Source organism: Agilicoccus flavus (assembly GCF_014857905.1).
GTDB classification, from domain to species: Bacteria; Actinomycetota; Actinomycetes; order Actinomycetales; family Dermatophilaceae; genus Agilicoccus; species Agilicoccus flavus.
Genome location: NZ_JACYXE010000009.1, coordinates 1 through 57,671, shown reverse-complemented (window position 1 = coordinate 57,671; position 57,671 = coordinate 1). Strand labels below are relative to the sequence as shown.

47 protein-coding genes, 2 tRNA genes and 1 pseudogene are annotated in these 57,671 nt (G+C 74.8%); 32 read left to right on the top strand and 18 right to left on the bottom strand.

The window, feature by feature from the left end; translation table 11 throughout:
* Window positions 1–8 precede the first annotated feature (8 nt).
* Window positions 9–389: a winged helix-turn-helix transcriptional regulator gene (locus ICW24_RS13690; protein WP_226346282.1), complete on the bottom strand. Its 381-nt coding sequence runs from the start codon at window positions 387–389 to the stop codon at window positions 9–11.
* Between the two features lie 98 nt (window positions 390–487).
* Between ICW24_RS13690 and ICW24_RS13685 the strand changes: the two genes are divergently transcribed.
* Together ICW24_RS13685 and ICW24_RS13680 are read left to right on the top strand one after the other, a co-directional pair.
* Window positions 488–1,090, top strand: coding sequence for an NAD(P)-dependent oxidoreductase (locus ICW24_RS13685; protein WP_226346281.1), 603 nt, complete (start codon window positions 488–490; stop codon window positions 1,088–1,090).
* Between the two features lie 159 nt (window positions 1,091–1,249).
* The gene (locus ICW24_RS13680; protein WP_307781346.1) at window positions 1,250–3,244 is read left to right on the top strand and encodes a M13 family metallopeptidase; all 1,995 of its coding nucleotides are present in this window, start codon (window positions 1,250–1,252) and stop codon (window positions 3,242–3,244) included.
* Window positions 3,245–3,336: 92 nt separating this feature from the next.
* Here ICW24_RS13680 and ICW24_RS13675 read toward each other — a convergent pair whose 3' ends face one another.
* Window positions 3,337–5,661 carry a helicase-associated domain-containing protein gene (locus ICW24_RS13675; protein WP_226346280.1) on the bottom strand — a complete coding sequence of 775 codons (2,325 nt, stop codon included), beginning with the start codon at window positions 5,659–5,661 and terminating at the stop codon, window positions 3,337–3,339.
* Window positions 5,662–5,896: 235 nt separating this feature from the next.
* Here ICW24_RS13675 and ICW24_RS13670 point away from each other — a divergent pair, with 235 nt between their 5' ends.
* From ICW24_RS13670 to ICW24_RS13640, 7 genes are all read left to right on the top strand, one after another.
* Window positions 5,897–7,558: an AMP-binding protein gene (locus tag ICW24_RS13670; RefSeq protein ID WP_226346279.1), complete on the top strand. Its 1,662-nt coding sequence runs from the start codon at window positions 5,897–5,899 to the stop codon at window positions 7,556–7,558.
* An 86-nt stretch (window positions 7,559–7,644) separates the two neighbouring features.
* The gene (locus ICW24_RS13665; protein WP_226346278.1) at window positions 7,645–8,616 is read left to right on the top strand and encodes an aldose 1-epimerase family protein; all 972 of its coding nucleotides are present in this window, start codon (window positions 7,645–7,647) and stop codon (window positions 8,614–8,616) included.
* Window positions 8,617–8,792: 176 nt separating this feature from the next.
* Entirely contained in the window at window positions 8,793–9,191 is a 399-nt protein-coding gene (locus tag ICW24_RS13660; RefSeq protein WP_226346277.1) for a cold-shock protein, read from the top strand.
* Window positions 9,192–9,193: 2 nt separating this feature from the next.
* Complete coding sequence (locus ICW24_RS13655; protein WP_226346276.1) at window positions 9,194–9,934, top strand: DUF3027 domain-containing protein; 741 nt, start codon at window positions 9,194–9,196, stop codon at window positions 9,932–9,934.
* 147 nt (window positions 9,935–10,081) lie between these two features.
* Window positions 10,082–11,572, top strand: a complete 1,491-nt coding sequence (locus tag ICW24_RS13650; protein WP_226346275.1) for an NCS2 family permease — start codon at window positions 10,082–10,084, stop codon at window positions 11,570–11,572.
* A gap of 139 nt (window positions 11,573–11,711) precedes the next feature.
* Complete coding sequence (locus tag ICW24_RS13645; protein ID WP_226346274.1) at window positions 11,712–12,245, top strand: MarR family winged helix-turn-helix transcriptional regulator; 534 nt, start codon at window positions 11,712–11,714, stop codon at window positions 12,243–12,245.
* Window positions 12,242–13,525, top strand: a complete 1,284-nt coding sequence (locus ICW24_RS13640; protein ID WP_226346273.1) for an MFS transporter — start codon at window positions 12,242–12,244, stop codon at window positions 13,523–13,525. Before ICW24_RS13645 ends, ICW24_RS13640 begins: the two co-directional genes overlap by 4 nt.
* 107 nt (window positions 13,526–13,632) lie before the next feature.
* Here the strand turns inward: ICW24_RS13640 and serC are convergent, their stop codons facing one another.
* A complete protein-coding gene (serC, locus tag ICW24_RS13635; protein WP_226346272.1) occupies window positions 13,633–14,742 on the bottom strand; it encodes a phosphoserine transaminase in 1,110 nt (369 codons plus the stop codon).
* Complete coding sequence (locus tag ICW24_RS13630) at window positions 14,739–15,866, bottom strand: citrate synthase 2 (RefSeq protein ID WP_226346271.1); 1,128 nt, start codon at window positions 15,864–15,866, stop codon at window positions 14,739–14,741. Before ICW24_RS13630 ends, serC begins: the two co-directional genes overlap by 4 nt.
* 225 nt (window positions 15,867–16,091) lie before the next feature.
* On the opposite strand from ICW24_RS13630, the gene ICW24_RS13625 reads away from it, so the two are divergent.
* The 7 genes from ICW24_RS13625 (at window position 16,092) to ICW24_RS13595 (ending at window position 24,471) form a co-directional block, all read left to right on the top strand.
* A complete protein-coding gene (locus tag ICW24_RS13625; protein ID WP_226346270.1) occupies window positions 16,092–16,769 on the top strand; it encodes a pyridoxine/pyridoxamine 5'-phosphate oxidase in 678 nt (225 codons plus the stop codon).
* Between the two features lie 73 nt (window positions 16,770–16,842).
* Window positions 16,843–17,541, top strand: a complete 699-nt coding sequence (locus ICW24_RS13620; RefSeq protein WP_226346269.1) for an iron-dependent transcriptional repressor DtxR — start codon at window positions 16,843–16,845, stop codon at window positions 17,539–17,541.
* Window positions 17,542–17,762: 221 nt separating this feature from the next.
* Window positions 17,763–19,103, top strand: coding sequence for a C40 family peptidase (locus tag ICW24_RS13615; protein WP_226346268.1), 1,341 nt, complete (start codon window positions 17,763–17,765; stop codon window positions 19,101–19,103).
* A 122-nt stretch (window positions 19,104–19,225) separates the two neighbouring features.
* Window positions 19,226–20,392 (top strand): metallophosphoesterase family protein, encoded by a 1,167-nt coding sequence (locus ICW24_RS13610; RefSeq protein WP_226346267.1) that lies wholly within the window; start codon window positions 19,226–19,228, stop codon window positions 20,390–20,392.
* Complete coding sequence (locus ICW24_RS13605) at window positions 20,389–23,037, top strand: AAA family ATPase (protein ID WP_226346266.1); 2,649 nt, start codon at window positions 20,389–20,391, stop codon at window positions 23,035–23,037. Before ICW24_RS13610 ends, ICW24_RS13605 begins: the two co-directional genes overlap by 4 nt.
* A gap of 59 nt (window positions 23,038–23,096) precedes the next feature.
* Complete coding sequence (locus ICW24_RS13600; RefSeq protein WP_226346265.1) at window positions 23,097–24,080, top strand: aldo/keto reductase; 984 nt, start codon at window positions 23,097–23,099, stop codon at window positions 24,078–24,080.
* The gene (locus tag ICW24_RS13595) at window positions 24,052–24,471 is read left to right on the top strand and encodes a TraR/DksA family transcriptional regulator (RefSeq protein ID WP_226346264.1); all 420 of its coding nucleotides are present in this window, start codon (window positions 24,052–24,054) and stop codon (window positions 24,469–24,471) included. The genes ICW24_RS13600 and ICW24_RS13595 overlap by 29 nt, the downstream gene beginning before the upstream one ends.
* 70 nt (window positions 24,472–24,541) lie before the next feature.
* Here the strand turns inward: ICW24_RS13595 and ICW24_RS13590 are convergent, their stop codons facing one another.
* Window positions 24,542–25,105, bottom strand: coding sequence for a YceI family protein (locus ICW24_RS13590; protein WP_226346263.1), 564 nt, complete (start codon window positions 25,103–25,105; stop codon window positions 24,542–24,544).
* Window positions 25,106–25,224: 119 nt separating this feature from the next.
* Between ICW24_RS13590 and ICW24_RS13585 the strand changes: the two genes are divergently transcribed.
* Window positions 25,225–25,704 carry a MarR family winged helix-turn-helix transcriptional regulator gene (locus tag ICW24_RS13585; protein ID WP_226346262.1) on the top strand — a complete coding sequence of 160 codons (480 nt, stop codon included), beginning with the start codon at window positions 25,225–25,227 and terminating at the stop codon, window positions 25,702–25,704.
* A gap of 13 nt (window positions 25,705–25,717) precedes the next feature.
* Here ICW24_RS13585 and pepN read toward each other — a convergent pair whose 3' ends face one another.
* On the bottom strand, window positions 25,718–28,123 hold the full coding sequence (gene pepN, locus ICW24_RS13580) for an aminopeptidase N (RefSeq protein ID WP_226346261.1): 2,406 nt from the start codon (window positions 28,121–28,123) through the stop codon (window positions 25,718–25,720).
* 472 nt (window positions 28,124–28,595) lie between these two features.
* Between pepN and ICW24_RS13575 the strand changes: the two genes are divergently transcribed.
* From ICW24_RS13575 to ICW24_RS13560, 4 genes are all read left to right on the top strand, one after another.
* Window positions 28,596–32,528 carry a Pls/PosA family non-ribosomal peptide synthetase gene (locus ICW24_RS13575; protein WP_226346260.1) on the top strand — a complete coding sequence of 1,311 codons (3,933 nt, stop codon included), beginning with the start codon at window positions 28,596–28,598 and terminating at the stop codon, window positions 32,526–32,528.
* Window positions 32,528–33,817, top strand: a complete 1,290-nt coding sequence (locus tag ICW24_RS13570) for a heparan-alpha-glucosaminide N-acetyltransferase domain-containing protein (RefSeq protein WP_226346259.1) — start codon at window positions 32,528–32,530, stop codon at window positions 33,815–33,817. The genes ICW24_RS13575 and ICW24_RS13570 overlap by 1 nt, the downstream gene beginning before the upstream one ends.
* Complete coding sequence (locus tag ICW24_RS13565; RefSeq protein ID WP_226346258.1) at window positions 33,807–34,532, top strand: BPL-N domain-containing protein; 726 nt, start codon at window positions 33,807–33,809, stop codon at window positions 34,530–34,532. Before ICW24_RS13570 ends, ICW24_RS13565 begins: the two co-directional genes overlap by 11 nt.
* Before the next feature lie 101 nt (window positions 34,533–34,633).
* Complete coding sequence (locus tag ICW24_RS13560; RefSeq protein ID WP_226346257.1) at window positions 34,634–36,061, top strand: gluzincin family metallopeptidase; 1,428 nt, start codon at window positions 34,634–34,636, stop codon at window positions 36,059–36,061.
* Window positions 36,062–36,065: 4 nt separating this feature from the next.
* On the opposite strand, the gene ICW24_RS13555 is transcribed toward ICW24_RS13560, so the two are convergent.
* Complete coding sequence (locus ICW24_RS13555) at window positions 36,066–36,944, bottom strand: hypothetical protein (protein ID WP_226346256.1); 879 nt, start codon at window positions 36,942–36,944, stop codon at window positions 36,066–36,068.
* 378 nt (window positions 36,945–37,322) lie between these two features.
* Between ICW24_RS13555 and ICW24_RS13550 the strand changes: the two genes are divergently transcribed.
* The gene (locus ICW24_RS13550; protein WP_226346255.1) at window positions 37,323–38,435 is read left to right on the top strand and encodes a hypothetical protein; all 1,113 of its coding nucleotides are present in this window, start codon (window positions 37,323–37,325) and stop codon (window positions 38,433–38,435) included.
* 99 nt (window positions 38,436–38,534) lie between these two features.
* Here the strand turns inward: ICW24_RS13550 and ICW24_RS13545 are convergent, their stop codons facing one another.
* Both ICW24_RS13545 and ICW24_RS13540 read right to left on the bottom strand, forming a co-directional pair.
* Window positions 38,535–39,407, bottom strand: a complete 873-nt coding sequence (locus ICW24_RS13545) for a helix-turn-helix transcriptional regulator (RefSeq protein WP_226346451.1) — start codon at window positions 39,405–39,407, stop codon at window positions 38,535–38,537.
* 84 nt (window positions 39,408–39,491) lie between these two features.
* Window positions 39,492–39,683: a hypothetical protein gene (locus ICW24_RS13540; protein WP_226346254.1), complete on the bottom strand. Its 192-nt coding sequence runs from the start codon at window positions 39,681–39,683 to the stop codon at window positions 39,492–39,494.
* A 24-nt stretch (window positions 39,684–39,707) separates the two neighbouring features.
* Between ICW24_RS13540 and ICW24_RS13535 the strand changes: the two genes are divergently transcribed.
* Window positions 39,708–39,956 carry a hypothetical protein gene (locus ICW24_RS13535; RefSeq protein ID WP_226346253.1) on the top strand — a complete coding sequence of 83 codons (249 nt, stop codon included), beginning with the start codon at window positions 39,708–39,710 and terminating at the stop codon, window positions 39,954–39,956.
* 97 nt (window positions 39,957–40,053) lie between these two features.
* On the opposite strand, the gene ICW24_RS13530 is transcribed toward ICW24_RS13535, so the two are convergent.
* Both ICW24_RS13530 and ICW24_RS13525 read right to left on the bottom strand, forming a co-directional pair.
* Window positions 40,054–40,126, bottom strand: a tRNA-Arg gene (locus tag ICW24_RS13530).
* A 97-nt stretch (window positions 40,127–40,223) separates the two neighbouring features.
* Window positions 40,224–41,318 carry a MinD/ParA family ATP-binding protein gene (locus ICW24_RS13525; RefSeq protein ID WP_226346252.1) on the bottom strand — a complete coding sequence of 365 codons (1,095 nt, stop codon included), beginning with the start codon at window positions 41,316–41,318 and terminating at the stop codon, window positions 40,224–40,226.
* Between the two features lie 320 nt (window positions 41,319–41,638).
* Between ICW24_RS13525 and ICW24_RS13520 the strand changes: the two genes are divergently transcribed.
* The 3 genes from ICW24_RS13520 to ICW24_RS13510 all read left to right on the top strand — a co-directional run bounded on the left by ICW24_RS13520 (window position 41,639) and on the right by ICW24_RS13510 (window position 47,372).
* On the top strand, window positions 41,639–43,051 hold the full coding sequence (locus ICW24_RS13520) for a phosphodiester glycosidase family protein (RefSeq protein WP_226346251.1): 1,413 nt from the start codon (window positions 41,639–41,641) through the stop codon (window positions 43,049–43,051).
* Between the two features lie 71 nt (window positions 43,052–43,122).
* A complete protein-coding gene (locus tag ICW24_RS13515) occupies window positions 43,123–47,148 on the top strand; it encodes a PDDEXK-like endonuclease domain-containing protein (RefSeq protein WP_226346250.1) in 4,026 nt (1,341 codons plus the stop codon).
* Window positions 47,148–47,372, top strand: a complete 225-nt coding sequence (locus ICW24_RS13510; protein ID WP_226346249.1) for a hypothetical protein — start codon at window positions 47,148–47,150, stop codon at window positions 47,370–47,372. Before ICW24_RS13515 ends, ICW24_RS13510 begins: the two co-directional genes overlap by 1 nt.
* 381 nt (window positions 47,373–47,753) lie before the next feature.
* Here the strand turns inward: ICW24_RS13510 and mscL are convergent, their stop codons facing one another.
* The 5 genes from mscL to ICW24_RS13485 all read right to left on the bottom strand — a co-directional run bounded on the left by mscL (window position 47,754) and on the right by ICW24_RS13485 (window position 51,931).
* Complete coding sequence (mscL, locus tag ICW24_RS13505; RefSeq protein ID WP_226346248.1) at window positions 47,754–48,161, bottom strand: large conductance mechanosensitive channel protein MscL; 408 nt, start codon at window positions 48,159–48,161, stop codon at window positions 47,754–47,756.
* A 126-nt stretch (window positions 48,162–48,287) separates the two neighbouring features.
* Window positions 48,288–48,980: an SAF domain-containing protein gene (locus ICW24_RS13500; RefSeq protein ID WP_226346247.1), complete on the bottom strand. Its 693-nt coding sequence runs from the start codon at window positions 48,978–48,980 to the stop codon at window positions 48,288–48,290.
* 113 nt (window positions 48,981–49,093) lie between these two features.
* Window positions 49,094–49,435, bottom strand: a complete 342-nt coding sequence (locus tag ICW24_RS13495) for an FmdB family zinc ribbon protein (RefSeq protein WP_226346246.1) — start codon at window positions 49,433–49,435, stop codon at window positions 49,094–49,096.
* 144 nt (window positions 49,436–49,579) lie between these two features.
* Window positions 49,580–51,139, bottom strand: a complete 1,560-nt coding sequence (locus ICW24_RS13490) for a potassium/proton antiporter (protein WP_226346245.1) — start codon at window positions 51,137–51,139, stop codon at window positions 49,580–49,582.
* Between the two features lie 39 nt (window positions 51,140–51,178).
* Window positions 51,179–51,931, bottom strand: coding sequence for a 5-formyltetrahydrofolate cyclo-ligase (locus tag ICW24_RS13485; RefSeq protein ID WP_226346244.1), 753 nt, complete (start codon window positions 51,929–51,931; stop codon window positions 51,179–51,181).
* A gap of 73 nt (window positions 51,932–52,004) precedes the next feature.
* On the opposite strand from ICW24_RS13485, the gene glp reads away from it, so the two are divergent.
* From glp to ICW24_RS13455, 6 genes are all read left to right on the top strand, one after another.
* A complete protein-coding gene (glp, locus tag ICW24_RS13480) occupies window positions 52,005–53,324 on the top strand; it encodes a molybdotransferase-like divisome protein Glp (RefSeq protein ID WP_226346243.1) in 1,320 nt (439 codons plus the stop codon).
* A complete protein-coding gene (gene moaC, locus ICW24_RS13475; protein ID WP_226346242.1) occupies window positions 53,321–53,788 on the top strand; it encodes a cyclic pyranopterin monophosphate synthase MoaC in 468 nt (155 codons plus the stop codon). The genes glp and moaC overlap by 4 nt, the downstream gene beginning before the upstream one ends.
* 2 nt (window positions 53,789–53,790) lie before the next feature.
* Window positions 53,791–54,282: a MogA/MoaB family molybdenum cofactor biosynthesis protein gene (locus ICW24_RS13470; RefSeq protein ID WP_226346241.1), complete on the top strand. Its 492-nt coding sequence runs from the start codon at window positions 53,791–53,793 to the stop codon at window positions 54,280–54,282.
* Window positions 54,283–54,304: 22 nt separating this feature from the next.
* Window positions 54,305–54,925, top strand: coding sequence for a GNAT family N-acetyltransferase (locus ICW24_RS13465; protein WP_226346240.1), 621 nt, complete (start codon window positions 54,305–54,307; stop codon window positions 54,923–54,925).
* A gap of 231 nt (window positions 54,926–55,156) precedes the next feature.
* On the top strand, window positions 55,157–56,134 hold the full coding sequence (locus ICW24_RS13460; RefSeq protein WP_226346239.1) for a SepX/GlpR family protein: 978 nt from the start codon (window positions 55,157–55,159) through the stop codon (window positions 56,132–56,134).
* Between the two features lie 108 nt (window positions 56,135–56,242).
* Window positions 56,243–56,315, top strand: a tRNA-Ala gene (locus ICW24_RS13455).
* Here the strand turns inward: ICW24_RS13455 and ICW24_RS13450 are convergent.
* Both ICW24_RS13450 and ICW24_RS13445 read right to left on the bottom strand, forming a co-directional pair.
* Window positions 56,307–57,125 (bottom strand): recombinase zinc ribbon domain-containing protein, encoded by an 819-nt coding sequence (locus ICW24_RS13450; protein WP_226346238.1) that lies wholly within the window; start codon window positions 57,123–57,125, stop codon window positions 56,307–56,309. The two genes, ICW24_RS13455 and ICW24_RS13450, sit on opposite strands and share 9 nt — an antisense overlap.
* A 134-nt stretch (window positions 57,126–57,259) precedes the next feature.
* A pseudogene (locus tag ICW24_RS13445) lies at window positions 57,260–57,553 on the bottom strand (integrase core domain-containing protein); the annotation flags it as partial.
* Between the last annotated feature and the right edge of the window lie 118 nt (window positions 57,554–57,671).

The window sequence follows — 57,671 nt, the reverse complement described above, 5'->3', positions numbered from 1 at the left end:
GTCGGGCCTCACCCGGGTGCCCCGTCCTGCGCGTCGTACGACGCTCGGGCTCCCAGCACCTCGCCCGCATGCCGCTCGGCCCAGCTGCGCAGCGCGTCCAGCGGACCGACGAGCGTGCGCCCGAGCGGGGTCAGCTCGTAGTCCACCCGCGGCGGCATCGTCGGCAGGGCGCGCCGGTCGACGAGTCCGTCCCGCTCCATGGAGCGCAGCGTCTGGGTGAGCACCTTGGCCGTCACGCCGCCCACCTGGTCGCGGATCTCTCCGAACCGCGCCGGCCCGGGAGCCAGCACCCCCACCACGAGGGGGGTCCACCGATCGGTGAGGTGACGCAGGACGCTCCGCGAGGGGCAGGCCGGGTCGAGGACGTCGAAGGGTCGGACCGCATCCACGAAAAGCTCCTCCTCTCGTCGCCTTGAAGGTTACCTTGAGGTACTCAGTTACCAATGCATACTATCGGACGATCCACACATCGTCACAGGAGGCAGACATGAAGATCACCGTCATCGGAGCGACCGGCATGGTCGGTCAGCGCGTCGTCGCGGAGGCGCTCTCCCGCGGTCACGAGGTCGTCGCCGGCTCGCGTCGCGGCACCCCCGTCGACGGGGCGCAGGCCCTGACCGTCGACCTCTCCGACACCGACGCCATCGCCGCCCGGATGGCTGCGAGCGACGCGACCGTCCTCTCGGTGCCCCCGGCGCGGGACGGCAGCAGCCACGAGCCGACGCTCGCCGCGCACCGCGCGCTCATCGAGGCCCGTCCCCAGGGTCGCCTCCTGGTCGTCGGCGGGGCCGGCGCCCTCCAGGCCGGGGACACGCAGCTGCGCGGCACCCCGGGCTTCCCGGCGGAGTACAAGGCCGAGGCCGACACCTTCGCCGCCGTGCTCGACCTCTATCGCGCGGCCGAGGGGCTGGACTGGACGATGCTCGCCCCGGCGCCGATGATCGCGCCCGGCGAGCGGACCGGACGCTACAGCGTCGAGCTCGACGTGCCCGCCGGCGACCAGGTCAGCGCCGAGGACTTCGCGGTGGCCCTTGTCGACGAGCTCGAGCGGCCCGCCCACCGCGGCGTCCGCTTCACCGTCGCGAACTGACGTCCGCCGACGCCGACCGCGACGGGTCGAGCGGCCTGCCCGGGCGGGGCCGGCCGGACCGACCGGACCTCCGCCCGGGCGAGGCCCGGCGGTCCCGGCCACCCTGTCAGGGGGCTCGCCTATGGTGGCGGGACCGACGATTCGAGGGGGCTGCGCCTGATGCGTTCCGGCATCGACACCACCGGCATGGACACGACGATCCGCCCGCAGGACGACCTGTTCGGGTACGTCAACGGGGGGTGGGTCGCCTCGACGCCGATCCCCGACGACAAGGGCCGGTACGGCACCTTCGACATGCTGCGCGACCAGGCGCAGGAGCACGTGCGGGCGCTCATCGAGCGGGCTGCCGCGGTGGTCGAGGAGGGTGGCCGGTCCGCCGCGGGGGCGCAAGCGGCCGACCCGGAGGTGGCGGCCGCGCAGGAGAAGGTCGGGGCGCTGTTCACCTCGTTCACGGACACCGAGCGCATCGAGGCGGCCGGGCTCGAGCCCGTTCGGGCCGACCTCGCGGCCGTCGACGCGATCGACTCGGCCACCGAGCTGTTCGCCACGCAGGGGCGCCTCATGCGGGCGGGGGTCTCGGGTGCGCTCGCCGCCTACGTGGCGCCCGACAAGCGGGCCTCCGACTCCTACGTCGTGTACCTCTACCAGGCCGGCCTCGGCCTGCCCGACGAGGCCTACTACCGCGAGGACCAGCACGCGGCCACGCGCGCGGCCTACGTCGCCCACGTCGAGCGGATGTTCGCGCTCGCCGGCCTCGACGACGCGGCCGGGCAGGCCGCGGCCGTCGTGGCGCTCGAGACGCGGCTCGCCCGGTCCCACTGGGACCGCGTAGCCTCCCGCGACGCGGTGAAGACATACACCAAGCTCACGCGGGCGGAGCTGACCGACCTCGCGCCCCCCATCGACCTCGACGCGTGGGCGGACGCCCTCGGCGCCCCGGCCGGCGCCCTCGACCCGGCGGTCGTCGTCCAGCCGAGCTACCTCGAGGGCCTGTCGGCCGCGGTCGAGCACGAGCCGCTCGACGCCTGGCGGTCGTGGCTGCGGTGGCACGTCCTCTCCTCCCGGGCGCCCTATCTGCCCGAGACCTTCGTCGAGGAGGACTTCGACTTCTTCGGCCGCACCCTCACCGGCACGCCGCAGAACCGCGAGCGCTGGCGCCGCGGCATCGGACTCGTCGACATGCTCCTCGGCGAAGCGGCCGGCCGGCTGTACGTGGCCGAGCACTTCTCCCCGGAGAGCAAGGAGCGGATGCTCACGCTCGTCGACAACCTCATCGCCGCGTATCGGCAGGACATCTCGGAGCTGGCGTGGATGGGGGAGCAGACGCGGGCCAAGGCGCTCGACAAGCTCGGCGCCTTCACCCCGAAGATCGGCTACCCCGACGAGTGGCGCGACTACTCGGCCTACGAGCTCGACGCCGCCGACCTCGTCGGCAACGTCGCCCGGGGGTTCGCCTTCGAGACCGACCGGGAGTTCGCCAAGCTGGGCGGCCCCATCGACCGCGGCGAGTGGCACATGAGCCCGCAGACGGTCAACGCGTACTACAACCCGACGATGAACGAGATCGTCTTCCCCGCCGCCATTCTCCAGCCGCCGTTCTTCGACGCGGACGCCGACGACGCGGTGAACTACGGCGCGATCGGGTCGGTCATCGGTCACGAGATCGGGCACGGCTTCGACGACCAGGGCAGCCGCTACGACGGCGCGGGCAACCTCGCCGAGTGGTGGACCGACGACGACCGCGAACGGTTCGACGCCCTTTCCGGGGCCCTCATCGCGCAGTACTCCGCGCTGTCCCCGCGCGAGCTGCCGGGCGAGAAGGTCAACGGCGAGCTCACCGTCGGCGAGAACATCGGCGACCTGGGGGGCGTGACCATCGCCCATCTCGCCTACCGGATCTCGCTCGACGGGGCGACGCCGCCCGTGCTCGACGGCCTGAGCGGCGACCAGCGCTTCTTCGCCGGCTGGGCCCAGGCGTGGCGCGGGGCGGCCCGGCCCGAGGAGGCGCGCCGCCTCCTCGCCCTCGACCCGCACTCGCCCATGGACCTGCGCGCGAACATCGTCCGCAACCTCGTCGAGTTCCACGAGGCGTTCGAGGTCGCACCGGGCGACGGGTTGTGGCTGGCCGAGGAGGACCGCGTCCGCATCTGGTGACCGGCGGGCTCGCCGGCGGTGGCCCGTCGGTGCGGCTCGCCGGTCCTCGGATCGGCGCGGACCCCGCCGCCGGGCCGCCGCGTGCCCGAGGGTCAGTCGGCGGCGCGCGCCCCGGTGATCCGGTGCACCGAGAACGCCTGGGGGCTGGTGCGGCCGTCGACGGTCCCGTGCACCCGGCCGCCGTCCACGCGCTCGGGGTGCAGCAGCAGGCGCGTCGTGCCGCCCGACCCGTCGGCGACCCCGATCCACACGTTGGTGCGGTCGGCGATCGCCTCCCGGACGAGGGCGAGGGTCACCGCTGGATCGCAGGCCGGCACCGAGGGGCCGACGCGTCCCGCGGCCTCGCGGTCGGCGCCGGCGCGGGCCTCGTCACCGGCGCGCAGGGCGGAGACGAGGGTCGCCGCGTCCTGCGTGTCGAAGGTCGCCGTCGACGTCGCCCGTGGGGGCCGTCGGCGCGGCACGGCCCGCCGGTGGTCGACCGCCGTGAGCACGAGGCCGCCGTCGGCGCCCTCGACGACGGGGGTGAAGCCCTGCCCGCGCAGGGCGTCCACGAGCGCGGTCGGCGAGACCCCGGTGACGAGGACCGTCGGGGCCAGCCGCCGCAGCCGCAGAGGGGCGAGCTCGGCCCGCGCGGCCATGGCGTCGAGGGTCGCGGGGTCGTCGCTGCGCACGTACGCCGAGACGGCTCCCACCCGCGCCTGCCCGTGGCGCCGCGCGACGTCGGAGACGAGGTACTCGACCGGCTGGGGCAGCGGGCCGGTCGACGCGTCGCGCAGCGCGTCGAGGACGTCGTCGGCCGACCACCCGGCGTCGAGGCACCGACGGACCCCCTCGGGGGTCAGCCGGTGGACGGTGGCGCCGCCGCGGGACTCGACGTCGGCGACGAGCCGCAGGAACGCCGCGAGCGCCCCCTCGAGACGGCCGGGCGCGACGACGGTGAGGTCGGCCTGCACGAGCACCGACTCGACCGGGGCCGGGATGTGGGCGTCCACGGCCGCGGCGATGCGCTCCGGCGGCGCCCCCTCGAGCAGCGCCCGACCTGCCTCCGTGAGCGCGCCGCGCCCGGAGACGCCGATGATCTCGGCCTCGGTGAGCACGGCCCGCACAGCGTCCGCGACGTGCCCGGACGTGCGCAGCGGTCGGCGCCACGCGAACCGGGCGAGGACGTCGTCGGCGCGCAGCGACCGGCCGGGCGGCAGGTCGGCCAGCTCGGCGAGGACGTCGCGGCGCAGCGTACGGATCGCCGGCCAGGTCGTCTCCTCCGACAGGGCGTTGATCGACGACGTCGCGCCGCGGCCGGCCGGCGGCCGGGTGCCGACGAGGTGCGGGGCCCGCGTGGAGGTGAGCCAGGCGCGGGCCAGCGTCGCCCATCGCGCCGCGGCAGGGTGTCGCTGCCACTCGTCGTACTCGGGCGTCGGCGCCCAGACGGGGTCGAGCTCGCCGTCGTCGTCGACGAGCCCCGCGGCGTGGGCGACCTCGAGCACGAGCGCCGCGTGCGCGGGCGTGATCTCCAGCGACGCGGCGAGCCGCCGCAGGTCGAGCGCGGCGAGCCCGCCGCTGCGCAGGACGCGCGGCGGACGCGGACCCCAGGAGCCCGCGATCTCGTCGACCTGCTCGAGCAACAGCGAGGCCTGACCGGCCCCGGCCGCGGCCACCGCCTCCGGGGCGACGTCGCGGCCCGCTCCCGCCGGTGGTTCGGTCTCGAAGGCCGCATGGCTGCGTCCCCCGCGCAGATCCAGGGCGATCTCGCGGGGGAGGAGCACCGCGCCGTCCTGGCCGCCGTCGCGCCGCAGGAGACCGTGGGCGACGAGCTGTTCCGCGAGGCCGCCGAGCGGACCCGCGGGATCGAGCTGCCCGACGGGCGGGCCCCACGTCAGCCGGTCGAGCAGCGCCCGCGCCTCGGGCTCGCGCTCCCCGAGCGCCGCGAGCCGCTCCGCCGCCCCGGTCGTGCGCGTCGCGCCGGCCCCGCCGGCCCCGCCGGCCCCGTCGCGTCCGACCAGGGAGGTCGGTTCGCCCGGCGCGAGCCCGGCGACGTGCGGGCCGAGCACCTCGGCGGCGGTGCGGACCACGTGCCAGTGCTCGCCGCGCCACAGCAGGGCGAGCTCCCACAACCGGTCGAGGTAGGGGCCCAGGCGCCGCGGTCCGACCCCGAGCAGGGCGGCCGCGGCGGCGGGGTCGACGGCGTCGGTGCCGGTGACGAGCAGGGCCTCGAGGACCTGCAGGTGCGCGCGGTCGAGGGAGTCGAGGCAGCGCTGCACGCTCGGCCTGGTCGCGGCCCGGGCCCCGAGCGCGCCGACGTCGGCCGGCGCCGGGCGGGCGAGGTCGGGGCGGGCGGTCAGCAGGTCGCCGAGCTGGTCGTCGCGGCGGGTGCGGAGGTCGTCCGCGAGGCTGCGGACGGTTCGACGTCGCGTGGGCACCCGATCAACGGTACGCCGCGACCCGAGGTCGGGTCCCCTCCGCGGGCGACGGGACCCCGCCTCGGCCGCGGCGGCCGGTCAGGTGCCGCCGCGACGCCGGCTGGGTCCGCCGCGATGCCGGCCGGGTCCGGCCGAGGTCGACGTCGTCGCCCGATCCGGTTGTCGGGGGCGCGTCCGGCCCGCAGGATGGGACGCGTCCCACGTCGTCCCTGCAACGCCGCACGGAGGTCCCGCCATGACCGCGCCCGAGAACCCGACCCCCTCGCTCGACGCGGGCCCGACGGAGCCCGCCCTGCTCGAGGAGACGATCGGGGCGAACCTCGAGCGCACCGTGGCCGCCCATGGGGATCGGGAGGCGCTCGTCGACGTCCCGAGTGGTCGCCGCTGGACCTACCGGGAGTTCGACGCCGACGTCGACGCCCTCGCCCGCGGCCTCATGGCGCGCGGCGTGGACGCCGGCGACCGCGTCGGCATCTGGGCGCCGAACTGCCCCGAGTGGACCCTCCTGCAGTACGCCACGGCGAAGATCGGCGCGATCCTCGTCAACGTCAACCCGGCCTACCGGAGCCACGAGCTCGCCTACGTCGTCACCCAGTCGGGCATGTCGACGCTCGTGTCCGCGACGCGGCACAAGAGCAGCGACTACCGGGCCATGGTCGAGGACGTGCGGGAGCAGTGCCCGGACCTGCACGACGTCGTCTACGTGGGCGACCCGAGCTGGGACGAGGTCGTCGCGGCGGGCGCGGGCGTGAGCGCCGCGGAACTGGCGGACCGCTCCGCCTCCCTGACACCGGGCGACCCGATCAACATCCAGTACACCTCCGGCACGACGGGCTTCCCCAAGGGCGCCACCCTCAGCCACCGCAACATCCTCAACAACGGCTACTTCGTCGGCGAGCTCGTCGGGTACGGCCCGACCGACCGGGTGTGCATCCCCGTGCCCTTCTACCACTGCTTCGGCATGATCATGGGCAACCTCGCGTGCACCTCCCACGGCTCCGCCATGGTCATCTCCGCGCCCTCGTTCCACCCCGCGCTCACCCTCGAGGCCGTCGTGGCCGAACGCTGCACGAGCCTGTACGGCGTCCCGACGATGTTCATCGCCGAGCTGGGGCTGCCCGACTTCGACACCTACGACCTGTCGACCCTGCGCACCGGGATCATGGCGGGCTCGCCGTGCCCCGTCGAGGTGATGAAGCAGGTGGTCGCGCGCATGAACATGGGCGAGGTCGCGATCTGCTACGGCATGACCGAGACCTCGCCGGTGTCGACGATGACCCGGACCGACGACGACCTGCGGCGGCGCACCGAGACGGTCGGGCGCGTCATGCCGCACCTGCAGGTCCAGGTCGTCGACCCGGTGACGGGCGAGCCGACCCCCCGCGGGCGCGCCGGAGAGCTGTGCACCCGCGGCTACTCGGTGATGATCGGGTACTGGGAGGACGAGGACAAGACGGCCGAGGCCATCGACGCGGAGGGCTGGATGCACACCGGCGACCTCGCGACGATGGACGACGACGGCTACTGCGCGATCGTCGGCCGCATCAAGGACATGGTCATCCGCGGCGGGGAGAACGTGTACCCGCGCGAGATCGAGGAGTTCCTCTACGGCCACCCCAGCGTGGCCGACGTGCAGGTCATCGGGGTCCCCGACGAGAAGTACGGTGAAGAGCTCATGGCGTGGATCATCCTGCGCGACGGTGCCGACGAGGTCGACGCCGACGCGATCCGGGAGTTCTGCGCCGGTCGTCTCGCGCACTACAAGATCCCGCGCTACGTCCACGTGACGACGTCGTTCCCCATGACGGTGACGGGCAAGATCCGCAAGGTCGAGATGCGCGCGCAGGCGCTCGAGCTCCTCGGCCTGCCGCCCGCGGCCGGCGCACGAGCCCGGTGACGGCCCCGATCCCGACGCCCCCCACCCACGACCTCGCCCCGATCCACGACACACCCCGACTCACGACACACCCCCGGAGGACCCCTGTGAGCCACGCCGAGACCGACGACACGACCCAGGAGCGGCTCCCCGGGGCCAGCGGGACGGAGTGGACGATCCGTCACGGCGACCACGTCGCGACCGTCGTCCAGGTCGGGGGCGCGCTGCGGCGGTACGACGTCGGCGGACGGCCCGTCATCTCGGGGTTCGCCGAGGGCGAGGCGAGCCCCGCCTTCCGCGGCAAGCTGCTCGTGCCCTGGCCGAACCGCATCGGCGACGGCGAGTACACCTTCGAGGGCACGACGCGTCTGCTGGCGCACACCGAGCCCGAGCGGCACAACGCCCTCGGCGGACTCGCGTGCTGGCTGCCGTTCACGGCGGTGCACCTGGCCGAGGACGAGGTGACCCTGCGCCTCGACCTCCTCCCGCAGCCGGGCTGGGACTGGATCCTGCGCATCGACGTCACGTACACCCTCGGCGCGTCCGGCCTCACCGTGACGACGCGCGCGACCAACCTGTCCCAGACCCCCGCGCCGTTCGGCTTCGGCGCCCACCCGTACGTGACGGCGGGGGAGGAGCGGGTCGACGACCTCGTCCTCGTCGCGCCGGCCCGCTCCCGGCTCGTCGTCGACGACCGGCTCGTGGCCGGCCGCGCGGCGGACGGCGGGCCGCAGATCGTGCCCGTCGACCCGAGCAACGACTTCCGCGGGGACGACCCGGTGGGCGACCGCGACGTCGACCTCGCCTACACCGATCTCGACACCGGCGCCGACGGTCGCTGGACCGTGGAGCTGCGCGGGCCGGAGCGCACGACCCGCGTCTGGGCCGACGCCGCCACCTTCCCGTGGCTGCAGATCTACTCCGGCGGCACGCTGCTCGAGCCGGCCCGGCGGCGCACGGGGGTCGCCGTGGAGCCGATGACGTGCCCGCCGGGCGCGTTCGACTCCGGCCGCGACCTGATCGTCCTGCAGCCGGGCCAGGCGTGGAGCGGCACGTTCGGCATCGACCCGACGCCCTGAGCCGGGCGTGCGCGGCCCCCGCCCGTGCGCGGGACGAAACGCGCGTGCCCGGGTGTTGTGCCACCGGATAGCCTGGTGAGGACGGCGCAGGCCCGTCCGCCGACGGCGGACTCGGCGCGCCGCCCACGACGAACGATGACGGCGGCCGCCTCGAGCGGCGGGGAAGGTGTGCGCAGGTGCCCACTGGCAAGGTGAAGTGGTACGACGCGGAGAAGGGCTTCGGGTTCCTCTCCGACGACGCGGGAGGCGACGTGTTCCTGCACGCCAACGCGCTGCCCGCGGGCGTGGCCACGCTCAAGGCCGGCACCAAGGTCGAGTTCGGCGTGGCGCAGGGGCGCCGCGGCGCCCAGGCGATGCAGGTCAGCGTGCTCGACCGCGCCCCGTCCATCGCCGCGGCCCAGCACGCCAAGCACCGCAAGCCCACCGACGAGATGGTCGTCATCGTCGAGGACCTCATCACGCTCCTCGACGGCGTCTCGACGCAGCTGCGTCGCGGCCACTACCCCGACCCCAAGGTCGCCGGCAAGGTCGCGGCGGTGCTGCGGGCCGTGGCCTCCGACCTCGACGGAGCCTGACGATGCCCACCCTGAAGAAGGACCTCACCCTCGCCGACGCGGTCGACGCGGCCCGGGCGGCCGCGCTCGAGATCGCCGAGCCCGGCACGGTCGGCGACCACCTCGGCGTCGTCATGGAGGGCGAGCGCGTCGCGACGCACTCGTTCCGGTGCACGGCGCGGGCCTACCGCGGCTGGCGCTGGGCCGTCACCGTCTCCCGGGCGCCGCGCTCGCGCGCCGTCACGGTGAGCGAGACGCACCTGCTGCCCACCGACGACTCCGTGCTCTCGCCGGAGTGGCTTCCCTACACCCAGCGCCTCCGACCGGGCGACGTCGGGGCGGGCGACGTCCTGCCCTACGAGGAGGACGACGCGCTCCTCGAGCCCGGTTTCGAGGCCACGGGCGACGAGGACGTCGACGCGATGGCGCAGTGGGAGCTCGGCCTCGGCCGCACCCGCGTGCTCTCCGCGGAGGGTCGCGACGTCGCCGCCCAGCGCTGGTACGACGGGGACGCCGGCCCCCACGCCGACGTCGCCCAGCAGGCCGCGGCCCCGTGCTCCACGTGCGGGTACTTCCTGCCGCTGTCGGGTGCGCTGCGCGCCGTCTTCGGCGTGTGCGCAAACGGATGGTCGCCGTCCGACGGCAAGGTCGTCAGCCTCGACCACGGGTGCGGCGCGCACAGCGAGACCGACGTGCCCCCGCGCCCGGAGGTCGTCCTCGAGCCGCTCCTCGACGACCTCGCCTACGACGTCGTCCCGGGCTGAGCCGGACCGCCCGACGTCGCCGCCCACGCGATTCTGCGCGCGCGGCGGCGGGACGCCGGGCGCGCATGTCGCCTCGGGGCGAGCGCCCGCTGTCCGCCGTTCGGGCGCCCCTCGGGCCGCCGCGCGGCCCCCTCTAGGCTTCCGCCCATGAGCAGCGCGCCCCCCCTTACCACCACCCGCGCCGACGGTCGCAGCGGCGTCGACCGCTTCTTCTCCATCAGCCGGCGCGGTTCGACGATCGGCCGCGAGATCCGCGGCGGCGTCGCGACCTTCTTCACGATGGCGTACATCGTCGTCCTCAACCCCCTGATCATCGGCACCGTGCAGGACGGCACGGGCCGGTTCCTCGGCGGCGGCACCGAGCCGGACCTCGCCCTCGTCGCCTCCGGCACGGCGCTCGTCGCGGGCGTCATGACGATCCTCATGGGGCTCGTCGCGAACTTCCCGCTCGCGCTCGCGACCGGGCTCGGGCTCAACGCGTTCGTCGCGTTCGGCATTGCCAGCCTGCCGCGGATGACGTGGGCCGACGCGATGGGGCTCGTCGTCCTCGAGGGCATCATCATCCTGCTGCTCGTGCTCACCGGCTTCCGCCAGGCCGTGTTCCACGCGATCCCCGCCCAGCTCAAGACGGCGATCAGCGTCGGCATCGGCCTGTTCATCACGCTCATCGGGCTCTTCGACGCGGGCATCGTGCGCAAGGCGCCGGCCACGCCCGTGCAGCTCGGCCCGGGCGGCTTCCTCGCCGGGTGGCCCAGCCTCGTCTTCGTCATCGTCCTGCTCGCGATCATCGTCATGATGGTCAAGCGCGTCAGCGGCGCCATCCTCTACGGCATCGTCGGGGGCACGATCCTCGCGATCGTCGTCGAGGCGATCGTGGGGGTCGGCAGCCAGACCGACGCGACCGGAAAGGTCGTCAACCCCACGGGGTGGGGCCTGAACGTCCCGGCCCTGCCGAGCGACATCATCGACCCGCCCGACTTCGGACTCGTCGGGCAGTTCAGCCTGCTCGGGTCGTTCGAGAAGATCGGCATCGTCTCCGCCGCGCTGCTCGTCTTCACGCTCATGCTCGCCGACTTCTTCGACACGATGGGCACCATGGTCGCCATCGGCGCGGAGGCCGACCTGCTCGACGATGAAGGCAACCCGCCCCGCACCCAGCGCATCCTCGTCGTCGACTCCCTCGCCGCGGCGGCCGGCGGCGCCGCGAGCGTGTCGAGCAACACGGCCTACATCGAGTCGGCCTCCGGGGTGGGCGAGGGCGCCCGGACCGGGTTCGCCTCCGTGGTCACCGGCATCCTGTTCCTGCTCGCGACGTTCCTCGCCCCGCTCGTCGCGATCGTCCCGTACGAGGCGGCCACCCCGGCGCTCGTCATCGTCGGGTTCCTCATGATGCAGCAGGTCACGGGCATCGACTGGCACGACATGGACATCGCCATCCCGGCGTTCCTCACCATCGTGCTCATGCCGTTCACGTACTCCATCACGGCCGGCATCGGCGCGGGCTTCGTCACGTACGTCGTCATCCGCATCGCCCGCGGCCGCGCCCGCGAGCTGCACCCGCTCATGTGGCTCATCGCGGTGCTCTTCGTCGTGTACTTCGCGATCGACCCGATCAAGTCGTTCCTCGGCGCCGCCTGAGCGTCCGGGCCGCCTCTGTCGCCTCCGTCGCCCCCGTCGCCTCCCCGGCGGCGGGGGCGTCGTCGTGCGGCCCGCGGAATGCTGAGCTAAGCTACGGAGTTGAGCTAAGCACCCGCCGAGTCGACCCCCTGGAGTCACCGTGGCCACGCCGCCGGACGCGCCCACCCCCACCGCGACCGGCTCGCGCGTCGGCGACGTCGGCGGCACCGACAGCACCGGCGGTACCGACAGCACCGGCGAGGTCGACGTCGCGGCCCTGGCCGCCGAGGTGCGCCTCGCGTGCATGCGGATCAGCCGGCGCGTGCGCTTCGAGCAGTCCGGTCGGCCGGGCGCCCCCGACGCGCTCGCACCCCACCGGTTCAGCGTCCTCGCCCGGCTCGAGTCGGGGCCCCTGCCCGTCACGCGCCTCGCCGAGACCGAGCGCGTCAGCGGCCCGAGCATGACGCGCACCGTCGGTTCCCTCGTCGACGCCGGCCTCGCGCAGCGGCTCGAGAACGCCCTCGACCGGCGTCAGGTCGTCGTCGCGATCACGGAGGCGGGGCGCGCCGCCGTCGCCGACGTGCGCGCCCGGCGCGACCTGTGGATGGGCGCGCGGCTCGCCGGCCTCTGCGAGCGCGAGATCGCCCTCCTCGCCGCGGCGGCCCCGGTGTTGTCGAAGGTGGCCGACGCGTGAGCCCCACCTTCCGGTCGTTCGTCGAGCGCAACTACCGCCTGTTCTTCGTCGGGGCGCTCGTCAACAACGTCGGCACGTGGATGGGGCGCACCGCCCAGGGCTGGCTCGTGCTCACCGAGCTGACCGACCACTCCGCGGCGGCCCTCGGCATCTGCACCGCCCTGCAGTTCCTGCCCGCGGTGCTCTTCGCCCCCGTCTCCGGTGGGATCGCCGACCGTTTCCCGAAGCGGCGGGTGCTCACGGCGACCCAGGGCGCGATGGCCATCATCCAGCTGACGACGGCCGTGCTCGTGCTCACGGGCACCGCGACGCTGCCGCTCGTCTACGCGCTGACCTTCGCGCTCGGGTCGGCGGCCGCGATCGACACCCCGGCCCGGCAGGGGTTCGTCTCCGAGGTCGTCGGGCCCGACCTGCTCACCAACGCGGTCGGCCTCAACAGCGCGAACTTCAACATGGCGCGACTCATCGGGCCGGCCGTCGCCGGGGTTCTCATCGCGCTCGTCGGCACCGGGGGCGTGTTCCTCGTCGACGCGGCGAGCTTCGTCGCGATCATCGCCTGCCTGTGGGCGATGGACGCGCGGACCCTGCGGCCGGCGCCCCTGCGCCGCGGCGGCGGTGGCGCGCGGGAGGGGCTCGCCTACGTGCTCGCCCGGCCCGACGTCCTGCTCGTGTTCGCCATCGTCTTCGTCCACGGCACGTTCGCGATGAACTTCCAGATGACGACGGCGCTCATGGCGACGACGGTCTTCCACCAGGGGCCGGGGGAGTTCGGTCTGCTCGGGTCGATCATGGCCGTGGGGTCGCTCGCCGCCGCCCTGCTCGTCGCCCGCCGGGAGCGGGCGCGCCTGCGTGTCGTCGTCGGCGGACTCGCCGCGTTCGTGCTCGCCTCGACCGCGGCGGCCTTCGCCCCGTCCTACTGGACCTTCGCCGCCCTGCTCGTGCCCGTCGGGCTCACCGCGATGACGATCATGCCGACGGCCAACTCGATGGTGCAGCTCGCCGTCGCGCCGGAGATGCGCGGCCGCGTCATGGCCCTGTACTTCGCGATCTTCATGGGTGGCACGCCGCTCGGGGCGCCGCTCATCGGGTGGGTCGGCGAGAACTGGGGGGCCCGGGCGACGATCCTCGTGGGCTCGGTCGCCGACGCGTTGCTGCTGGTGGGCGTGCTCGTCTATCTCGTGGTCTACCGGGGTCTGCGGGTGCGCTACCGTCGGGCGCGTACGCCGCACCTGCTCGTGAGCGGGCCGCCGCCCACACCGTTGCCGGAGGTGACGCGATGACCCCGAGGACCCGCCGCCTCATCGTCCTCGTCGCGCTCGCCGCGATGCTCGCGGTGGTGCTCATCGCCCCGTTCGTCCGCTGAGCGCCCGGCCGGCCGGCGACCGGGTCAGAGCGAGGCGACGACGGCGTCGACGCACCGGGTGAGCGCGGAGACGTCCTCGGGATCCACGGCCGGGAACATGCCCACCCGGATCTGGTTGCGGCCCAACGTCCGGTACGGGTCGAGGTCGACGATCCCCTCCGAGCGCAGCAGTGCGCGCACGTGGGCGGCGTCGATGCGCTCGTCGAGGTCGACGGTGCCGACGACGTTCGAGCGGTGGGCCGGGTCGGCGACGAAGCACGACGTGTACGCGGTCCGCTCCGCCCAGTCGTAGAGGCGGGAGGCCGAGTCGGCGCACCGCGCGGTGGCCCAGGGGAGGCCGCCGTGGTCGCCGAGCCAACGCACCTGCGAGGCCATGAGCGCGAGCGTGGCCAGGGCGGGCGTGTTGTACGTCTGGTTCTTGCGGGAGTTCTCGAGCGCGATCGACAGGTCGAGCGACGCGGGGCACCAGCGGCCCGACGCGGCCAGCTCCACGACCCGATCCAGGGCGCGCGGCGAGAGGATCGCGAACCACAATCCGCCGTCGGAGGCGAACGCCTTCTGCGGCGCGAAGTAGTAGGCGTCGACCTGCGACATGTCGACGGTCAGGCCCCCGGCGCCGGAGGTGGCGTCGACCACCATGAGCGCGTCGTCGGCCGCCCCGGGCACCCGGTGCACGGGCACCATGACGCCGGTGGACGTCTCGTTCTGCGGCCAGGCGTAGACGTCGGCGTCGTCGTCGGTGAGCAGGTCGGCGCACGTGCCGGGCTCGGCGCGGGTGACGCCCGGCTCGTCGAGGAACGGTGCGGCCGCCGTGGCCTTCGCGAACTTCCCGCTGAACTCGCCGATGACGAGGTGGTGGGCGCGGCGTCGCACGAGCCCGAACGTCGCGACGTCCCAGAACGTCGTCGACCCGCCGTTGCCGAGGACCACCTCGTAGCCGTCGGGGAGGTCGAAGAGCTCGGACAGGCCCTCCCGCAGCGACCCGACGACGTCGCGGACGCCCGCCTGCCGGTGCGAGGTGCCGAGCCAGTCGGCGCGGGCGAGCAGATCCGAGACCTGCTCGGGGCGGACCTTGCTCGGGCCGGAACCGAACCGGCCGTCGCGGGGGAGCAGCTCGAGGGGGAGGCGGGTCACACCCCCATCATCTCGCGCCCGCCGACGACGTCGAGCAAGCCCCGCGGGCCGGCGCCCTCGTAGCGCGCGAGGCCGCGCACGACGTGTGCCGCTGCCTTCTGCTCGAGGATGTGCGCCGACCAGCCGGCGACGCGGGCGCACGTGAACACGGCGGAGTACATCGACGCCGGCACCCGCGCGGCGTCGAGCAGCACCGCCCCCCAGAACTCGAGGTTGGTCGGCACCGGCTTGTCGGGGTGGCGCTGGGCCAGGGCGGCCCGGGCGGCCGCCTCGACCCGGAGGGCGAGCTCGTAGCGCGGGGCCTCGAGGCGACGGCAGGTCTCGCGCACGACCTCGGCCCGCGGGTCGGCCCGCCGGTAGATCCGGTGGCCGAAGCCCATGAGGCGATAGCCGGAGTCGAGGACCCGGGCGACGCACCGATCGGGGTCGCCGTCGCGTTCGGCGGCCTCGAGCAGCGAGAGGGCGCGGGCCGGGGCGCCGCCGTGCAGGGGCCCGCTGCTCGCGCCCACGGCGGCCGACAGGCAGGCGGCCACGTCCGCGCCGGTCGAGGCCACCATCCGCGCGGTCAGGGTCGAGGGGCCGAACCCGTGCTCCGCCGCCGCGATCATGTACGTCTCGATGGCCTCGGCGTGGCGCGGGTCGGCCTCGCCGCGCCACCGGATGAGGAAGCGCTCGACGATCGAGTCGGACCGGTCGACGACCCGCTGCGGGACGATCGGCAGGTCCGGGCCGCGCGCCGACTGCGCGACGAACGACAGCGCGAGGACCGAGGCGCGGGCGAGCTGGTCGCGCGCCTCCGGGACCGACACGTCGTGCAGGGGCCGGAAACCCCACACCGGCGCGAGCTGCGCCAGGGCGCTCTGCACGTCGACGCGGATGTCACCCGTGCGCACGGGCAGCGGGAACATCTCCGCGGGCGGGAGCTGCGTGGCGAAGCTGTCGTCGACGAGCAGACCCCAGACCTGGGCGTACGGCACCGTCCCGACGAGGTCGCGCAGGGCCACGCCCCGGTAGCGCAGCGTGTCGGAGGCGGGGTCGGCCTCGGCGATGCGCGTCGAGAAGGCCCGGGGGGCGGCCTCGTAAGGCCCTGACCCCAGGCGGTCGACGGTCGGCGGCGACGGCATGCCGCCATTGTGCGTCATCCGAACGCGGATGATCCCGGCGACCCGGGACGAATGCGACGAATCGGTCACCCTGCAGGCGGCGCGTCGCGTCCGACGTCGTCCCCTCGGGCTGCCGCCCGCCGGCGGCCCCGGGCGGTCCGCCGATGGGGGTGGTGAACACGGCCGTCGACCGGTGAGCGGCGGGCGAGCCGACGGGACCGTTCGCCCGTCTCCTAGGGTCGTGGCATGGAACAGGTGCGCCGGTGGGACTACGAGGGGATCGGCATCGACGAGGAGACCGCGGGGCGCGCGCCGTGGGCGCTGGCGCGCACGTGGGTGGACGACGCGGCGCAGGCCGCGCGCGACGGCCGGATCCACGAACCCTCGGCGCTCGCCGTCGCGACGGTCGACGCCGACGGCATGCCCGACGTCCGGGTCGTCCTCATGCGGTTCTTCGACCCGACCGGGCCCGGGTTCGTCTCGAGTCTCCACTCGGCCAAGGCCGCGCAGATCGAGCGGACGGGGACCATCGCGGCCGCCCTCACGTGGACACCCCTGTATCGGGCGGTGCGATTCCGGGGGCGGGCCCAGGTGATCGACGCCGAGACGGCCGACGCCTACTGGCGCACCCGTCCGTGGGGCTCGCGCATCTCGGCCCGCGCGTCGCGGCAGTCGCACCCGGTGCCCGGGCGGGCCGAGCTCGAGGCGGCCTACGCCGCGGAGGCGACCCGATGGCCCGACACGGGGTCCCCCGACGACGTCCCGGCCCCCGAGGACTGGGTCGCCTACCGCATCGCGTGCGAGTCGGTCGAGTTCTGGTCGGGCCGGCCCGACCGTCTGCACGACCGGTTGCGCTTCACCCGGGTGGGCGAAGGGGGCCTGGACGCGCCGGAGGCCTGGCGCTCGGAACGCCTGCAGCCCTGAGCGCGGGACGGCGCGGGTCGTGCGCCGCGGCAGGACGCGCGGTCGGCGCGCCGGTGGTGCGAGACTGGGGCGCGTGACGGACCTGATCGACACCACGGAGATGTACCTGCGGACCTTCCTCGAGCTCGAGGAGGAGGGCATCCCGCTGCTGCGGGCCCGGATCGCCGAGCGGCTCGGGCACTCCGGCCCCACGGTCTCGCAGACGGTGGCGCGCATGGAGCGTGACGACCTCGTCCAGGTCCAGGAGGACCGCCACGTCGTCCTCCTGCCCGAGGGGCGGGCCCGAGCGGTGCGCGTCATGCGCAAGCACCGGCTCGCCGAGCGCCTCCTCGTCGACGTCATCGGCCTCGAGTACGAGTACGTCCACGACGAGGCGTGCCGGTGGGAGCACGTCATGTCCGAGCGGGTGGAGCGCAAGATCCTCGCCATGCTCACCGAGCACGGGCTGAGCCCCTACGGCAACCCCATCCCGGGGCTGGAGGAGCTGGGCGAGACGTCACTGCCGTTCACCCCGGGCGACACGATGCACCTGACGTCCGTGGAGGACCCCTCGAGCGAGCGCGTCGTCCTGCGCCGCATCGGTGAGGAGCTGCAGGGGGAGCCCGACATCCTCGCCGGGGTGCACGCCGCGGGTGTCGTGCCCGGGGCCGAGCTCGTCGTCCGCCGCGACGGGACGACCTACGTGGTCCGCGCCGCCGACGCCGCCGAGTCCGACGCCGCCTACCTGCCGCCCGATCTCGCGGCGCACCTCTTCGTCACCACGGGGGCCTGAGGGTTTCGTCCACACGTGAGTCCTGGCCGGGGCGGCATGCGCGCCGTGCGGCGGGGCTGTGCACGACGGATCGGCCGGCTCCCACGACGTTCGTAGCGTGCAGGGGTCGTCGCCTGGCGACCGTCCTCGTGGCTCGCCGCCCCCGCCGCCACCCGGGCGTCGCCCCTGCGTGCGGTGCGGCGGGGCGCGGGTGACCGCGGGCGAGGCCGGAAAGCAGACCCATGGGCTCCTCCTCCTCGGCGACGGCGTTCGCACCCTCCGCCGTCGTCCCCCGCTCGACCCCGGGCCGGCATCGCGCCCTGCCCCGCACCCCATCCCGCGGCCTGCCCCGTGGCCCCGGCGCTCTGGTGCTCGCCTCGGGTGTGGCCGCCGCCCTGACCGTTCCGGCCGCGGCCCCGGCCCTCGCCACCGACCGGCCGCTCCCGGTCGCGACCGACGACGCCCGGACCGCCGGGCCGCAGGCGCACGGATCGGACGCCGCGCCGGGCGCACCGACGCCCGACCTCCCGGCGCCGATGCCCACGAGCCCCGCGACGTCGTCGGACGCGGCATCCCCCGCGTCGTCGGCGGGGCCGACGGTGGCGTCGTCGGGGAGCCCGGCCGTGACGCCGCCCGCGCCGTCGTCCGCCCCCGCGCCGGCCTCGTCCCCGGTCGCGGGGATGGATCGGGACCGGCTCGCCGCGGCGGTCGTCGAGGCGCTGGCCCGCCAGGGCGCACAGGCGCAGGCGGGCGACACCCTCGTGGTCGTCATCCAGCTGCCCGAGGCGACGGCAGGGTCTCCGTCCCCCGCGGTGGCGGTGTCGCCGCCCTCCATCGCGACACGGCCTGCGTCCCCGCCGCCGGTCGTGCCGGGCACGAGCGTGCCGGGGCCGCCGGTGTCGCCGGTGCCCGCCACCCCGGCGAGCGGGGACGAGGGGACGCCGAGCACGCCGGCCCCCACGGCGCCGGGCGAGACGGCCGAGGACGGCGACGGGGACGCACCCCCGACGCCGCCGCAGCGGTCGGCCCCGGGGTCCGCGCAGACGGGCGCCGAGCAGCCCTCTGTCGTGCCCTCGGAGGGGCCCGCAGGGAAGCCCTCCGAGACGCCGTCTGCGAAGCCTTCTGCCGAGCCTCCCGCGAAGCCCGCCGTGAAGCCCTCGACGACGAAGGCACCCGGGGCGAGCCCGTCCCGGACCGAGCGGCGACGGGAGACGCCGCGGCGGGCCAACCCTTCGACGCCGGCGCGGGCGGTGGACCGGGCCACGGCCACCGCGGCGGGGCTGTCGGGTATCCGCTACCGGTGGGGCGGCACGAGCACGAAGGGCTTCGACTGCTCGGGGTTCACCCAGCACGTGTACGGCCGCGTGGGGGTCGAGCTGCCCCGCACGGCGGCCGCGCAGCAGCGCTTCGCGAAGAAGACGAACGACCCCCGGCCCGGCGACCTCGTGTTCTTCGGCCGGCCCGCCCACCACGTCGGCATCTACGCGGGCAAGGGGAAGATGTACGACGCCCCGCGCACCGGCAAACACACCGGGCTGCACCGAATCTGGTCCCCGAACGCCACGTACGGTCGGGTGCGGTGAGGGCGGATGGCGCGGGGGCGCGCGCCGCCACCCGGCCGACCTCCGCGAGTCTGTCGGTGGTGGGCATTAGCGTCGAGGACGACGAAGCCGCGGGGCGCGGCGCCGGAGGAAGGGAGGGTGACGTGGTGCGGTTCCTGCACACCAGCGACTGGCAGCTCGGCATGACCCGTCACTTCCTCGAGGGGGAGGCGCAGGCCCGGTACACGGGAGCGCGCATCGACGCGATCCGGTCCGTGGCCGACGTGGCGCGGCGGGAGGGGTGCGAGTTCGTCGTCGTCGCCGGCGACGTCTTCGAGTCGAGCCTCGTGGCCACCCAGACCGTCCGGCGGGCGCTCGAGGCCATGGGCAGCATCGACGTCCCCGTCTATCTCCTGCCCGGCAACCACGACCCGCTCGACGCGGTGAGCGTGTACTCCTCGCGGGTGTTCGCGGCCGCGCGGCCCGAGAACGTCGTGGTCCTCGACACCCCGGGGCTCCACGAGGTCGCGCCGGGGGTCGAGCTCGTGGCCGCCCCCTGGTTCTCGAAGGAGCCGCTGTCCGACCTCCTCGCCGACGCGCTCGCCGGGCTCGGTCCCGCCGACGGCGTGCGGATCGCCGTGGGCCACGGTGCGCTCGACGTCCTCGACCCCGACGAGTCCTCCGTGCGCTCGATCGGGCTCGCGGGCCTGCAGCGGGCGCTCGCCGACGGCGTCGTGCACTACGTCGCCCTGGGCGACAAACACACCCGGCTGGGTGTGGGGGAGGCGGTCCACTACTCGGGCTCGCCCGAGGTCACGTCGTTCCGGGAGGAGCAGCCGGGCGACGTGCTCGTCGTCGACGTCTCGGCGGGCGCCCCGCCGGTGCTCACCCCGCATCACGTGGGCACGTGGTCGTTCGTGTCGGTGCAGGCGCAGGTCGAGGGCGCGGCCGACATCGACGCCCTCGACGAGGAGCTCGGCGCCCTCGCGCCCAAGGACCGGACCGTCGTCCGCACCGCCCTGCAGGGCACGCTCACCCTCGCCGACAAGGCACGCCTGGACACGCTGCTCGACGCCTACGACGACGCGTTCGCGGCGCGCATCACGTGGAGCAGCCACGACGACATCGCCGTCGTCGTCGGCGACGAGCTGACCGACCTCGGGGTCGGCGGGTTCGTCGACCACGTCGTCGACCGGCTCGCCGCCCAGGCGGGGGTCGGCGGCGCGGCCGGCCCCGGACCCGCCGGCGCCGGGTCGGCGGGCGACGAGGCCGGGACGGCGCGCGACGCGTTGTCGCTGCTGTATCGCCTCGCCAAGGGGCCCGCGGCATGAGGCTGCACCGGATGGAGATCCGCGACTTCAAGGGGATCGAGCATCGCGAGCTGCGCTTCCCCGACCGCGGCATCCTCGTCGTCGAGGGGCCGAACGAGGTCGGCAAGACCTCGATGATCGAGGCGCTCGACCTGCTCCTCGACCACAAGGACACCTCCCGGCGGGCCGAGATCCGGGCGGCCCGGCCCATCGGGCGCGATGTCGGCCCGTTCGTCGAGGTCGAGATGTCCACCGGGCCCTACCGCTTCACCTATCGCAAGCGCTGGCTGCGCCGCAGCCTCACCGAGCTCGACGTCACGGCACCGACCCGCGAGCAGCTCGTGGGCGACGTGGCACACGAGCGCGTGCGCGCCCTGCTCGCGCAGACGGCCGACCTGCACCTGTGGCGGGCGCTCCGGCTCATGCAGGCGAGCCCCCTCGACCCGGCGGAGCTGTCGGGGTCGCCGGCGCTGGCGGCGGCCCTCGACCGCGCGGCAGGTGCGGCGAACGCGCCGGGGGGAGAGGGCGACACGATCCTCGCCGCCGCCGAGGAGGTGTACCTGCGCTACTTCACCGCCAAGAGCGGGCAGCCCACGGGCGAGTACCGGGTGCTCGGCGAGCGGCTCGAGCGCGCGGAGGCCGCTGTCGCCGCCGCGCAGGCCGGGCTCGACGAGGTGGCCGCGGACGTCGACCGGCACGCCCGGCTCCAGGCCGAGATCACCGAGTGCGCCCGCCAGGAGACCGCCGCCCGGGCCGCCCTCGACCAGGTCGAGGCGCACTGGGCCGACGTCGAGGACGTGGTCGCGGCCGCGCAGCGGGCCCGGCGCGCCCACGACGACGCCCGCCGCGACCACGACCTCGCGATCGGGCGTGCGCAGGAGCGGGCCCGGGCGGTCCGCGACCTCGCCGAGCGCGAACTGGCCCTGGCCGGCGCCCGGTCCACGCTCGACGAACTGCGGGAACGGCTCGCCCCCGACGACGCCGCCGCCGCGGGCCGCGCCGCCGAGCTCGACGCGGCGGTGGCGGCGGAGGCGCGTACGCGGGCCGACCTGGTCGCGGCCCGGGCCCGGGCCGAGCACGCCCGCGAGGCCGAGGAGCTCCGGGAAGTCGAGGCCCGGCTCGACCGGATCGATCGCGCGAGCGCCGACCTGCACGCTGCCCGCGCCGCGGCCGACGAGGCGCCCGTCGACGCCGCCGCCCTGCGGCGCGTGGAGGACGCGGCCCGCGACCTCGCGGTGGCCCGGGCCCGCGAGGACGCCGTCAGCGCTCGGGTGAGCGTGCGCCGGCTCGACGGACACCCCGTCGTCGAGGTCGACGGGTCGCCGCTTATACTCGACGCCCCGTGGGAGCGGGCGCTCAGCGAGCCGGTCACCCTCGTCGTCGGCGGCGAGGTCGAGATCGCGCTGGCCCCCGACGAGGCGGCGTCGCGGCTCGCCGCCGGGGTGGCGCAGGCGCGTGAGGCGCTCGACGACGCGCTGGTCCGGGCGGGCGTCGACTCCCTCGACGCCGCCCGCGCCGCCCACGACGTGCGCCGCGACCGCGAGGAGGACGTCCGTTCCGCGCGAGACGCCCTCGCGGCGCTCCTGTCCGGCGACAACCGCGACGACCTCGCCGCCGCCCGCGACCGACTGCGCGAGCGGCCGGCCGAGAACGCCGAGAACGCAGAGAGCACCGAGGGGGCCGACGACGTCGAATCGACCGCTCCGACCGAGCCGCCCGAAGCCGGACTGACGCGGGCGCGTGAGGCCCACGACGCGGCCCGCGACGAGGTCGAGCGGGTGCGGGACGCCCACCACGCGGCGCGGGAGTCCGGGCACGAGGCGCGCATCGAGCTCGCCCGCGCCGAGAGCCTCGCCGAGGCGGTCGCCGCCGAGACGGCCGGCCTGTCCGCGCGTCTGGCCGCGGCGCGCGAGGCGTGCGCCGACGCCGACCTCGAGTCCGCGCGCGAGAGCGCCGCAGCCCGGGCCGAGGAGGCGTCACGCGAGGCCGGCCGCCACGAGCAGCGCGTGCGCGAGGCCGACGTCGACGCGCTGCGGACCCAGCTCGAGTCGGCGCGCGCCGAGGTCCCGGGCGTGCTGCGGCGGCGGCGGGAACTGGAGGACGACCGGCTGCGGGTCGCCGCACGCCTCGAGCACGCCGGCGGGCAGGGCCGGCGCGAGGCGTTCGACGCGGCCCGGTCCGAACATGCGCACGTCACCCGGCTGTTCGAGGCCACGACGCGGCACGCCCAGGCGGCCCGGCTGCTACGCACGCTGCTGCGCGACGAGTCCGACGCGGCCCGCCGCGCCTACGTGCGGCCCTTCACCGATGCGATCACCCGGCTGGGCCGCGTCGTCTACGGCGCGTCGTTCGACGTCGAGGTCGCCGACGACCTGTCCGTGACGAGCCGCACCGTCGACGGCCGCGCCGTCCCGTTCGCCCACCTGTCGAGCGGCGCCAAGGAGCAGCTCGCCATCCTCACACGCCTGGCCTGCGCGAGCGTCGTCGACGCCGAGCACGGCGTGCCCGTGCTCATCGACGACGCGCTCGGCTACTCCGACCCCGACAAGCTGCGCCGCGTCTGCGCGGCGTTCGGCCGCCTCGACCCCGGCGCCCAGGTCGTCCTCCTCACCTGCACGCCCGGTCGGTACTCCGCCATCGGTCACGCCGACGTGGTCCGCCTGTGAGGCGGGTCGCGCTGCGGGGGAGATCCGTCGCCCCGAACGACGGGTCGTAGGGTCGGCACATGCGCAATGTCTCCGTGGGGAACAGCGGTCTGGCGGTCTCGGCCCTCGGCATCGGGTGCAACGCCTTCGGCGCGCGGACCGACGCCGACGAGGTGGTCCGGATCGTCGACGCCGCGCTCGAGCACGGGGTCACGTTCTTCGACACCGCCGACACGTACACGCGCGGCGAGAGCGAGACGCTGCTGGGTCGCGCGCTGCGGGGGCGCCGCGACGAGGTCGTGGTCGCGACGAAGTTCGGCATGGATCTCGAGGGCCTGAACGGGCCCGACTTCGACCGGCGCGGATCCCGGCGCTACATCCGCCGGGCGGTGGAGGCGAGCCTGCGCCGCCTCGACACCGACTGGATCGACCTCTACCAGTTGCACACCCCCGACCGGAACACGCCGATGGAGGAGACGTTGACGACGCTCGACGACCTCGTCCGCGAAGGCAAGGTCCGCTACGTCGGCTGCTCCAACCTGCGCGCCTGGGAGGTCGTCGACGCGAACCGGCTCGCGGAGTCGCTCGGCGTGCAGGCGTTCGTCTCGGCGCAGAACGAGTACTCGCTGTACAACCGCTCGGCGGAGACCGACCTCGTGCCGGCCTGCGAGCATCTCGGGGTGGGGGTGCTGCCCTACTTCCCGCTCGCGTACGGCCTTCTCACGGGCAAGTACCGCCGTGGGCAGGACGCGCCGGAGGGCAGCCGCCTCGCGCAGTCGAGCCAGGCGTCGCGCCTGGCGGGCGCCGACTGGGACGTCGTCGAGGCCCTCGCCGGGTTCGCCGAGGCCCGCGGCGTCGAGCTGCTGCACGTGGCGATCGCCGGCCTGGCCGCCCAACCGACGGTCTCCTCCGTCATCGCGGGGGTGTCCCGCCCGGAGCAGGTGGCGCTCAACGCGGCCGCCCTGGAGTGGGAGCCGAGCGAGGAGGACCTCGCCGAGCTCGACGAGATCGTGCCGCGCGGCTCGGGGCACGGGTATGACACGTTCGCCACGCCCCGGGCCTGACGCCGGCCGCGGACCGGACGCGTCCGAGGGCACGACCACGCCCCGGACCCACCGCGAGGCGCTGCTCGCCCGCCGCGCCGACGCCCTCGTCCGCCTCGCCGCGTCGGAGGAGACCGTCGCGCGCATCGTCGAGGGCGCGGTGGATGCGAACGCCGACGACGAGCACGATCCGGAGGGCCAGACCATCGCGTGGGACCGGGCGCAGGCGAGCGCCTCGGCCGACGAGGCGAGGCGCGCGATCGCCGACGTCGACGCCGCCCTCACCCGGCTCGAGCAGGGGTGGGACGGCGCCTGCGAGGACTGCGGGCGGCCGATCCCGGCGGAGCGGCTGGCGGTGCGCCCGGCCACGACGCGCTGCGTCGACTGCGCCGGGCGGACCGCGGCGCGCTGACCCCGCCGCCGGACGCGTGAGGGGCGGCCCCGAGATCCGGGGCCGCCCCTCACGCGTCGTGGTGTGTGGTTCAGGCGGTCTTGATCGCCGAGATCTCGAACTCGAGCGTGATCTTGTCGCTGACGAGGACGCCGCCGGTCTCGAGGGCCGCGTTCCACGTGATGCCGAAGTCGCTGCGGTTGATGCTCAGGCCGCCGTCGAAGCCGATGCGCTCGTTGCCGAACGGGTCGAGCGCGCCGCCGGCGAACTCGAAGGGCACGGTGACGCTCTTCGTCACGCCCTTGATGGTGAGGTCGCCGGTGATCTCCAGATCCGACTCGGACGTGGCGCGGACCGACGTCGAGACGAACGTGATGGTCGGGTACTCCTCGACCGCGAGGAAGTCGCCGCTCTTCACATGGCCGTCGCGCTGCTCGTTGCGGGTGTCGAGGCTCGCGGTGCGGATCGTCACGTCGACCCGGGCGTCAGCGAGGTCGGCGCCGACGGTCGCGGTGCCCTCGACGTCGTTGAAGGCGCCGCGGACCTTGGTCACCATCGCGTGGCGGGCGACGAAGCCGACGCGGCTGTGGGCCGGGTCGATGGCGTACCTGCCGGCGAGGTCGGACAGCGTGCGGGGGGCGGTGGCGGTGGTCATGTCTGACTCCTTCTGGTCGGGTCGATCGTCGGACGGCGGTCCGGGCGATCTGCGTGATGCGTCACCAGCAGGATGCACACGTTTTGAGTGACGTGTCAACTATCGGCTAGGATGACGACATGGACACCGAGGACCCCTGGCTCAGCGACTCCCAGCAGCGCACGTGGCGCCGGTGGCTGACCGTGGAACGGCTCCTGCCGGCCGCGCTCGCGCGGGACCTGCAGGCCGGGTCCGGGTTGTCGCTGCCCGACTTCGAGGTGCTCGTGGGCCTCACCGAGTCGCCGGACGGGCGGCTGCGCGTCGGGGACCTCGCCCAGGCGACCGGGTGGGAGCGCTCCCGCGTGTCCCATCAGGTGACGCGCATGGAGAATCGCGGCCTCGTGCGGCGCCGGGGATGCGCCGAGGACCGGCGCGGTGCCTTCGTGCACGTCACCGACGCGGGTCGGGCCGCCATCGAGGCGGCCGCGCCGGCGCACGCCCGCGCGGTGCGTCGACTCGTCTTCGACGCCCTCGACGCCGAGCGGCTCGAGGCCTTCGACGCCGCCCTGGCGGACATCTCCGAGGCGCTCTCCCGCGAGAAGGACCCCGTCGATCGTTGATGACGGGCGGGCGTCAGCCCGCCCGGACCGCCAACGCGCGGTCGGTGTCGTCGAGCAGGTCGTCCCACTGGCGGCGCAGGACGGGGGGCAGGTCGCCCGCGAGGGCCGCGGCGAGGCCGTCACGCAATCCCCGCAGCCGCCCGGTCGGCAACGGCAGGACCGGTCCGCTCGCCCCGACGAGCCGCGCGAACCCCTGGCCGCGCTCGGCCGCGATGCCGGGCGCCCGCTCCAGGTAACGCCCGATGTAGTCCCCGGTCAGCTCGTCCTGACCGGGGGTCCAGAACCCGGCGGAGCCCGCCGACCACTCCCGGTTCGACGGGGTGCCGTCCACCAGCAGCGACCACGCCGCGGTCTTCGCGGCCGGCGTCGGGATCATCGCGCGGGCGGTGATCGCGGCGAGCCGCCCGGCGTCGCTGCCGTCCCGCCGGGCCTCGTCCTCGACAAGGCCCGGATCCTCCCCGAGAGCGACGAGCCGGCCGACGGCGGTCCAGCGCAGCGAGGGCTCGGTCGAGCCGTCGGCAAGGAGCGCCCGCAGCGCGGCGACGTCCGCGGTGTTCGCGGCGAGCACCTCCCGGGCCGCCCGGGCGGCACCGGGCACCCCGTCGGCGAGCCGGGCGGCCGTGGCCGCGAGGACGGACTGCGCGCGCGGGAGGTCCGCCGGGTCGCAGACGAGTGAGCCGCGCAGGCGCCCGAACGTGCGCAGCACCCCCTCGAGGATCACCTCGTTGCGCTCGGGGCCCAGGTGGCGTTCGAGCAGGTCGAACGCGGCGGAGACGGTGAGGTCGCCGGTGCCGACCATGTCGGCGGCCGTGTGCCACGCCACCGCCCGCGTCAGCGGGTCGGCGATGCCCGACAGCGACGACGCGATGCCGGACCGGCTCGCCTCGTCGAGGCGCACCCGCGCGAACGTCTCGTCGCCCGCGTTGGGCAGGACGGCGAGGCCGGCGAACTCGGGCAGCCTCACCGGGTCGTCGTCGAGGTCGACGAGCCGGGTCGCGACGAGGTCGCCCCCGGGCCCGAGGCCGGCGACGGTGAACCGGTGCGGCCGGCTCCCGAACCTGGTCAGCACCGGGACGTCGCCCTCGCGTGTCACCCGGATCGTGTCGAAGCCCGTCGTCCGCAGCCAGCGCTGAGCCCAGCCGCGCACGTCGCGGTCGCTCACGGAGTCCATCGCCGCGAGGAAGTCGGCGAGGTCGGCGTTGCCGAACGCATGCGCCGACAGGTACGCGTTCGTGCCCGCGAGGAAGGTCTCCCGCCCCAGCCACGTGCCGAGCTGCCGGAGCACGGCGTTGCCCTTCGCGTACGTGATCATGTCGAAGTTCGAGAACGCCGTGTCGACGTCGACGAGTGCGGCGGCGTCCTCGGCGATCGGGTGCGTCGAGCGACGCTCGTCGGCGCGGTAGCCGGTGGGCTTGCGCAGCAGTGCGCACTCGCTCCACGCGTCGGTGAAGCCCCCGGCCCGCCCCGCGACCTCGTAGCCCATGAAGTCGGCGAACGACTCGTTGAGCCAGCTGTCCTGCCACCAGCGCATCGTCACGAGGTCGCCGAACCACATGTGCGCCATCTCGTGGGCGATGGTGTCGGCGAGCCCCTGCTGTTCGAGGGCGGTGGGAGCGGCGCGGGGGAGGAGCTCGTCCCGGAAGGTGACGGCGCCGGGCGTCTCGAGGGCGCCCCAGTTGTGGCCCGGCACGAGCACCTGGTGGTAGCTCGCGAACGGGTAGGGCGGCGTGAAGAACGTCGTGTAGTGGTCGAAGAACGCCTCCGTCATGCGCCGCAGCTCGGGGAGGTCGCGGTCGAGGTCCGCCGCCTTCGCGGCCCGGGCGTGCCACCCGAACGGCAGGCCGGCGTGCTCCCACGTGCGCGAGTGCCACGGCCCGGCGCACACGACGAACAGGTACGTCGAGATCGGCGGGGTCGTCGGGAAACACCACGCGCCGGCCTCGCGGGTCGGGGTGCCGTGGGCGAGGACGGTCCAGCCGTCCGGCGCGGTGACCGCCAGGGCGATCCGGGCCTTGAGGTCGGGCTGGTCGAAGCACGGGAACACGCGGGAGGCGATGTCCATCCCGGTGTAGGCCGACACGTACGTGCGGCCGTCGGTGTCGACGAAGCGGTGCATCCCGTCGCCGTTCGTCACCGTCGGCATGCTCGCCTCGACGACGAGCTCGCTGCTCGCCGCCAGGTCCGGCAGGGCGATGCGCCCGTCGGCGTGGGCGACCGGGGTGCCGTTGAGGGTGGCCTCGAGCGTGAGGGGATCGGCGAGCTCGACGAAGCTGGTCGCCCCCGGTTCGGCGCAGTCGAACGTGACGACGGTGCGGCACCGATACGTCTCGCCCTCGTCCAGCGCCAGGGTGACGTCGTAGCGATCGACGGTGAGCAGGCGAGCGCGCTCGACCGCCTCGGTCCAGGTCAGCGAGGGCATCGGCCCAGTCTCGCAGGTGTGCCCTCCGCCCGCTCGGGCCCGCGGGAGGCGCGTAGGGGTCGCCACGCGCCCCACCCGCCACCCGTCCCGACCCCCCTGTGTCTCGTCAGTCGAGACGACGGCGTGAGGGCATCGCCCGACGTGAGAGCGGGTCGCCCGCGCCCCGGGCCGCACGCGGAGGGGTGATTTCGCCTGTGTTGCGTTACTGTTCGTACATTCTGGACGTCCGTTCTGAACGGATGACCCGAATGACGCGCGTGGCGTGCGCCGCCCGGCCGGGGACGGGGGCGAGCCGCCGACGCGCAGCTCCGGCCCGCCGTCACGCCCGACGCCGGCCCGGTCTGCCCGCTGCGACCGCCTCACACGTTGGGATACGCCACTCATGACTACGGAGGGCCTGCGCGCCCGGACTGACGGGACCGTGTCGGACCGCCCGGGGCAATGGCCCGGGGGACCGCCTCTGCAGGCCCGGATGCACCACTACTTCGAGGCCTCGTGCGATCGGCGCCCCGATGCCACCGCGCTGGAGTGGGAGGGGGGCGCCGCCACCTATCGCGAGCTCGACGACGAGGCGAACCACCTGGCCAACCACCTGTTGTCCGCCGGCCTGCCCGTCGGGGCGCGGGTGGGGTTGTTCTTCAACCGGAGCTACCTCATGTACGTCGCCCTGCTCGGGGCGCAGAAGACCGGCGCGGCCTTCGTGCCGATCGATCCTGCGTCGCCGGCGGACCGGGTCGAGTACTTCGCCTCCGACTCCGGCCTCGACATCGTCATCACGACGGCCGACCTCGCCGGCCGCCTCGAGGACGTCGACGCCCGGATGCTCGTCCTCGACGAGGAGCTGGAGGTCATCCGCCGGTCCTCGGGGACGCGCCCTCAGGTGCCGGTCGAGGGCGACCCGACGGCGTACATCATCTACACGTCCGGCTCCAGCGGCCGACCCAAGGGCGTCGACGTCGCCCAGTCGAGCATCTGCAACTTCCTGCAGGTCATCAGCGAGGTGTACGACGTCCAGCCCTCCGACCGGGTCTACCAGGGCATGACCATCTCGTTCGACTTCGCGATCGAGGAGGTGTGGCCGACGTGGTGCGTGGGGGCCACCCTCGTCGCGGGCCCCACCGACGGACGCCGGGTGGGCGCGGGCCTGACCCGTTTCCTCGAGGAGCGGGCGATCTCGCTGCTGTACTGCGTCCCCACGGTGCTCTCCACCGTCGAACGGACGATCCCGTCGATCCGCGGGCTCATGGTCGGTGGGGAGGCCTGCCCCGCGGAGCTCGTGGAGCGGTGGGCGCCGGGGCGTCGCATGCTCAACACGTACGGGCCGACCGAGGCCACCGTCACCTGCGTGTGGACGCGTCTGCTGCCCGGTCGTGCGGTGACGATCGGGGTCCCCGTGCCCACGTACACCGCCGTCATCCTCGACGATGACCGGAACCCCGTCCCCGACGGCGAGGTCGGTGAGCTGTGCATCGGCGGCATCGGCGTCGCCCGGGGCTACCTCAACCGTCCCGATCTCACCGCCGACAAGTTCATCGCGCACCCCACCGATCCGCACGGCGGGCGCATCTACCGCACCGGCGACCTCGCCCGCGTCCAGGAGGACGGCGACATCGTCTACCTCGGCCGCGCCGACGCCGAGGTGAAGATCCGCGGGCACCGGGTGGATCTCGGCGAGATCGAGAGCGTGATGATGCGCGACCCGGCGGTGCCGACCGCCGCCGTGAAGCACCTACGCTCGGCCGAGCAGGGCGACGAACTCGCGGGATACGTGGTCGTCTCCCCGGGCGAGAATCCCGACGCCGTGCTGGCGCGGGTGCACACCGCGATGCGCACGAGCCTGCCGGCCTACATGGTGCCGACCTTCATGGAGCGGATCGACGAGGCGCCGATGCTGCCCAGCGGCAAGGTCGACCGCAAGGCGCTGCCCGACCCCACGACCCCCCGCCTCATCGGTGGCACCGGCGCCGTGGTGGCGCCGGACACGGCGATGGAGACGTGGGTGCGGTCGGTCTGGGCCACCGTCTTCGGGGTGGACGAGGACGTCCTCTCGGTCACGGCCGACTTCTTCGCCGATCTCGGCGGTCACTCCCTGTCGGCTGCGAACGCCACCTCCCGGCTGCGGGAGGACCCCCGGGCCGCCTCGATGTCGGTCGTCGACCTGTACGCCCACCCCAGCGTGCGCGCGCTCGCCGAGCACCTCGACCTCGCGGCGTTCGCGAGCGCCGAGGCCCCCGACGGCCCCCTCGCGCAGCCCGTCGACCGCGCCGCCCGGCGTCCGAGCACCGGACGGGTGGCGGCGTTCGGCGCGGCCCAGCTCGCCGTCGTCTTCATCGTCGTCGCGATCGCGACCCTGCCGTTCGCCCTCCTGTACTGGTGGTACGGCGGGCAGCCGTCGTCGGCCATGCTCCAGGGCATCGTCCTCACCTTCCCGCTCGTCTACCTCGCCGAGCGCTGGCTCCTCCCGCTGGTGGTGGCCCGTCTCGCCGGGCGCGACCTCCAGGAGGGCGAGCATCCCCTCTTCGGTCTCGTCCATCTGCGGGTCTGGCTCGTGGGGAAGGCGATGGAGCTGTCGCCGATGAGCAACCTGGCCGGGTCGGCCTACGCGCCCGGCTACCTGCGCCTGGCCGGCGCGAGGATCGGCCAGGCCTGCCACATCGGGACCGCCAAGGTGGCACTGCCGACGCTCGTCGACCTCGGGGACGACGTCACCGTCGGATACGCCACCCACCTCGCGGGTGCCTCCCTGCACGACGGGGTGCTCCGGATCGGCCGGGTGCGCATCGACGACGCCGCTACCGTGGCCGCGAACTGCGTGCTCACCGGCCCGTGCCGGGTGGGCGAGCGCGCCCTCCTGCGGGAGCAGTCCTCGCTGGCCGCCGGCGCGGCGCTGCCCTCCCGCGAGGCGTGGCAGGGGGCCCCGGCCAAGCGCCTGCCGTCGGTCGGTGAGCCGATCCTCGAGATCATGGCCTCGTGCGACGAGGCTCCCCGCGACTGGGACCGCGCGCACAAGGAGCGCTTCGCGCTCGGTCTCGTCGCCCTGGAGCTGGCGCCGCTCGCCGCCATGTTGCCCGTCGTGGCCCTCGTCTGGTGGGCGTTGCTCGCCTCCACCGAGCTCGTCGCGGTCGTCATCACCGCCCTCACCGGGCCGGTGTTCGTCATGTCCGTGTGCCTGCTCATCCTCGCCCTGCGCCGGTTCGGCCTGCCGCGGACGCCGGTGGGCATCCATCACCTGCGCTCCCGTCTCGGGGTCGAGAAGTGGTTCGCCGACAAGCTGCTCGAGATGAGCCTGCAGTTCACGAACACGCTGTACTCGACGCTCTACACCCCGCCCTGGCTGCGCCGCCTCGGCGCCCGCATCGGGACCCGGGCCGAGGTGTCGACGATCGCCAACATCGATCCCGACCTGCTCACCCTCGGTGACGAATCGTTCGTCGCCGACATGGCCAGCGTCGGCAGCGCCACCTACTGCAACGGGCACGTCGCGTTCCGCCCCACGGTGGTCGGACGCCAGTCGTTCGTCGGCAACGCGTCCTTCGTGCCGTCGGGCAGCCACCTGGCCGACAACTCGCTCCTCGGGGTGGGATCCGTCCCGCCCACGAGCGGGGTGCGGGCCGGCACGTCCTGGCTGGGCAATCCGCCGATCTACCTGCCCAAGCGGGAGGTGTTCGACGAGTACACCGACGAACAGACGTTCCGTCCGGCGCGGTCGCGCGTCGTCGAGCGGTACGTCATCGAGGCCCTGCGCATCTGCCTGCCGTCCTCGCTGCTGGCCCTGTCGCTGTTCGCGACGCTGCACGTGGCCTCCGTGCTCGGCGAGCTCGGCGCGCCGGTCCTCGCGATGGTGTTCGCCGTCCCGGCGGCCGCGATGGTGTTCGGCCTGACCGTCGTCCTCGTCGTCGCCGCCCTCAAGTGGATCCTCGTCGGCCGCTACCGGCCTCGCGTGGAGCCCCTGTGGAGCCGGTTCGTGCGCCGCACCGAGTTCGTCACCGGGCTGTACGAGGCCGCGGCGGTGCCGGCTCTCCTCGGCCTCCTCACCGGGACCCCGCTGCTCGGGCCGGTTCTGCGCCTGTTCGGGGTGCACGTCGGCCGGCGCAGCCTGCTCGAGACCACCTACCTCACCGAGTTCGACCTCGTCCGCCTCGGCGACGACGTGGTCATCGGGCCCGAGACCTCGCTCCAGACGCACCTGTTCGAGGACCGCGTCATGAAGATGGGCACGATCGAGGTCGGCGACGACGTCAGCACCGGCACCCGTTCCGTCGTGCTCTACGACACCCACGTCGGCCGGGGCGCGGACCTCGCGCCGCTCACCCTCGTCATGAAGGGCGAGTCCCTTCCTCCGGACACCGCCTGGTCGGGCATCCCCGCCCAACTGTCCGCCCGCTCCACCGCAGGAGGTCGCTGATGTCGACGGTCGCCACGACGGGGGTGCGGACCGAGGCGCCCCTGCACGCCGGGTCCGACGTGCCGATCCCGCACGACTGCGTGACCGAGGCGGTCGATCCCCCCGAGCGGTCCACGTCCGGTTCGCGTCTCATCGGGATCGACGCCGCGCGCGGGCTCGCCCTCATCGGCATGGTCGCCGTGCACACCGTCGCACCCGATACCGCCGACGGCGACGTGACCGCGGCCTGGCAGCTCGCGTCCGGCAACGCCGCAGCGCTCTTCGCCGTGATCGGTGGGGTGGGTCTGGCCTTCGTCAGCGGGCGGACCGTCGCCCCGCGCGGGGCGGCGTGGGCCCGGGCGGCCATCGGTCCGGTCGTGCGAGGCCTCGTACTCATCCTCGTCGGCGGGCTGCTCGGTGCCGTCGTCCTGGCCGACGACGCCAAGGTGATCCTCGCCTACTACGGCGTCCTGTTCATCGCCTCGACCCTGTTGCTGCCGTTGCGGACCCGCGCGCTCCTCGCGTTCGGCCTGGGATGGGCGGTGCTCGGCCCGGTCGTCGGGCACGCGATCCGCGCGGCCCTCGGAACCACGCCGCCGGCCGCGAACTTCACCCTGGGGGCCGTGGCCGCCGATCCTCTCGGGTCGCTGGAGGCGCTCACGCTCGGCGGGTTCTACCCGGCCCTCACGTGGATCGCCTACCTGGCCGTCGGGCTCGGCCTGGGCCGTGCCGCGCTCGGGTCGCGCCGGGTCGTCGCACGCCTCGTCGCGGGTGGGGCCGCCCTCACGGTGGCCGTCACGGCCCTGTCCTGGTTCCTCGTCGAGGTCGTCGACGTCTGGGGCCGCATCGCGCAGGACGTCCAGGGGCACATGAGTCTCGACGACTTCACCGACGCCTTGATGTGGGGCGGGGACGGCACCCTGCCCACCGACTCCTGGTGGTGGCTCACCGTGGACGCGCGGCACACGGCCACGCCGTTGGATCTGCTGCACACGATCGGGCTCGCTGTGCTGGTGCTGGGCCTCATGCTCGCGCTGTCGCACTCCTTCGGTGCCAGGCTGCGGGTGCTCGCCGTCCCCGGGAGCATGACGCTCACGCTCTACTGCGCGCACCTGCTGCTCATCGAGCCGCTCGGCGACCTCCCGGGCGAGTGGCACTTCGCCACCCAGATCCTCCTTCTCACGGCGTTCGCGCTCGTCTGGAACCGCCGGTTCCGCCGCGGCCCCCTCGAGTGGATGATGTGGCGCCTGACGAAGGCCGTCACCCCGGGGGCCCGCCGGGCCCGCTACGTGCCGCGCCATGCCCGCTGAGGTCGGGTTCCTCGCCGCGCTGCGTCGATGGGCCGGCTCGGCCCGCGGGCGGGGGCCCGAGAAGGCCGCCGACGCGCTGGTGTACCGCGGCCCCGCCGCCCTGCCCGGGTGCCCGGAGGCCGTGGCCCGCAGCCTCGCCGAGGTCGGCCTCCGTCCCCGGTTCGTCGGTCCTCGCGAGCCGGTCCGGCTCTCGCGGGAGTCGCTGCGCGGTTGCCGGGTCTACGCCCAGCCGGGCGGGCCCGATCTCGACGACGCGTGGCCGCACCTGGCCGGGGGCGCCGACCTGCTGCGGGAGTACGTCCGCGGCGGCGGTCGTTACCTCGGGTTCTGCCTGGGCGGGTACCTCGCGGGGAAGACGCCCGGCTTCGGGCTGCTGCCGGGTGACACCGACCGGTACATCTCCTCGCCGGGGGCGACCGTCCGGCACGAGGGCGACGCCCTGGTGACCGTGACGTGGGCCGGCGTGCCCCGGCAGGTGTTCTTCCAGGACGGTCCGGTCTTCGACGTCGACGAGTCGGGTGTCGACGTCCTCGCCCGCTACGACAACGGGCAGGTCGCGGCCCTCGTCTGCGGCTTCGGAGCGGGAACGGTGGGGGTGGTCGGTCCGCATCCGGAGGCCACGGACGACTGGTACGACGACGCCGGGCTCACCCCGCCCGAGCCCGCGGCGACCGATCTCGCCCGCGACCTCGTCGCGACCGTCCTGGCGAGGTGACCGCCCGCTCCCGTCCGCTCCGCCCGTTCTGGGTCGATCGCGTCGTGGACCGGTGGCGGTCCGAGCGGCGACGCCGCGGGCGGGCCCTCTATCCTCGCCGGGTGACGCGCAGATGCACGCCCTTCGTGACCGGGTTCGCCGTGCTCGCACTGGCGCTCGGCGGCTGCGCCGGATCCTCGGACGACACCGGCCGGCCCGACCCGCCGGAGGACCGCCCGGTCGTGTCGCTGACGTACTCGATGTCGTCGGCCCTCGACTCGATGACGGGCACCGAACGCGTCACCTTCACCCCCGACCGGCGGGTGTGCGAGCTCGTCTTCCGGGCCTGGGCGAACAAGCCGCTGACCGCCTCGACGGGAAACTCCCTCACCGTGCGCGACGTGCGGGTCGACGGCGCCGCCCTGCCCCTGTCCGTCTCCGCCGCCGGCGCCCCCACGGGCCGGCCGGGCACGCTGGTCACCGCGCGGCTGCCGGCCTGCTCGCCGGCGGGCACACCCGTCACCGCCGACCTGAGCTACGCCGTCACCCTCGGGGCCGGCACCGACGAACGCATCGGGTACTCGCCGCGGGATCGGATCGCCTGGCTCGGCACCGCCTTCCCGCTGCTCGCGTGGCAACGCGGCGTCGGATGGGTCACGGATCCGGCAGTGGCCGTCGTGGGCGAGTCCGCGACGAGCGAGGCGTTCCGTCTCGAACGGCTCCAGGTGGTCGCGCCGGCCCAGGACGTCGTCTCCGGCGTGGGGCAGGAGCAGGGGGAGCCGAGCTCGGCGCCCGACGGCCGGCGCGTGCACACGTTCTCCGCCGACGCGGTGCGCGACGTGACCGTGACGGTCGGGAACATCGTCCGCAGCACCGCGAAGGTCGGCGACACCGACATCGTCCTGTCCCTGCCGCGGAACGGGTCGCGCGCGACGGCCCAGGAATGGACGAGCCGGCTGACCGCCGCCGTCACCGCCCTCGAGGCCCGTTTCGGGCCGATGCCGTTCCCGTCGTTGTGGATCAGCGTGCTGCCGGCCGTGACGGACGGGGTCGAGTACCCCGGCGCCGTCCAGTTCTCCGACGTCGACCCCGCCCGCGAGCGGTGGCTGATCCTGCACGAGCTGGCGCACATGTACTTCTACGGTCTCGTCGGCAACGACCAAGGGCGCGATCCGTGGCTCGACGAGGCGTTCGCGACCTACGCCGAGGAACTCGTCAGCGCGACGCCGAACGCCGCCGACTGCCGGCCCGCGCCCAGCGGAGTGGGGCGCTCTCTGGCGTCCTTCGCCGGCGGGGCGGGGAAGGACGACGACTACGTCGACACCGTCTACGAGGGCGGTGCCTGTGCGCTGCACCGGGCGCGGGCGGCGGGGGGCGCGGAGGCGTTCGACCAGGCGGTTCGGGAGTACATGCGCACCCGGGCGTGGACCGTCGCGCAGCCGGCCGACCTGGCCTACGCGCTGCGGGATCTGCCGGAGGCGGTGGCCGTCCTGCGACGCGCCGGGGCGCTGCCGCCCGCCGCGGGGACCGGGTCCGGCGTCACGGGCTGAGGGATCAGGGCGCCGACGTGCTGATCGTGCCCGCGCTCGCGGTGGAGGCCGCGGGGGTCGGGTCCGTCGCCGCGGGTGTCGTGGTGGAGTCGCTCTCGGCGCGGTCGAAGTCGATGTCGAGCGTGCCCTCGAAGGCGCTGATGAGCCAGGTCGCCTGCGGGTCGGTGGTCGCCGCCGCCGAGGCCCTGGACGCCGTCCCCGAGGTCGAAGGACTCGTCGCCGGGGCCGACGGAGTGGTCGTCGAGGTGGCCGCCTTCGAGGCCGCGGGCACCAGCGCGAAGGTGATGTTCTTGGTGATCGTCGCGGGATAGGGGGCGCGCTTGTTGACGAGGGCGACCCGCGCCTGCTGCCGGAAGGTGACGACGAGGGGGACCGTACCGTCGGCGTAGGCCGCGCCGACGCCGATCTTGGCGCCACTGATGGCCTGACTGCGCACGGGGGAGCTGTCGAGCGTCAGCGTCGGGGTCTGCCAGTCGTGAAACCGCAGGAGGGCGACGTCCAGTCGCGCGGCCGCGTCACCGGCGATGGCCCGGTCCACCAGGCCCGCCCAGTGCGGGCGGGTGGACGGCCGCAGTCGGCCGTCGATGCCCTCGGTCAGGTTCTCGGCGGTGACGCTCTTCGTGGCGGACGGGTCGAGCAGCTCGGGCTGCAACCACTGCCGGAGGCTGAAGGTCGTGATCTCCCGGTACGCCGTGTCGATCGCCTTGCCGTACCTGGCTCGCGCAGCGGCCGACGCGGTGGGGGCCTCGACGAAGTCGCTGGGCAGCGCATCCACCTGTCGGCTGGGACTGCCGCACCCGGCCGTCACGAACATCATCGCCGCGAGAAGGAACGCGCCGACGATCGACCCGGGCGTCCGCCCGATCCGCGATCGTGTGGACATCTCGCCCCCCTTCGCCGTCGAATCGGACTCCGCCGACCGCGGAATCCTCCGTCGACCCTAGCCATCCGGCCGCGGCGTGTGGGCGGGGCCGGGAGCAGGGTGTGCCGAGCGTTCAGGTTGCGGCCGCCCCGGCCGATCGGAGAGAGGTCGTCGGCCGCGCCCGCGGTCCGTCGATCCACCGCACCGGTCGTCGTCCCGCCGGTGAGGTCCAGTCGTGCCGCCGGGCCCTCATCACTGCGGTCCCGCGGCGCCCGACGCCCCGGAGGCCTCGTGTCCCTTCAGCCCGTCCCGTCGTCCTGTCACCGCGCGTCCGACCGGGGAGGTGACGCGTCGATCGACGCCCGGAGGCGCTCAACCCGACGGCGTACGGTCGGGAGGGTGTCCGCGGCCGGAGCGCTCGTCGCCGCGGCGGTCCTCGGGGCCGGTGCCGCGTCGCCGGCCGCGTCCTCGGCCGCCTCCGTCGGCCCGTCGCGGGCCGCGGCGCCCGGCGTCTCCTCGGGCACGACCGGGGCCGCCGACCGGATGTCGGCGGCGTTCACCGCGCCGTCGGGAACGCGCTCGACGTACCACCTGTTCACGTCCCGGCTCACCGCGCCGGCGAAGGGCCTGGTCGTTTACCTCGACGGTGACGGCATGTACGGCCACGACCATCCCTCGTCGACGTGGGCCCTCGGCGGGAGCCGCGGCGTCGTCGCGCAGGCCGCGGCCCGCGGGCTGGCGACCCTCTCGGTGCGCACCCCCGACCGGTCCGGGACGCCGACCTTCTGGGAGAACGGCACCGTCAACGCCGCGTACGTCGCGGCACTCACGCGGAAGGTCGCGGGCGACCTGCGCACGGACACGGTGTGGGTCGTCGGCTACTCCGGCGGGTCCCAGCTCATCACCAAGTACCTCCTACCCGCGCACGCCGACCTGTTCACCCGCGGTGGCGCCGTCATCACCGGCGGCGGCGGCGCGCCGCGCTCGTCCACCGCCGCGCTGACCCGCGCGGCGTCGAGCCGGATGCCGCTGCTCTGGTACACGGGCTCGGACGACGACGGCAGCACGGCGGACGACGGGTACGACGCTCTCGCCGACGCGAAGCGCGGCGCCGCCTGGTATCAGGCCCGGGGCTTCGCCGTGACCCGTCAGCAGCCGGCGGGCATCGACCACGACGACCTCGGCGGGCGCTTCGGCACCGTTTTCGCGGGGGCGTTCGACGCCGCACGGCCCGCCGCGTCCGCCCGTGGGGCCGTGTCCGCGTCGGGTTGGGCGACGCGGGTCGTGCCGTCGCGCACCGGCGTCCGGGTCTCGGTGTCGTTCCCGCGCGGGACGAAGGGGCGGGTCCGGGTCACCGTGCGCGACGCCGCCGGCCGGGCCCGCTCGGCGTCCGCCACGACCGTCACCCGGAGCGTCACCGCGTCCATCGCGCCGTTGTCGGGCCGCCACACCTACGTCGTCGACCACGCCGGGGTCGTCCGGGCCACGGGCGCGTTCACGACGGCCCGCTGAGCCCGGACCTCGTCGACCGGCCGGGGTCGAGCCCACCCTTCCGAACCCGGGCGGGCCGCGGGGGAGTGACCCCGACCGGCCCCGTCGTTCTCGGAGGGGTCAGCGCTGGGGCTGGGCCGCCGGGGAGGCCGCCCACGACGCGAGCAGCGCGAGCGCGTCCGCGGCGGGGGAGGCGGGCTCGGCGGCGTACAGGGTCATGGTCAGGCCCGGCTCGGAGAGCATGTCGACGCTCTCGTAGGTCAGCTCGAACTCCCCGACGGCCTCGTGGTGGTAGCTCTTCGCACCGGCCCCGTGGTAGCGGACGTCGTGGCGCCACCAGCGCGTGGCGAACTCGGTGCTGCGGGTGGACAGCTCGCCGACCAGGTCGTGCATGACGGGGTCGTGCGGGTCGCGTCCGGCCTCGGTGCGCAGGATGGCGACGCACGTGTCGGCGGCCCCCGGCCAGTCGGGGTAGAACCGGTGCGAGTCGTCGTCGAGGAAGGTGTAGCGGGCGAAGTTCGGCACGCCGTCGGGCGCGCGGTCGTACAGCGCCGCGTGCATCGCCCGACCGAGCGCGTTGGTCGCGAGCAGATCCATGCGGCCGTTGCGGACGATGGCGGGGCCGCCGGTGAAGGCGTCGAGCACCCACTGCAGGCCGACCGGGGGTTCCCAGCGCTTGCGCCGACGGCGCGGCCGGAGCATCGCGCTCGTGCCGTCGGCGGCCTGCGCGAGGTGGAAGAGGTGGGCGCGCTCCGCGTCGGAGAGGCGCAGGGCGCGGGCGAGCGCGTCGAGGATGGCGGGGCCGGCCCCGGCGAGGGAGCCGCGCTCGAGCTTGGCGTAGTACTCGATGCTCACGCCCGCGAGGGTGGCGACCTCCCCGCGCCGGAGCCCGGGCACGCGCCGCTGGCCGACGTCGGGCAGCCCCACCTCCCGCGGCGTCAGCTTGGCGCGCCGGGTGGTGAGGAACTCGCGGACCTCCGCGCGGTTGTCCAGGGCCATGCGGCCAACGGTAGGTCGCCCCACGGCCACGAGGAACGCCCTGCCGGTACACCCCACGAGGCGCCGCGAGGGTCGCGGTCAGACCCAGGGCCGGGCGGGGCGCCGCCGGCTCAGCATGACGACGACGAGGACGAGGCCGTCGAGCGCCGCGGCGATCCGGACCCACCACAGGTCCGTGGAGACCCAGATGCCGCCCAGCCCCGCCGCCACGCAGGTGGTCAGGAAGGGGGCGCGGCTCGGACCGTCGAGTCGGCGCCGGAGACCCGGCACCAGCCGACCGCGTACCCTCCCCGCGTGAGGTGTGACGAGCTGTACGCCGATGGCGCCGCTGCCGCCGCCGTCGGCCTGTGGCACATGGCGCGACCAGCCGCGCTCACCGACTACGACGACCAGCGGGCCTGGTATCTCGGGTGGTTCGCCGCGGCGATCGACGGCGGCCTGTGGACTCACATGCACGACAGTCCCGACGTACGCGTGGCGATGCGCAGGTACGCGAAGCAGGACCGTGCCCGGGCGGTCCGAGCCCTGCGGCGCACGGCGTAGCGACGGCCGCGTCCGGCCCGTCATCGGCCCCGGAGCTCGGCACCGTTGGGTCTCGCCCCCACGTCCTCGGGGTAGCGCGTGTGTGCTGGTCAGCGAGTGCCCCCGGCAGGATTCGAACCTGCGACACCCGCTTTAGGAGAGCGGTGCTCTATCCCCTGAGCTACGAGGGCGGGGGCGCGGCGGGGCCGCGCGGTGGACATCGTCTCACGGCCTCGCGGGGGCGTCGGTGCGACCTCGCCCCCGGCGGACCCGTCCTCGGCGACTGCGTCAGGCGTCGCTGGACGCCTCGAGCCGGGAGGCGACGGCGCCGTTGGCGTGGCCGGTGTCGGCGGCGTGGCGCCGGTCGGCGGCGGTGCGGGTGAGGGGCCGATCGGCGAGCGCGTCGGTCCGCCGGTGGGTCCGTTCGGGGGCCGGGGTGGGGGCCGGGCCGTCGAAGCGCCGCGTGATGGCCTCGGCGATGTCGAGGAACGCCTCCCGCGTCTTCGGCTTGAGCAGGTCCCACTCGATCGTGCCGCCGTCGGCCATGTGCGGGTCGGCCGGGACGACGATGAGGTCGGCGGCCTTGCCGAGGTGCTCGAGGACCGCGTTCTTGTCGACGGAGCTCGACACGACGTCCTTCGCGGTGAGGACGACGATGCTCGTCCGGGCCAGGTGCTCGAAGCCGTTGTCGGCGAGCCAGTCGAGGGTCTCGGCGGCCCGGCGGGCGCCGGTCACCGACCAGGCGGCCGGGATGACGGCCGTCGTCGTGTACTTGAGGATGCCGCCCATGAGCGGGTGCGTCACGCCCGTGCCGCAGTCGACCTGCACGTACGAGTAGAAGCGGCGGACGACACCGAGCACCCGCTCGAAGTCGGTCGAGCTGAGCGAGTCGCCGAGCACGGGGTTCGGCTCGCCCGGCAGCACGGTGAGGCGCCCGGCCGTCGTCGTGTACCGCGACAGGTCCTCCAGGCTCGAGATGCGGTCCACGTCGCGGGCCAGCGCGCTGATCCCGGACAACTGGCGCCCGACGAGCCGCTCGGAGAGGTCGCCGGCGTCCGGGTTGGCGTCCACCGCGAACACGGGGTCAGGGCGCAGGTCGGCGAGCGCGATCGAGGTCGCGGCGGTCGTCGACGTCTTGCTCACGCCGCCCTTGAGGCAGAAGAAGGCCGTCACGTGCTTGCCCTTGAGCTGAGCCGCGATCTGCTGCTCGCGATCGCGACGCCGCTGCTCCCGTTCCGAGAGTCCGGGGTTCCAGCGCCCCAGCGACGCGTTGTAGGCGAGGGACCGCCAGCCGGTCCGGGGGCGGGGGCGGCGGGAGCGGAGCATGGGACCCTCGGCGGGGATGACGCGGGTGGACGACGGGGAGGACGCCGGCTCGTTCATCGGATTCGACTCTCGTATCAGAGGATTCGGACGGGCCGTCGCGCCGGGGCGGGCGCGGGGCCGCCGAGGGGGCGGGTGGCGTTCACCCTGCCGCCGCACCCGCTGCACGTCAACTCAACCCCGCCTGCGCGCGGGCTGGACGCGGCGTCCCCGCGTGGTCCGTCCGCGGCTCGGACACCGCCGAGCCTTCCGGCCGAGGGCGATGACGTGCGGAATCACCGGTCGTCCACCCTCCCCGTGCCCACGCCGCTTGTTAGCCTGAGCGCGTTCTGGGCGGCAGGGGGCCGCCCGTTTCGACCTCGAGCCGAGACGAGCCAGCCATGACCACAGCACGCCCTTCCGTTTCCGCGCGCCCGCAGACAGGCCGTGCCCGACGCGCCCGTTCCGGCGTCGCGTTCGTCGCCGCGGCCGGTGCCGCGGCGCTCGTCGCGTCGACCGGATACGGCGCGCACGCGGCGGCCGCCACACCCGTCACGACCGCCTCGCCGGTCGCGGCCGCCTCGCCGGAAGCGTCGTCGCCGGCGACGCCCCGCACCCCGGGCACTCCGGCTGCCCGTCGCAGCGGCACGAAGCCCCTGCCGCTCGGGACGGACACGCTCCCCGAGACGCGCCGCGCCCGCACCCTGGCCCCCGGGGTCACGCAGACGACGATCGTCCGCGGCGTGCCCCGCGCCCGCGCCTCGCAGATCGCGACGACCGCCTACGGCCCGTGGCGCGTCAACGTCGTCACCGTCAACCCGAAGACCGCGAAGGGGCGGCTCCAGACGACGTTCGGGGGCGACATCGCGCGCACCGAGCCCGTGAGCACCGTCGCCGGGTGGGCCAAGGCGCTCTTCGCGACGAACGGGGGCTTCTTCGCCCTCGGCCGGTCCCGGCTCTACCCGGGGGACCCCGTCGGTCTCGCGATCCACGCCGGGATGGTCGTCAGCGAGCCCACGGGGGCGGGCGCCGAGCAGAACGTCCTCATCGACTCCGACACCATGCGTCTGCGGATGGGCCGCTTCGCGTGGGAGGCGACCGTGCGCCACCGCGAGAGCGGACGTGAGGCCCGGATCGACGCGGTCAACACGGCGCTCGCCACCCCGGCCGGCTGCGAGGGCCTGCCCGACCCGACCGAGTGCGCCGCCCCGGGGCGGCTCGTCCGCATCACGCCGTCGTTCACCAGGCGCACGCCGGCGGGGCCGGGGGTCGAGGTCGTCCTCGACCGCGCGGGCTGCATCGTCCGCAAGGCCGTCGTGCGGGGCACCCGCATCACGGGCTCGCAGACGACCCTCCAGGCGACCGGCACCGACGCCGCCGAGCTCGCCGAGCTGGCCACCTCCGGGTGCCTGAAGATCGACGAGACGGTGCGCGACGGCGACGGCGACGAGCTGAACATCGGCCCGAGCACCTACGGGCTCACCGGCCGCTACCGGCTCGTCGACGACGGCGAGATCGTCGCCCCCACCGGCCGCAACAGCATCTCGGGCCGCAACCCGCGCACGTTCCTGGGCCGGACCAACGACGGCCGCGTCTCGGTCGTGACGATCGACGGGCGCTCGGTCACCAGCGTCGGCACCTCCCTGACCGAGACGGCCCGGGTCGCGAAGGCACTCGGGTTCGCCGACGCCGTCAACCTCGACGGCGGGGGCTCGACCACGCTCGTCGTCGAAGGCCGCGTCGCGAACGTGCCCAGTACGAACGGGCGGCAGCGCCCGATCAGCGACGCGCTCGTCTTCGTGCCGCGCCGCTGACCGACCTCTGACGCGGCGGCGCCCGGGCCGGCGTCCCGGGGCGGACCCGCGGGAGCCGATACGATTTGCCGGTGAGTCAGCAGCCCCTCCCGTCGTCCTCCCCTGCCCGTAGCCACCGGTCGGCAGGTCGGCCGGTGGGCTCCTCCCGGGCCCGCCGCGACGCGCTGCCCGACCCCCGGCCCGAGCCCGAGCGGACGACACCGTCCGACGGGTCTGCGCAGGCCGCGGGCCCGACCGAGCCCGGCTCCGGGTCCGGAGCGGGGCGCGACGGGCGTCGCGATGCGGACCGCCGCCAACCGGCTGCCGGCGACGGACTCCCGGCCGGCGGTTCCCGGGAGGCGCAGATCACGTCGGCGGCGCGCACGTGGCAGCGCCGGCTCGCCGACCTGGGCGGACGCAACACGCTCCTGTGGTACCAGGACCTTCCGTCGGGGGTCCTCGACCTCACCAACGCCCACCCCGGCGGGGTGTCGATGCTCATGGCGGGCCGCGGGACGCGCCTGTCCGACCTCGTGCGCGAGCCGAGCGCCTTCCGGGAGGCGCGCCGCCGGGCCCACGTCGTGCGCGACAAGATCCGCGAGCTCGACGAGGAGCGCGGACTGGTCGCCGGTTTCATGGCGATCGGCATGGCGACGTGGGACGTGCCGGGCGCCCGCCGCGCTCCGCAGGCGCCGGTGCTGCTGCGCTCCTGCGTGCTGCGGCCCACCGATCCCGCCCACCGCGACTACGACATCGACCTCGACGACCGACTCGAGCTCAACCCGGTGCTCGTGCACTACCTCGCCTCCGAGCAGGGGATCGGCCTCGACCCCGGCGCGATCACCGAGATCGCCTACATCGCGAAGCGGTTCGACCCGATGCCGGCGTTCCGCGAGCTGACCCGGCTGTGCCGGTCGGTGCCCGGGTTCCGCATCGCCGACCGCCGCATCATCGGCACGTTCTCGTACGCGAAGCTGCCGATGGTCGCCGACCTCGCCGCCGTCGGGAACGCGCTCTACCGCAACGACGTCGTCGCGGCCCTGGCCGATCCGACGCCGGCCCGCCCCGGCACCGCGTCGACGGCGCAGCCCGCCCGCATCGGTTCCGACCCCGGCGACGGCCTCGCCTCGTTCGACCTCGACGCCGACCAGCAGGCCGTGCTCGACGCCGTCCGCTCCGGCTCCGACGCCGTCGTCACGGGCGCGCCCGGCACGGGCCGCACGCAGACCGTCGCGGCCCTCGCCGCGGCCCTGGCCGCCGACGGCAAGCGCGTCCTCGTGCTCGCCCAGAAGCGGGCCGCGCTCACCGACCTGCACGCCCGCCTGGGGCGCGCCGGGCTCGGCGACCTCGTGCTCGACCTGCACGACGGCCCGCTCGACCGCGGCCGCGTCGCCCGCCTCGTCCGGGCGAGCATCGACGGACCGCGGCGGGCCGCCGAGCCCGACGTGCACGACGTCGAGGCCTCCCTGCACGCCTACCGCGACCGGCTCGAGCGGCATCGCGGCGCGATGCACGAGTCCCGCGCCCCGTGGGGCGTCACCGTCGCCGACGCGCACGACGCCCTGTCCCGCCTGTCGCGGGGGCGCCGCGCGCCCACGTCCCGGGTGCGGCTGACGGGCGACATCCTCGCCCGGCTCGACGCGCAGGGCCGCGGCCACGCCGCCGCCCTGCTCACCGAGGCCGCCGGGCACGGCGCCTGGACCGAGGAGCGGGGCAAGGACCCGTGGGCCCGCGCCCGCGTCACGACCGAGGCCGACCGGCGGCGCAGCGCCGACCTCGTCGCCGACCTGTCGGGGGCGCGCTTCGAGCGGGACCGCGACCGGCTCGACGCCCTGCTCCGCTCGGCGGGGATGCCGCCCGCGCCCACCCCGGCGCGCTGGGGCGAGGTGCTCGACCTCGTCGGCGGTGTGCGCGAGACCCTCGACACGTTCGACGCCGACGTCTACGGCCCCCGCCTCACCGACTACGTGGGCGCCACGGCGTCGCGCGCGGTCCGCGCCGAGCGCGGTGTGCGCATGTGGTGGTGGACGCGCTGGAGCCTGCGTCGCGAGGCCCGCACCCACCTGCTCGAGGGCGCCCGCCCCGACGGCCTCCACGCGGCGCTCCTCGCCGCCTCCGAGCAACGCGCCGAGTGGGCGCGCCTGTCCGGCGGCGCGTCGACGCCCCGCGTGCCCGCCGGGACCGACGAGGCGCGGCGCACCTACGACTCCCTCGACGCGGACCTCGCCTGGCTGGACGAGCGGCTCGCGACGACGAGCGGCGGGGGAGACCTGCGCCGCGCCGCGGTCGACGCCGTCGCGGCCCGCCTGCAGGCCCTGACGAGCCGACGGGATCGGCTCGACGTCCTCCCGGCGGTCACGCCGATCCTCGACGAGCTCGACCGCCTCGGCCTCACGCCCCTCGTCGACGACCTCACCGCCCGCCGCCTGCCCGCCGAGAACGTGCGGGCCGAGACGGAGTTCGTCTGGTGGTGCTCGGTGCTCGAGGCCGTCGCGGCCGCCGACCCCCGCATCGGGGAGCACGACGGCGCCGAGCTGCGGACCGTGCTCGAGGAGTACGTGCGGCTCGACCGCGACTTCGTCCGCGCCGGCGCCGACCGGGTGCTCGCCCGGGTCGCCGACCGGCTCGACGACGTGGTCGACCGCCGTGGCGACGCCGTCTCCCTGCTGCGCTCGGAGGCCGCGCGCACCGGACGCCACCTGCCGATGCTCGACCTCGTCGAGAAGACCTCCGAGGTGCTCACCGCCGCGCGGCCCGTGTGGACGATGAGCCCGCTCGTCGTCGCCTCGGTCGTCCCGCCGGGCGCCCACTTCGACGTCGTCGTCCTCGACGAGGCCTCCGGGGTGGAGCCGGCGCAGTTCGTCTCCGCCGCGGCCCGAGCGGCGCAGGTCGTCCTCGTCGGCGACGACCGGGCGCTCCCGCCGAGCCCGTTCCTCACGGCCGCCGCCGACGCCGAGCAGGCCGAGCTCGACGACGGCGTGACCGGCCCGGCCACTGCGTCGGTGCTCGACGCGCTCGCCGGCCGCCTGCCGCGGTTCACCCTGCGGACGCAGTACCGCGACCGCGACGAGCGGATCGGCGGCTTCGTCGCCGCCCACCTGCACGGCGGTGCCGTAGAGTCGTTCCCGGCCGCCGGGCGCACCTCGCCGGTCACCCTCGAGACCGTCCGCGTGGGCGACGGCGACGGCACCGACCTCGAGGCGGCCGAGGCCGCCCGGGTCGTCGAGCTCGTGCTCGAGCACGCCCGCACCCGGCCGACGCAGAGCCTCGGCGTCGTCACCCTCGACGCCGGTCACGCGGCCCGGATCGTCGCCGCCCTGCGCACCGCGCTCGACGCCGAGCGCAGCCCGAGCGTCTTCGCCTTCTTCGACGACGACGGGGACGAGCCGTTCTTCGTCAAGCCGCTCGACCGGGTCCGGGGCGACTCCCGCGCCGCGATCGTCCTCGCGGTGGGCGTGGCCCCGGACGGGGAGGGGCGCGTCGTGCACCGCCTCGGCCCGCTGCACCTCGACGGGGGCGCCCGGCGGCTCGGGGTGGGGATCTCCGCCGCGCGAGAGCGCCTCACGGTCTGCTCGGCGCTGACCCCGTCCGACCTCGCCGACCGGCACCTGTCGGCCGTCGGCGTCCGCCTGCTGCACGACCTCCTCGAGTACGCGGCCCACCGCGGCGACCCGGCCGTCCTGCGCCGCCAGGTCGCGGCCCCCACCCGCCCGGCGGTCGGCGGGCCCGGCCCGGCCGTCGACGCGTCGGCCGCCGAGACGCCGGGCCAGGCGCCGGAGGACGAGCGCCACGAGCTGCTCACCGAGCTGGCCGTCCGGCTGCGGCAGGAGGGGCTCGTCGTCCACGAGGGCTACGGCCTGTCGGGGCGTCGGATCGACCTCGCCGTCGAGGACCCGTACACCCCGGGGCGGGTCGTCGTCGCCGTCGAGTCCGACGGCCGTCGCTACGCCGCCATCGGCCGGGCCCGCGACCGCGACCGCCTGCGCGCGGAGCAGCTCGCCCGGCTCGGGTGGCAGCACGTGCGGGTGTGGGGTCTCGACGTGTTCGCCGACCCGGCGCGCGACGTGGCCCGCATCCTCGACGCCGTGCGCTCGGCCGAGCGCGACCGCCGGCCCTGATGAGCGAGCCGACCCCGCCGCCGGTGCGCCGGATCGGGCGGCGGCGCGTCGTCACCGGCCCGCCGCCGGGGCAGGACGGGACGCACACCCGGCCGGCCGGCGCCGATCAGACCAGGGACGACACCGACGAGGACTGGTCGGAGGCCGCCGGCGCCGGCGGCCAGGGCTCCCCTGAGTCCCACGACGACTGGCTGCGCCGCCAGCGGCCCCCGCACTGGGGCTGACCGCGCGTCCGCGCGGGGCCGAAGAACCGATCGGGCCGGGTCGACCGCTCCGCCGACGGGGTCGGCGGGACACATGCGCTGGTCAGCGCGTCGCGACCCGCGGCGGCTGCCGATCGACCCGGCCCGAATGGTTCCCGAGGTGGCGCGACCGCCGGTCCGCGGCTCGCGAGTACCGCCCGAGAGGTCGTCGGCGGTCACGGCGAGCGGGTCCGGAGCGTCGGGCCGGTCGCCGGCCGTCCGTCCAGGGTTCGGCCGCGCACCCTGGCCACGTCGTCCGTCCCGCCGGAGAAGTTGTTCGCCCCCGGACACGCGAAGGCCCGTTCCGATCGGGTCGGAACGGGCCTGTTCGCGCCGGGGGGGCGCGAGCGTCGGAGCGGAGGCTCAGGCGCGGCGGTTGCGCAGCTCGTCGCGGATCTCCTGCAGGAGGACGATCTCCTCGGACGGGGCCACCGGCTCCGGCTCGATGCCGGCCTTGCGGCGCTCGGCGAGCTTGTTCATCGGCATGACGAAGATGAAGTACACGACGGCGGCCGTGATGATGAAGACGATGAGCGCGTTGATGATCGTCGAGAAGTCGAGGAACGTGGACTGGGCCATCTGCGGGGTGTCGTTGCGCAGCGAGAACCCGAGGCCGCTCGACTGCGGGTTGCCGGCGGCGTTGACGACGGGGGTCACGAGCGCGGAGACCATCGTGTCGACGACCTTCTGGAACGCACTACCGATGACGACGGCGACGGCCAGTTCGATGACGTTGCCGCGGAGGACGAAGTCCTTGAATCCCTTGAGCATGCTGCTCCTTCTTCGGGGGTGGACGAATGGGAGTCGCGGAGCGGGGTCACTCCGAAACCTGAAAAATGATAGGGCCTCCAGCCCTTGACAGGTGTCCACCGTTGAGCAAAGTCGCGCCCCCACAGCTCAGCGGCCGGGCCGCAGCGCGATGTGGACGCCGTCGCCGCCCCCGCGGGCCGCGGCGGGCACCAGAGCGCGCAGCCCGTCCGGTGGAGCCGCGACGACGAGACCGCGGGCCGGGCCGCCCCCGGAGGCGAGCGGCCCACCGGCGGCCGACGGCGCGTCGACGTCGAGGACGAGCAGGTCGGTGCCGACGACGACGCCCGTGTCGAGCGAGACGACGTCGATGCGGTCGCCGGCGCGCACGAGGTCGAGGCTGCCCGGGTCGCCGACCGGGAGATGCACCGCGCGGGCGCCACGCCCGAGCGAGGCGTAGGCGCTCGCGGGATGCACCCGGCGGCGCGTGAGCATCTCGCCGGCGCCGACGGCGCCGGTCACCGCGCGCCCCACGAGTTCGCCCGGCTCGGAGACGCCCTGGGCCGGGGCGGCGCCGGGGTCGACCCGCACGGTCACGAGGTCGCCGGCGGCGAGGACGTGGCCGGGGGCCAGGTCGGTGCGGGCGGCGAGCACCTCGACCCGGTCGCCGGTGCCGACCGCCGCCCCGACCCCGAACCAGGCGGCGACCCCGACCGCCACCGCGGCGAGCGCCTTGCGCAGCCGACTCCGCAGGTACAGGCCACGCCGGCCGCTCGGCGCACGACGCGAGGCGGTGGCGCCCGGTGAGGGGTGGAACGGGTCGGGCGGGCCGGCGGAGAGCATGGCCCGACGCTAGGTCCGGGGCCGCCGGACGCCACCCGAGCGACGGACCGCGCGGGGACGAGCCCCCGACCGGCGGCCCGCCGCGACGTCCTGTGGGCGTCGTGCCCGGGACGTCAGGAGGCGGTGGCGGCGGACGAGGTCGAGGCCGACGAGGTGGACGACGAACCGGAGTCCCCGCCCTTCGACGTCGTCGACGAGCTCTTCGATTCCGACCCCGAGCCGGTGGACCCGGACCCGTTCGAGCCCGAGCTCTTCGAGCCGTCGGTGCCGGAGGCGCCGGCGCGGGAGTCGGTCCGGTAGAACCCGGACCCCTTGAACACGACGCCGACGGCGTTGAACACCTTGCGCAGGCGTCCCTCGCACTCGGGGCAGGTCGTCAACGCGTCGTCCGAGAAGGACTGGACGACGTCGAAGGTGTGCGGGCACTGCGTGCAGGCGTAGGCGTAGGTGGGCATCGGTTCTCTCTCGCGGGTCGCAGGGGGTCGCGGGGCGCGGGCCCCGCCGCCGTGCGCGTCGGTCGGTTCGCGTCGGTGACGCTCGGAAGTGTAAACACGCGGGGCGGCGGTTCCATGCCGCCACCGCACCCACGACCGGGCGCGTCAGGCGGGCCCGGGCGGAGGGCGTCGCGCGGAGACGTCGCGGCTGCGCCCGGCCGACCACCCCGAGAGGCGCCCCGACTCGTCGACGGCGTGCAGCCGCTGCTCGGCCGCGGCGCGGGAGGCGCGGGGGACGACGAGCAGGAGCTGGTCGCCGCGGCGCAGCACCGTGTGGGGCGAGGGCACGAACGCCTCCTCGTCGCGCACGACGAGCGAGACGTCGGAGCCCGGGGGCAGGCGCAGCTCGAACACCTCGACGCCGTGCAGCCGGGAGTCGGCGCCGACCTTGACCTCGAGAAGCTCGACGCCGACCTCGTCCAGGGGCGTGGCCTCGATGTCGAGGTTGACGGCCTGCTCGGGGTCGGACAGGCGCAGCAGCCGGGCGACGAGGGGCAGGGTCGGGGCCTGCACGAGCGTGAACACGACGACGAGCACGAAGACGAGGTTGAAGATCCACTCGACGCCACGGACCCCGGTGATGACGGGAACCGTCGCGAGCACGATGGGGACGGCCCCCCGCAGGCCCGCCCACGACAGGAACGCCTGCTCCCGCCACGGCACCCGGAACGGGGTCATCGTGACGATGACGGAGGCCGGTCGGGCGATGAGGAGGAGCCCGAGCCCGAGCAGGACGGCGGGCACGAGCTGGGGCAGCAGCTCCGACGGCGTCGCGAGGAGCCCGAGCATGACGAAGAGCCCGATCTGCGCGAACCAGCCGAGGGCCTGCGCGAACCCGCGCGTCGTCGTGCGGTGGGGGAGGGCGGCGTTGCCGATGACGAGGCCCGCGAGGTAGACGGCGATGAACCCGCTCGAGTGCGCGAGCGCGGCGACGGCGTAGGCGAGGACGAGCCAGGCGATGACCCCGATGGGGAACAGACCGGACGCCGTCGAGCCGAGGTTGCGCATGAGGCGGACGGCCACGTAGCCGACCCCGAGCCCGACGAGCGTGCCACCGACGAGCTCGGCCGCCACGAGCGCGACGACCTCGGGGATCGGTTCGGCCTGCACCCCGGGGGCGAGCGACGTCGACAGCGCGACGACGACGAGGACCACGGGAGCGTCGTTGAACCCCGACTCGGCCTCGAGGATGCCGGCGAGGCGCGGACTCGGTCGGACGTCACGCAGCACCGAGAAGACGGCCGCCGCGTCGGTCGAGGACAAGATGGCGGCGACGAGCATCGCCGTCTGCCAGTCGAGCCCGAGCAGGACGTGCGCGATCGCGCCGAGGACGACGATCGACACGGCCACGCCGACGGTCGCGAGCATGGCGGCGGGCGCCACCGCGGACTTGATGGCCGACCACGAGGTCGTCAGCCCACCCTCCGCGAGGATGAGGATGAGCGCGACGTAGCCGAGCACGCGGGAGAGGTTCATCGACTCGAACTGGATGCCGAGACCGGCCTCGCCGAGGAGCACGCCGATGAGCAGGTAGAGCAGGAGCGACGGGAGGCCGGTGCGGGCGGAGAGGCGCACGGCCGCGACCGCGACGATGACGACGGCCGCCCCGACCGCCAGGACGACGTCGAGGTCGTGGATGGTGAAACCCGCGGCTACGTCACCCACTCCGCCCTCCCTCTCACCCGTCGTGCGACCCGGTGCCGGTCACCCACCTGCCCCATTGTCCGTGCTGGTCGCCCCCGATGCGTCGCCTGTCCATCCGGCGAACCCGCCGTGCGGCGTGAGCCGGGCGTCGACCCGCCGGTCGTGCGCCTCGACGGGCACGGCCTCGAGCACCTCGTCGTCGTGGACGATCGCGACGAGGAGTGCGCCGGCGGACACCCGGGCGAGCGCGCGGTCGTAGCTGCCGCCGCCCTGGCCGAGGCGCCGCCCGGTCCGGTCCACCGCGAGCGCCGGGACGAAGACGAGTCCGGCCGCGCCGATCGCCTCCCGGCCGAGGTCCTCGCCGAGGACGAACCGGGCAGCGTCCGCCGACGCGGGTGCGGCGTCCGGTTCGGCGGGGTCGACCGGTTCGACCCGGTGCAGGTCGTGCCAGGTCAGGTCGCGGTCGGCGAGCATCCGGGGCAGCAGGACCCGGCGGCCCGAGTCGGTCAGGGCCCGGCCGAGTTCCTGGGTGGGGGGCTCGGTCGGCAGCGCGTCGAAGAGCCCGACGACGTCGGCGCCCAGCCGGTCGGCGAGCGCCAGGCCGGCCTGCGCGAGACGCCGCGCGTCGGCGGCCCGCGCCGAGGCGGCCCCGGGGGCGGCGTAGTGGTGCGCGCGCCCCGCCCGCAGCCGCCGCCGCACCTGACGCTTCGCGCCCGCGGTCTGCTCGTCCTCCGCCCCCTCGTCCGTCGTCGGCCCCGCCGACGCCCGGCCCGCCGGGGCAGGCCTCTCCTGCGCATGCTCGCGATCCGCCATGGACCCATCGTGCCGCGGCTGCGCCCGAGGCGAGGGCCGCCGGGCGCGCAGGGGCCCGCGCTATCGTGCCGACATGGCGGAGAGCAGCGGACCCGACGCGACCGGCCCCCGGGGAGCCATGATCTCCGTCGCCGAACACCTCGAGTCGATCCTGGGGGCGGTGCGGCGCCTCGACGTCGTCGAGCTCGATCTCCCCGACGCCGCGGGGGCGGTGCTCGCCCGCGACGCGATCTCCCGCCTCGACCTGCCGGGCTTCGACAACTCCGCGATGGACGGCTACGCGGTGCGCGCGGCCGACGTCGCCCGCGCGAGCGCCGCCTCGCCGGTCACGTTGCCCGTCGACGGGGACGTCCCCGCCGGCTGCGCGGACCCGACGCCCGTCGCCTCCGGACGGTGCGTCCGCGTCATGACCGGGGCGCCGATGCCCGCGGGCGCGGACGCGGTGGTCCCCGTCGAGAACTCCGACGGCGGCGCGCGCGAGGTGCGCATCACGGCCCCCGCCGGCGCCCACGTGCGGCGCCGCGGCACCGACCTGCGCGCCGGCGACACCGTCCTGACCGCCGGCACCCGGCTCGGCGCCCGCCAGATCGCGGTGCTCGCGGCCTCGGGGCACGGGCGGGTGCCCGCCGTCAGGGTCCCGCACGTCGTCGTCGTCAGCACGGGCGACGAGCTCGTGCCGCCGGGCGTCGAGCCGGGGCCCGGGCAGCTCGTCGACTCCAACTCGCTCATGCTCGTCACCGCCGCCCGCGAGGCCGGCTTCACCGCCGAGCTGGTCCGCGGCGTCGTCGACACGGAGGACGCCGTGCTCGCGGCCCTGGACGACGCCGCCGGCCACGCCGACGCGATCGTCACGACGGGCGGGGTGAGCATGGGCGTCTACGACGCGGTCAAGGCGGCGCTGAGCCGGCTCGGCACGGTGGAGTTCACGAAGGTCGCGATGCAGCCCGGCAAGCCGCAGGGGTTCGGGACCATCGGCGCGGGCGCCACGCCCGTCTTCACGCTGCCGGGCAACCCCGTGAGCGCGATGGTCTCCTTCGAGGTGTTCGTCGCACCCGCCCTGCGGGTCATGGCCGGGCGCCGCGCGCACGAGACACGCCTGGTGCGCGCCGTCGCCGACGACTCCTTCACCTCGCCCGAGGGCAAGACCCAGTTCGCGCGCGGCGTGCTGCGCCGGACCACCACGCACCACACGGTGGCGGCGGCGGGCGGGCAGGGTTCCCACATGCTCGGCTCGCTCGCGGCCGCCAACGCGCTCATGGTCGTGCCGCCGGAGACGACCCGCGTCGTGCCGGGGCAGGACGTCCTGTGCCTGCCCATCGGGCCGATCCGCTACGAGGACGACGAGGAGCGGTCCGGGTTCGCCGGACCCGAGCTGGTCGGAGGGCCGCGATGAGCGATCTCACCCACGTCCGCGCCGACGGGACGGCCCACATGGTCGACGTCAGCGCCAAGCCGGTCACCGCCCGCCGCGCGAGCGCCGCGGGACGGGTCCTGCTCTCCCCGGCGGCGATCGCGGCCCTGCGTGACGGCCGGGTCCCCAAGGGGGACGCCCTCGCGGTGGCCCGCATCGCCGGGCTCCAGGCCGCGAAGCGCACCCCCGACCTCGTGCCGCTCGCGCACCCCGTCGCGATCCACGCCGTGACCGTCGACCTCGACGTGCTCGACGACGGCGTCGACATCACCGCGCAGGTCGCGACCGCCGACCGCACCGGGATCGAGATGGAGGCGCTGACCTGCGTCGCCGTGGCGGCGCTCGCGCTCATCGACATGGTCAAGGCGGTCGACAAGCACGCCCGCATCACCGACGTCCGCGTCACGGCCAAGTCCGGTGGGCGCTCCGGGGACTGGGTCGAGTGACCGTGCCCGCCCCGCCCGCCCCGCGCGCCGCGCGGGTCATCACGTGCTCGAACCGCGCGAGCGCGGGCGTCTACCCCGACCGGGCAGGCCCGATCGTCGTCGAGCGGCTGCGCGCGGCCGGTCTCGACGTGCCCGACCCCGTCGTCGTCCCCGACGGCGAGCCGGTCGCGGACGCCCTGCGCGCCGCGATCGGGGCGGGGGTCGCCCTCGTCGTCACCACCGGCGGGACGGGCCTGACCCCGACCGACCGGACCCCCGAGGCGACGCGCCCGCTCCTCGACGCGCAGATCCCCGGCATCGCCGAGGCGATCCGGGCGGCGGGGGTGGCCAAGGGCGTGCCGACGGCCGTGCTCTCCCGCGGGCTGGCGGGGCTCGCCGGAACCACCCTCGTCGTCAACCTCCCCGGGTCGACCGGGGGCGTTCGCGACGCCCTCGACGTCCTCGAGCCCATCCTGGGCCACGCCCTGGATCAGATCCGCGGCGGAGACCACTGATGCCGCGCGGCGGCGAGCCCCGATGACGGGGCTGTGGCCCACGCAGATCACCCTGCGCGACGTGGGCGGGCCGACGATCGTCCTGCGCGGGCTGCGGCCGCGCGACCGGCAGGAGTGGGAGAGCCTGCGCGCCCGCAACCGCGGCTGGCTCTCGCCGTGGGAGGCGACGAACCCGGTGCCGCAGGGCGTGGCCCGCTTCCGCGCCCTCGTCCGGCACTACGACCGCGAGGCCGCGGCGGGGCGACTGCAACCGTTCGTCATCGAGTTCGAGGGACGCCTCGTCGGCCAGATGCACCTGTTCGGCATCGGCTGGGGCGCGGCGCGCGGCGGGGCCGCCGGGTACTGGGTGAGCGAGGACGTCGCCGGCCGCGGGATCGCCCCGCTCGCCCTCGCCGGCCTCGTCGACCACGCGTTCTACGGCCTCGGCCTGCACCGCGTCGAGGTCAACGTGCGCCCGGAGAACGTCGCGAGCCTGCGCGTCGTCGAGAAGCTCGGGTTCCGGGACGAGGGGCTGCGACGCGCCTACCTCCACATCGACGGGGCGTGGCGCGACCACCGCAGCTTCGCCCTCACCGCACTGGATCTCGACGGCGCCTCCCTGCTCGAGGCGTGGCGCTCGCGGGGCGGATCGGGGCGCGTCTGAGGCCTCGTGGGCCGACAGGCGCGCGCCGTGCCCGGCATGTGGCGGGGCCCGTCTCGGGGGGTGGTCGGGCGCTGCCCTGCCCGGTGCCCGCGCGGCGGGTCCGGCCGGTGGCCCCCGAACAGGCGGAACGCCGCCCTCCGAGGGCATCGAGTTACACGCGTGTAAGTCGATGCGCGTCCGGCCCGGAGTGTCTGTCGCCGTAGGGCCTCTCGGGCGCCTAACGTTGTCGTCGTGTCGCCCAGCAGCCTCATCTTCGTCGCCGTCATCGCCATCTGGGCGACCTATCTCGTCGTGCACGTGGCACACCGCCGGGAGTACCTGGCGACGGCCCGCTCGGTCGACCGGTTCTCGTCGCAGATGCGGGTGCTCCAGCGCCGCGCGGTGACGTACACCCCGCCGGCGACGTCGGCCCGCGTCTCCTCCTCGAGCCTGACCCGTCCGCGTCCGCTCGTCGCCTCCGGCGCGGTCTTCGCCGCCGACCACGCCGCCACCGTTGCCGCGTCGGCGTCGACGGGGGATCGCGTTGCGGTGCAGGCCGGTTCGATGCCCGCCGCCGCAGACGCGTCCGCTCGGACCGCGCCGTCCGACGCGCTCGCGCCGCCGCGCCCCAGGCCCTCGCGGGCCTCCCGCGTCGGGGGTCTGCTGCTCGTCCTCTCGCTCCTCACCGCGGCCGTCACGGGGGTGCTGGCCGCCGCGACGACCCTCGTGCCGTGGTTCGTGCCGGTCGCGGCGCTCGCCGTCGCCGGCCTCCTGCTCGTGGGGCTGCGCCGGGCCGCCGTCGCCCGCCGCCGGGCCGCGCGCCGGGTCGCGGCCGCGGAGCGCCGCCGCCGGGAGCGCGAGGCCGTCGAGGCCCGTCGCGAGGCGCTCGAGGCCCGCCCCGCCGCCCCCTCGCTGCCGGTCGCGCAGGAGTACGTCGCGCCGCGCGCCGATCCGGTCGTCGCGGCGCCCGCGGCCGAGGCGCCCGAGACGCCCGCCGCCGCGGCCGTCGTGGCCGCCAAGGTCCTCAAGACCTCCGACGTGCCGTTCGACCGCCTGTACGGCGACGCGGGCTGGGCGCCCACCCCGGTCCCGCCGCCCACGTACACGCTCAAGGCGCGGGCCGAGCGCCCGATGCCGCCCCCGCTCGACGTTCCGGTCCCGATCGAGGTCGACACCGACGAGATCGCGTGGGACGAGGAGCGCCGCCAGCCCCGCGTCGTCGCGGGCTGAGGGCCGCCCGCAGGGGCGGTCGTGGACCGGCATCGTGGCCGGTCAGGGTGCCTGCGGGCACCGATTCGGAGTCTGTGGGATCCGGTGCTAATGTTGGGTCTCGCATCCGGGGCTGTGGCGCAGTTGGTAGCGCGTCTCGTTCGCAATGAGAAGGTCAGGGGTTCGAATCCCCTCAGCTCCACCCCACGCACAAGGCTCGAACCCTTGCCACACGCACGAGGCTCGAACCCTTGCCAACGGAAACGTCGGTCGAGGTTCGGGCCTTGTTGGCGTCTGCGGCCCAGGTCAGGGCGTTGGCGTTGACCTGCGGATCGAGGAGCATCTCGAAGGGCCGGTTGTGCGCGACGCGCAGCTCGTTGTCCTCGTCGATGTAGACCTTGGTGAAGAAGGCCTGGTTGCACAGCCGCCGGTTGGTGTCGTCGCAGCGGGTGTAGATGTCGGCGCAGTTGGCGAGTAGTCCGAGGGCGTCGTCGAGGTGGGCGCGGGCGTCGGCGTAGTCGCCGAAGTGGGCGTCGATGCGGCGGGTCACCTGGTCGAGTTCGGCGACGATGCGGTCTTGTTCGCGCTTGAGCACTGAGAGAGGGATCGCGTCGGCGTAGTGCGCCTGCATGAGCCGGTCCTGCTCGCTTTCGAGCCGGTCGCGGTTGGTGGTGAGGCGTTCTAGTTCCTCGGTCTCGGCAGCCATGAGCCGATCGAACTCGTGGTGGAGCATGCCTGCGAGCGCATCCTGCTGGGCGGGCGTGATCTGGACGCGCGTGTAGTAGTCCTCGACGAGCTTCTCGACATCTTCGATGAGCATCGCCTGGCGCGTGCAGTCGGTGCGCTTGGAGTGCCGCCCAGAGCATACGAAGTAGCAGTAGACGTTGCCGTGGCGGTTCTTCGCGTTGGAGACGATGAGTCGGGAGCCGCACTGGCCGCAGTGGATGGTGCCTTTGAGGTAGTGGCCGTGGACTTGGGTTGCCTCGACGGCGCACTGGTGCGCGGTGAGCACGGACTGGACCTGGTACCAGACCTCGGCAGGAACGAGCGCCGGGTGATTGCCCTTGTAGCGGGTGCCTCGATAGATGACATCGCCCTTGTAGTACGGGTTGGGGACTGCTGCACGAACAGGTGACGGTCGGGGTGTCAGGCCGCGGTTGCGGTCTGACTGGTTGCTATGGTCTCAAACTCGATGGGGGTTACGCGTCCGAGTCGGGTCTGTCGGCGTCGACGATGGTAGGTCCGCTCAATCCAGGTGACAATCGCGATGCGCAGTTCCTCGCGGGTGTGCCACCGCTTGCGGTCAAGGACGTTCTTCTGCAGTAGCGCGAAGAAGGTCTCCATCGCCGCGTTGTCGCCGGCCGCGCCGACCCGTCCCATCGACCCGACCAGGCCATGACGGCTCAGAGCGTGGATATATTTACGGGCTCGAAATTGGGCGAGTTCAAGGGGTCGTTGCAACACCGGTCTGTGGGAGCGAGCGTAGTTGCTCTTCGAAGACCTCGGCGGGGGTTCGCCAGCCGAGGATCTTGCGGGGCCGGTTGTTCAGAGCGTGAGC

Bases quoted from the DNA above. Each gene is read 5' to 3' on its own strand.
- ICW24_RS13495 (WP_226346246.1), bottom strand. From the start codon at position 49,435: ATGCCCACCTACGCCTACGCCTGCACGCAGTGCCCGCACACCTTCGAC.
- ICW24_RS13605 (WP_226346266.1), top strand. From the start codon at position 20,389: ATGAGGCTGCACCGGATGGAGATCCGCGACTTCAAGGGGATCGAGCAT.
- ICW24_RS13595 (WP_226346264.1), top strand. From the start codon at position 24,052: ATGACACGTTCGCCACGCCCCGGGCCTGACGCCGGCCGCGGACCGGAC.
- ICW24_RS13510 (WP_226346249.1), top strand. From the start codon at position 47,148: ATGAGCGAGCCGACCCCGCCGCCGGTGCGCCGGATCGGGCGGCGGCGC.
- ICW24_RS13465 (WP_226346240.1), top strand. From the start codon at position 54,305: ATGACGGGGCTGTGGCCCACGCAGATCACCCTGCGCGACGTGGGCGGG.
- ICW24_RS13655 (WP_226346276.1), top strand. From the start codon at position 9,194: ATGCCCACCCTGAAGAAGGACCTCACCCTCGCCGACGCGGTCGACGCG.
- ICW24_RS13625 (WP_226346270.1), top strand. From the start codon at position 16,092: ATGGAACAGGTGCGCCGGTGGGACTACGAGGGGATCGGCATCGACGAG.
- ICW24_RS13485 (WP_226346244.1), bottom strand. From the start codon at position 51,931: ATGGCGGATCGCGAGCATGCGCAGGAGAGGCCTGCCCCGGCGGGCCGG.
- ICW24_RS13570 (WP_226346259.1), top strand. From the start codon at position 32,528: ATGTCGACGGTCGCCACGACGGGGGTGCGGACCGAGGCGCCCCTGCAC.
- ICW24_RS13615 (WP_226346268.1), top strand. From the start codon at position 17,763: ATGGGCTCCTCCTCCTCGGCGACGGCGTTCGCACCCTCCGCCGTCGTC.
- ICW24_RS13630 (WP_226346271.1), bottom strand. From the start codon at position 15,866: ATGCCGTCGCCGCCGACCGTCGACCGCCTGGGGTCAGGGCCTTACGAG.
- ICW24_RS13685 (WP_226346281.1), top strand. From the start codon at position 488: ATGAAGATCACCGTCATCGGAGCGACCGGCATGGTCGGTCAGCGCGTC.
- ICW24_RS13565 (WP_226346258.1), top strand. From the start codon at position 33,807: ATGCCCGCTGAGGTCGGGTTCCTCGCCGCGCTGCGTCGATGGGCCGGC.
- ICW24_RS13525 (WP_226346252.1), bottom strand. From the start codon at position 41,318: ATGAACGAGCCGGCGTCCTCCCCGTCGTCCACCCGCGTCATCCCCGCC.
- moaC (WP_226346242.1), top strand. From the start codon at position 53,321: ATGAGCGATCTCACCCACGTCCGCGCCGACGGGACGGCCCACATGGTC.
- ICW24_RS13585 (WP_226346262.1), top strand. From the start codon at position 25,225: ATGGACACCGAGGACCCCTGGCTCAGCGACTCCCAGCAGCGCACGTGG.
- ICW24_RS13600 (WP_226346265.1), top strand. From the start codon at position 23,097: ATGCGCAATGTCTCCGTGGGGAACAGCGGTCTGGCGGTCTCGGCCCTC.
- pepN (WP_226346261.1), bottom strand. From the start codon at position 28,123: ATGCCCTCGCTGACCTGGACCGAGGCGGTCGAGCGCGCTCGCCTGCTC.
- ICW24_RS13590 (WP_226346263.1), bottom strand. From the start codon at position 25,105: ATGACCACCGCCACCGCCCCCCGCACGCTGTCCGACCTCGCCGGCAGG.
- ICW24_RS13670 (WP_226346279.1), top strand. From the start codon at position 5,897: ATGACCGCGCCCGAGAACCCGACCCCCTCGCTCGACGCGGGCCCGACG.
- ICW24_RS13555 (WP_226346256.1), bottom strand. From the start codon at position 36,944: ATGTCCACACGATCGCGGATCGGGCGGACGCCCGGGTCGATCGTCGGC.
- ICW24_RS13650 (WP_226346275.1), top strand. From the start codon at position 10,082: ATGAGCAGCGCGCCCCCCCTTACCACCACCCGCGCCGACGGTCGCAGC.
- ICW24_RS13680 (WP_307781346.1), top strand. From the start codon at position 1,250: ATGCGTTCCGGCATCGACACCACCGGCATGGACACGACGATCCGCCCG.
- ICW24_RS13500 (WP_226346247.1), bottom strand. From the start codon at position 48,980: ATGCTCTCCGCCGGCCCGCCCGACCCGTTCCACCCCTCACCGGGCGCC.
- ICW24_RS13575 (WP_226346260.1), top strand. From the start codon at position 28,596: ATGCACCACTACTTCGAGGCCTCGTGCGATCGGCGCCCCGATGCCACC.
- mscL (WP_226346248.1), bottom strand. From the start codon at position 48,161: ATGCTCAAGGGATTCAAGGACTTCGTCCTCCGCGGCAACGTCATCGAA.
- ICW24_RS13520 (WP_226346251.1), top strand. From the start codon at position 41,639: ATGACCACAGCACGCCCTTCCGTTTCCGCGCGCCCGCAGACAGGCCGT.
- glp (WP_226346243.1), top strand. From the start codon at position 52,005: ATGGCGGAGAGCAGCGGACCCGACGCGACCGGCCCCCGGGGAGCCATG.